Genomic DNA, 57,671 nt, shown 5'->3' on the forward strand with positions numbered 1-57,671 from the left:
CTTGCCTCTTGCTTCTTGCCTCTTGCCTCTTGCCTCTTGCCTCTTGCCTCTTGCCTCTTGCATCTTGCCTCTTGCCTCTTACTTCTTGCATCTTGCCTCTTGCCTCTTGCCTCTTGCATCTTACTTCTTGCTTCTTGCTTCTTGCCGCAGGCACTTAACCTTGCTCTGGCACATATCATGTGTCGAGATAGGAGCGAAGGTGGTGTGTTCATGAGCAAGTACAGGCGAGTGCGGGCTTACACCGTTTTGCGTAGTCCCGCTGTCACGCGGTTTTTTGTTCGTCTACTGAGCAAGGAGCCAGTGAAGGGTATTGTGGATACAAATTTGTTCATCGGTAGGGCTTATGGCCAGGCTATTACTTTAGCTGGAGGTATTCCAGCTGGTGCTAGCGGCAGCCCAGTTTTCAGAGGTAAAAAGATACTGGGAGCAGTTTCCTATCTACTGGGTGGTGACCCTTTTCTAGTTGGAATTACGCCCCAGGCAGAGATGCTGGCGTTGGCGAGCGAACCCCATGGTCCCACCGGAGCGGCAGGGGCAGAGCAGTTGCCGCAGATAAAATCAAACATAGGCCTGCCTGTTGGCAATGGCTTCACCTCTGATGCGGCTAAGAAGAAGCTTGCTCAGCGCTTTGGGGGCCTGCTTTGTGCGGGGGCAAGTCCCAAATATAGTCGATGTAGTAAGCAGTTCTTTCCAGGAAGTCCAGTAGGTGCAGCTATGATGATCGGCGACCTGCGGCTTGGCTTTATCGGTACTGTCACCTGGGTAAACCAAAGCGAGGTGTTTGCATTTGGGCATCCCTTGCTCTATGCCGGACCCTGCCAGTACCCACTGACCACAGCTACGATAATCACGACTGCCAGGGGGTACTATCCAAACAAACTTGCTGTGCTAGGCGAAGTGGCAGGTACAGTACTGCAAGATAGGGCGGCAGGCATTTACGGACGTTTAGGACAAATGCCGGCCGGGCTGGTAGCTGTGACACTAGAAGTAAGCGATGAGGACAGAAAGGTAACTAAGAAAAATAACGTGCAGGTTATTCATAACGCCGCAGAGCTGCCCTTTCTCGTCTATGTAGCCGCTTTAGAAACCATGGCCCAAGCGATGAATCGCACAGGGCCAGGAACAGCGAATTGGCAGTGGATTATCTACATGGTGGGTTTGGCAGAGCCTGTCGTCTGGAGCACTGTACAGTACAGCTTCTACAATATCGGTTCTGACGTCGCCAGCTCGATTTTTCCTCTGCTAGAAGAGCCACTGCGCATGGGCATGCAGGTAGTTAGCGTTTCTTTGACAGCCAAAGTGGTCATGGCCGAGCAAGTAGAAGAAACGTAGGCAGCAAGGCGCGACACCGCCTTCATCTAGGGGTATAATGAGCCCAAGAGGGGAGGCGGCTCAATGAACAAGAAACCAGATTGGATCAGTGGTATCAGTCATGGAGCAGGAGCAGTTATGTCTGTGGTTGGCCTGTTCTTTCTCACCCGCTCAGCACTGACAGAGGGCACTGTGCGGCATCTCATTTCGTTCTCTATTTTTGGTGGCAGCCTCGTTCTGCTGTATGCGGCCTCCGCTTTCTACCACTTGGTCCCCGCTCGCGAGCGGGTGCATCTGTGGTTGCGGCGCCTTGACCATATGATGGTGTTCGTCCTTATTGCCGGAACATACACTCCGTTTTGTCTGTTAGCCTTGCGGGGAGTATGGGGAACAACCCTGCTCATTGCTGTCTGGTCATTAAGCATAGTGGGTATCGTCCTCAAAGTAGTATGGCTCTTCGCCCCACGCTGGGTGTACACTGGCTTCTACTTACTACTGGGCTGGCTCATTGTCATTGCTGCTGGCCCTCTTTGGCGTGCGTTGCCCCTGCCAGCCCTAGGCTGGCTAGGGCTGGGAGGACTTTTTTACACTGTGGGAGCCTTTATTTACGGCCTGAAGTGGCCAAAACTCATTCCGAATGTTTTCGGATTCCACGAACTATGGCACTTGTTTGTGATGGCAGGTAGTTTCGCCCATTACTGGGCTATTTTCCGATTTCTGCCCGATGTAGGGTAGCGAACTATAGCTAAGTTAACTGTTTGCGGGCATAGTCTTGCAGCCCTTTGCTACCTGCGTTATAGTTAAACACTGTGAGGAAACCACATAAGCCAACCCGTGAGGCCAACCACGTAAACTCCCAATATGAAAGGATGTCGCTCGTGAAACAATCGGAAAACTATTTTCACTTCCTTCTCACTTCTTTTGTCGCCGTCATCATCGTCAGCAACGTTATCTCAGGCAAATTAATCCAACTAGGACCATTAACACTGGCGGGAGCCACAATTTTTTATCCGGTGACCTTCCTTATCACCGATGTTGTCGGTGAGATTTGGGGGAAGGAAAGAGGCTTTAAAGTCATTCTGTGGGGTTTTTATGGCAACTTGCTTTTGCTCCTCGGCAACATCTTTATAATCGCTGCACCTGGTGCCGACGCTTTTCGTCATCAAGCCGCCTTTGAAATCGTGCTCGGAGCTTCGTCGCGCATTATTATCGCCAGCATGTTGGCCTACATGGTAAGTCAGTACCATGATGTATGGGCTTTTGCTTTTTGGAAGTCCAAGACCAAAGGACAACACAAATGGATACGCAATAATTTATCGACCATATCCTCCCAAATTCTTGATACAGCTATCTTTACTATAGTCGCCTTCTACGGTCTCATGCCAAATGAGGTACTTTGGTCTATCGGCCTCACACAGTATGGCGTAAAATTTGTTTTTGCCATTCTCGATACACCTTTCTTCTATTGGGCGACGGCACATCTCGAAGGTGTCGTGCGTCAGGAAGCTCGGCAGGCAGCATAACACCGTGCCAAGTTAGTCATTTTTTCTCGTATCTCTGCGAAAACTAAGCGCGGAGGTGATCGAGATGCATATAACTTACACACTGAAAAACAGTGGCGAGGTTTTGCATGGCTTTTATGACGAGACAACGCGGTTAATGCGCCTAGCCAGCGGTAGGGAACTTGACCTTAGTGCGGACAGTGACCGCAAGGTGGCCAAGAAGCTCTTGTACAACAAAGTTGTAACTATGCCGGATCTTAAAGTGGTTACCCTCGCAGAGCTTGTCAAGGGGTAATCAACAGCGGTGCCGGGCAGGGGTGGGATAGCGAGATGACGGTTCTTCTGATCGAGGGAGTGGTGGCTACAGGTAAGACCACGCTCTTAGCTGAGTTACAGCAAACCACCCCCTGGCGCGAGCGCCCGACGAAACTAGTGCTCTCAGAGCACTATACCGAGAGAGTCCTCGAGTTAACAGGGCCGACGGTGGAATCTCGGCTGGCCTTACTTGGTCGCCATGTCGATATCTGTGAAACCTTGCATCAGATTTGGCGCGCCTCGCGCTTTGGCGACTCCCGTACCCTCGCACCGTTGGTACTGTGTGAGCGCTTTCATCTAACGCACGCGGCACAAGCGAATGACTTTGCGCCTTTTTCCGGTCTCGAACAGAGGCTTGAAAATTGTGGCGCTCTTTTAGTGTTCTTGTACCACCCTAAAGAGCTTCTGCTGGAGCGGATCAAAGCCACTGAAAATAGGCGTAATGACATGTGGCGGCGTTGGCTGCGTTCTCTAGGTACTGACCAGGAGCTCGCCAGTTACTTCATGGCTCTGCAAGAGAAATCTGCAAAATTCTTTGCGGCTAGCACGCTGCCAAAAATAGCTATCGAGGCGCACGGTAAAGAACCGGCCGTCATGGCCGCCGAACTAGCCCTGTTACTCAACGAGTAACTTTAAGTTGTGGCCGCATATAATTGAAACTCGTGGGCAAACTTGGTGTGGAGTATTTAACTAGGAGGTTTGCCCGTGCAGTTGACCCAGAAGGAACGCATGTACTTACAGGACGCCAAGTCGCAAGAGGAACTGTGCATCGCCAAGTACAATCATTACAGCAGTATCGTCCAGAGTCCACAGTTAAAACAGATTTTGCAGTGGGCAGGGCAGCAAGAGACGCATCATCACCAAACTATAAGCGACCTTCTACAGGGCCGCACACCGCAGATGGGCGGGTCAGGCCAGACCACAACGGTGAATCAGATTATTAGTCAATTTGCTACGGGTGCCAGCATGAGTGCAGGGACGCGAGGTCGCACCTCAGGTGGGCAACAAACGCAGGGACAATCCATGATGGCCAGCAATACGCAGTTCACCGGGCAGGGCGGTCTTTCTGACCAGCAAATATGCCAAGATCTCTTGTCCACAGAGAAGGCGGTCTCCGATATGTACGACCACGCTGTCTTTGAAGCCAGTAGTCTGCCGCTGCGTCAAGCCTTTAACCACATTCAAAAAGAGGAACAAGAGCATGCTTTCGCTCTCTTTAAGTACATGGAACAGATGGGTTGGTATCAACCACAATAAGCGTAAATTGAAGAGCAGGGCTACTCCGCATGCGGAGTAGCCCTGCTCTTCATGCCACGGTTCTACTTCTGTCTGGCCTGTCCATGCCTTTGTAATATCAAGACGGTAGCGGGCACGGCAACAAGCTGCAAGGCTAAACCCGGTAAAGCCATGACAAGACTTGCGCCAAAAACTTGTGCGAGCGGTACGGCCCTTAGCCCAAGTAAGGGGAAGACCGCCAAGGTGACTAAGCTAAAGACGAAACGTCCACCTACGAGGGTGAGCAGCAAGCTTGGCACAATATGTAGCTTGAGCTTTGTATAGAGTACGCCTGCCAGCAGGCCGAAGGCTGCAAGCTCAACGCTCATTTGCAGAGCAATGGGCATAGGCGCCATGGGCGGCATGCCGGTGAGCAAAGAACTAAGTAGAGGGGTTGTGGCGCCGACGGTGACACCTAACCAGGGGCCAAGTATAAACCCCGCCAAGAGAACGGGAATGTGCATGGGCAAAAAGACCCTCCCAGTCCAACCTAGAGCGTGAAAGGCAATCGGTAGTACTACACCAATTGCGATCATCAATGCCGCTTTGAGTAGTTCATTTAATGTAACCTTCATGCTTTATTGTTGCTCCTTCCTTAACTAACCTCAGTAACTAGAGCCATTATAGCACGGCTTGACAGTAAACTAGGTTACATTTTTCGCTCTCTAGCGTACTGTGTTCAGCCATGGTATCATTAATCACTAATTTCAAAACGATAATTAACCGATAGGGGCAAGTTCCGCGTGGTTGTACCCCTATCGCTTAGGCTATGTAAGGGGAGGTTGCCAACATGTTTAAAAAGGTACAGAGTAAGGTCGATTATCCCAAACTTGAGGAGAACATTTTAGAGTTCTGGCGCGAGGAAGCTGTCTTTCAAAAGACTCAGGCTCTACGCGAGAATGGTCCTCGCTATGTTTTCTATGAAGGGCCGCCTACCGCGAACGGCAAGCCGCATATCGGACACGCCATGCCTCGTTCGATGAAAGATCTCGTGCCCCGTTACAAGACCATGGAAGGTTTTCATGTGCGCCGCAAAGCCGGCTGGGATACGCATGGCTTGCCAGTGGAGCTTGAAGTAGAGAAGAGACTAGGGCTTAGCGGCAAACAAGACATCGAGAAATTCGGTGTCAAAGAGTTTATTGAGGAATGTCGCGCCAGCGTCTTTATTTATGAAAAAGAGTGGGCCAGAATGACCGAGCGCATGGGCTTTTGGCTAGAATTAGATGACCCCTATGTTACCTACCACAACACCTACATCGAGTCGGTGTGGTGGTCGCTACGGCAAGCCTGGGACAAAGAGCTTCTCTACAAGGGGTTCAAGGTGCTGCCCTACTGCCCTCGTTGTGGTACTTCGCTCTCTAGCCATGAAGTAGCGCAAGGTTACGAGGAAACAGAAGACCCCTCCGTCTTTGTGCGCTTTCCGGTCGTAGGCGAAGAGAATACTGCCTTTCTGGTCTGGACGACGACCCCTTGGACTTTACCTGCTAACGTCGCCCTCGCAGTAGGAGAAGACATCACTTATGCGGTCATCAGGCATGATGGCGCTAGGCTTATATTGGCGGAAAAATGCCTCGGCGTAATCCATGGAGAATACGAAGTGTTAGAAACACGCCGTGGGAGTGAACTCAAAAACACCCGCTATGTTGCTCCCTATGCACTGGCGAGCTTAGCGGGTGAGAATGTGCACTTTGTGGTCAGTGGCGACTTTGTCACCACCACTGACGGTACCGGTATTGTGCACATTGCGCCGGCCTTCGGTGAGGACGACAATCGTCTCGCGCGCCTGCACAATTTGCCCACACCAATCCCCGTTGACGCGGAAGGGCGTTTTAAACCTGAGGTGCAGGAATGGGCTGGGCAATTTGTTAAAGATGCTGATCCACATATCATCGGGCACCTAGAGGAAAAGGGTCGTCTCTACAGGTCTGAAAAGCATGTGCACAACTATCCATTTTGCTGGCGGTGTGACACTCCGCTACTCTACTATGCTCGTAGCTCCTGGTTCATTCGCATGACGGCCATCAAGGAGAGAGTCTTAGAGAACAATCAGACCATCAATTGGTTCCCCGAGCATATTAAAGGGGGGCGTTTCGGTAACTTCTTAGACAACATGGTCGATTGGGCAGTTAGCCGTGAGCGGTACTGGGGAACACCCCTGCCTATTTGGCAGTGCCAGTGCGGGCACCAGCACTGTGTAGGTAGCATCGTCGACCTGTCGGCGAGGGCAGTAAACCTACCCGAGAATCTAGACTTGCACCGGCCCTATATTGACGAGGTGCTACTGTCTTGCGAAAAGTGCGGCGGCGAAATGCAGCGCGTAAGTGAAGTGCTCGACTGTTGGTATGACTCGGGCAGCATGCCCTTTGCGCAGTGGCACTACCCCTTTGAAAACAAGGAGCTTTTTGCGGAGTCCTTCCCCGCGGACTACATTTGCGAGGCAATTGATCAGACTAGAGGCTGGTTCTACACCCTACTAGCCGTCTCGTCCTTTACTTTTGACCAAGCCCCTTACAAGAATGTGGTTGTCACAGAACTGGGGTTAGATGACCAAGGGCAAAAAATGAGCAAATCGAAAGGGAATGTATTTGACCCCTGGAAAGCCTTCGACACCATAGGTGCTGATGGCCTCCGCTGGTTTATTTACACCGTTAATCCGCCGTGGTACACAAAACGTTTTTCACTTGAAAGCATGCAAGAGTGGCAGCGCCGCGTCATGGGCACCTTGTGGAATGTCTACTCCTTCTTTGTGCTCTACGCCAACATTGACGATTTTGACCCCACAAAATACACCGTACCAATTGCCGAGCGCCCGCTTATTGATAGATGGCTCCTTTCGCGTCTTAACACCACAGTTCGCGATGTACGCTCGGCACTCGATGTGTTTAATAGCATGACGGCCACGCGAGCCATCGATGAGTTCATTGACGAGCTCAGCAACTGGTATGTGCGACGCAATCGGCGTCGCTTTTGGAAGGGCGAGATGGATCAAGATAAGATTTCTGCCTACCTCTCCCTCTATGAGACTCTCACCACCTTGACGGCCTTGATGGCTCCGTTTACTCCCTTCCTTACCGAAGAGCTTTATCAAAATTTAGTGCGTTCTGTACAACCAGCGGCGAGGCTAAGTGTACACATGCAGGATTACCCAAAGGTCGACGAATCGCTCATCGATGAAAACTTACAGAGCGAGATGAATCTAGCGCGCGACATCGTCTACCTCGGTCGTGCGGTGCGTAGCAAAAGTAGCGTCAAAGTGCGTCAGCCAGTCTCTACCCTCTACTTTGTTATGCCGCGGGCTACCCTCATGCGGGCGGAGCTGATTGAACTCATTAAAGACGAGCTCAATGTGAAGACAGTTTCACCCGCTAGCGACACCACGCGCTTTGTAAACTACAGTGCCAAGCCTAACTTTAAGCTTCTCGGGCGCCGCTTTGGTAAGGACGTACAGACTCTATCTGCCGTACTGGCCGGCCTCGATGAACAAGCCTTGGCTAGTGCGGTACTAAGCGAAGCACCCCTCTGGGTGGAGCTCAATGGCCAACTCATCAAACTTGAATTAAGCGAATTAGATTTACGCGTGCAGGAGAAAGATGGTTTCTCTGCCGAATCTAGTAGCGGCTTAACCGTTATTATGGACCTGCACTTGACGCCTGAACTGGTGGCCGAAGGGCAGGTGCGAGAAGTCATCAGCAAAGTACAGTCCATGCGCAAAGAGGCGGGGTTTGAAGTCGAAGATAAGATCATCGTCTCTTATACTGGCGACCCTGTCCTCGAAGGGGCCATCAATGAATATCGGCAGTTAATTCTAGACGAAGTCCTGGCGGTAGAGCTGACTAAGCTCCCACTTGCCGCTAGTTTCGTGCAGGCATGGGATATCAATGGTCACCCCATCACCCTTAGCGTTAAAACGGTGTAACCTATAACAGGAAGTCAGGCGAGGTGATTTAGACATGCGAATCTTGCATACGTCAGACTGGCATTTAGGCCGCTCGCTCGAAGGACGTAGCCGCTACCAAGAACAGGTGCAATTCGTCAATGAAGTAGCAGGCATAGCCGAAGACGAAGGGGTGCACATGGTCGTCATTGCTGGCGACGTGTTCGACACCTACAACCCCTCGGCCGAAGCAGAAGAGCTGTATTGTCGGGCCTTAGAGCAGTTAGCTGGACAGGGAAAGCGGTGCGTAGTCGTTGTGGCGGGTAATCATGACAGCCCGGAGCGCTTGGGTGCTATCCGCCCCCTAGCTCTCCGCCATGGAATTCTAATTGCGGGGCGACCCCAGGAAACTCTCGCGACGAGTATTTATGGGCATGGCACCAAGGTAGTGCAGTCCGGACCGGGTTTTGTCGAGGTTGCCTGGCCCGACCTGCCATACTCTGCAGTCGTTTCTCACTTGCCCTATCCGTCTGAGTCTCGCCTAGGGCAACTAATCAGCCCCGTCCTAGAAGAAGGCCAACTGCGCAAGGCCTATGCCGAAATGGTCATCGAGCTACTAGACCGACAGGCCAGTGCTTTTCGTGCGGACACTGTCAATATTGTCGTATCCCACCTCTTGGCCCTAGGCGGGCTACCGAGTGATTCTGAACGCGCCATCGACATCGGGGGCGCGTGTGCTGTGGATTACAAGCGTTTTCCACGCCAAGCCCAGTACATTGCGCTTGGGCACCTGCACCGTCCCCAGCAAATGCGCAGCTCCGGGCCACAAACGTACTATTCTGGTTCACCTTTGGCCTATAGTTTTTCTGAAACCCTCCAGACAAAAGTCGTGTACGTGGTCGACGTCGTTCCCGGCCAGGAAGCAGAGGTTAAAGCTGTCTCTTTAAAATCCGGCATACCTCTCGAACGTTGGCGTTGTCTAAATGGGGTAGAGGAAGCATTGCGGCGCTTAGAGGGTCTAGGTGGTCGACCACTGTGGTTAGAGCTTGAGGTGCATGCCGATAAGTACCTCACTCAGTCCGAAGTTGCCGCGCTGCGACAGGCGCACAGCGGGCTCTTAAACGTGCGTTGTATTGTGCCTTTAGGGGAGGCCGACACGCCCGTAGTGGCCCTGTCAGAGATGTCTGTGGCCGAAGTATTTGCCCGTTTTTACAAACATCGCCTGGCCGGCGCCGTGCCGCGAGATGAGCTTGTCGAGCTTTTTACTGCCCTTGTCCATCAGTCTGCCATGCAGGCGGAAGAGGGAGGGAGCAGCTCATGAGACCGCTAAAGCTATCCTTTTATGGACTCAATAGCTTCAAAGAAGAGCAAGAAATAGATTTCTCCTCGCTCGGCGCTGGCCATGTTTTTGGCATCTTTGGCCCTACGGGTAGCGGAAAGTCGACCATTATTGACGCCATTACCTTGGCTCTCTACGGTAAAGTTGAACGGGCTCCCGACAAAGTACGGGGCATTATAAACAAGAGCCTCACCGAGGCTGGAGCGCGTTTTGACTTTAGTATTGGCAGCGGACCACTCTATAAAGTGTATCGGGTAGAGCGCAAGTATGTCAGTAAAGAGGACTCAATTTCTTGCCGCATGGCGAGGCTCTGCGAGCTATCGTCCTTGGGGAACAAAGTTCTTGCCGACAAGTCTACCCTTGTAGACGGACAAGTAGAAGCCATACTCGGCCTAACGGTAGATGATTTCACACGCGCTGTAGTACTGCCACAAGGAAGGTTTGCCGAGTTCTTGGGTCTCAAAGGCAAGGAGCGTCGCGAGATGCTCGGGCGTATCTTTAATCTTTCTGGCTATGGCGAAAAGTTATATTCTCTGGCCAGTAATCGCGCCAAAGAAGTAGAAGCGCGGGTTATGAACATGCAAAGTGAGCAGCAGGGCCTAGGCAATGCTTCGCGCGAAGCTCTAGGTGTGGCCGAGGCCGAAGTGTCAGTGGCAAAGACCTCTCTCGCTACAGCATTAGAGGCAGTGGTGGCAAGTAGTAAGGCCTGGGCTGAAGCCCAAGTGATTAGAGAGCTGCAAGATAAGATTAGACACGCTCTAGAGCGGCAGGCTGCGCTAGATGCCGAATCGTCGCGCCTAGCAGCTTTGCAGGCGAAGCTAGACCGACTCGCTGCGGCAGAAGTGCTGTGGCCGAGCGCGCTCGCTCTTGACGAGTCCACAGTGACACAAGAAGCCGCCTTAGAGCGTCAGAGCGCGGTAGTAGCCACGCTTGAGGAGGCAGTGGCACAAGAGGCCTCTTCTCTCATAGCCTTGTCGGCTGCCAAAACCGCCCGACAAAGGGATGAACCTCGTATCTTAATGCGACAACATGAACTAAAGCGCGCGGTGGTGCTCACTGAAGAACGACGTGGGCTCACTGCCGCCTTGGCCACGGAACGTCTAGCTCTAAGCGCTGCTGAAACTCGTTTAGAGGTGGCGAAGCAAGAGCTAGCGTCCATCCTGCAAAGAGAGAAGAGAGCGCAAGAATCCCAAGTGGTTCTGCGCCAAGAGATAGCCGGTACAGAGGTGTTGCCCGAGGAAAGAGTTGCACTCGAGTTAGCGCTGCGCACTGAGGCGGCTTGGTTAACGCTCGCCAGTCAGTTAGGCGAGAGGCGAAAAGAAGAACACAGTCGGAGCGGTAGCTTAGAAACAGCCAAGGCTACCCTGAGTCAGGCGCGTCAGAATGTCAGCAGTCTAGAACAAGAGCATGCCTTGGCCAAGGCCTCACTCGACGAGGTGTTGTCTCGCCACTTACCCGAGGTAGGCATGAGTGAGCACGAGGCACACAACAATTATCGACTATCTCTGCAAGACCTCAAGTACAAGGCGGCGGAGGTAGGGCGCATCATCGACAAGCAAGAGACGCTGAATTTAAGTAAGAGTGCCACGGAAACACAACTTCTCGCCATGCAAGAAACAGCCAGCCGTGCCGAGGAGAGGGTGGATTTCTTGCGCAACCTGGTGGCGGAAAACGAAGCCAAGTACAAGGCAGCCAAGGACGCCTGCCTCATTGGTGAGCTAGCAGCACAGGTTTCTCCGGGGGAAAAATGCCCGGTCTGTGGCTCACGTTCCCATCCAGAACTGGGTACTCGCCTGCCCCCGGCAAACTTAGAGCATTTCGCCGCCGCGACTATGGAGTCCACTACCTTGCTGCAAAAGGCTATTGCCGAACAGGGAGCAATCGCGGCTAGGGCCGAGGCTCTGCATGTTGGGCTGGCTGATATCTTGCGGCAAATTGAAGTATTAACTGCTGAACGCCTTGCTCTTTTGAAAGATATGGCAGGGATAAAAAGTTCTTTCCCCGCGGTGTGGAACGCGCTCAGTCTGCCAGAAATTGAGCAAAATATCGCCTTGCTGGCCAAGGACATAGAAAACCGTAGCGAAGAACGCCGCCTCTGGCAGGGTGCGCTAGACAAAGGGCGCCAAGCGGAGAGAGTTTTAGCCGACAAATTGGCGAGGGGCAGGGAGGCTCAAGCGGTGGCCGAGCAGCACGTCGCCGGTTTAGAGACGGAATTCACCTGCCTAGTGGCTAAAGTAATGACTATCGCGAATGAAGAGGCTCTAGCCAAGGACGCACTGCAAAATATCCTTAAGCAGCACCAAATTAGCGACCTTAAGGAGCAGAGAGAGCTTTTGCAGGGCAAGGACCGCAAGCAGAAAGAGTTAAGTGATACTATGAAGCAGCTTGAGGCCAAGCTTTTTGAGCTCGTCGCTCTGCGTCAAAATGGGGAGCAAGTCATGGCTTCTACGCAAGAAGGAGCGGCTGCACTACTCATTTCACTACGGGGACTTACAGAGCGAGAGAGTATGCTAGCTAAAGAATTAGTTTCCCTAGTTGGCGATGCCGACCCCTTGGTGGAAGCAGCGGTAGCGGAAGCTAGCCTAGTGGCGCTGAGAGAAGAGGAGACACAGAGCGAAGATAACCACGCCCTGGTCGTTAGCGTTGTCGCGCAAGCGAAAAATGACCTCGCCAGCGCGACAGAGGCGTTGCGCTTGGCCGATCAGGCTCTCGATAAAGCTAGACTGAGGTTCGCCGAAGCCATGCAGGGTTCTCCCTTCGTTACCCGGTCTGATTTGCACCAGGCCCGCGAAGCCTTGGGTTCACGCGAGGCATGGATGGCTGAGATTAACCTGCACCGAGAGCAGAGGATGCTCCTTGCTAATGACCTCGACGCCTGGCGCGAGGCACTGGCTGGCCGTGCCGTGAGCGAGGCCGCATGGGAGATTGCTCGGCACACTTACCTGCAGGCCGAAGCAACTCGCGATGAGGCAATGCGCCAACTAGGCCAAGCCGAGGCCAAGCTCGCCGACATCAAGACCCGCCACGCCAGGTACATGAACCTAGCAGAGCTTATCGAGGCACAAGCTAAAGAGCGAGATCTAACTATGGAACTAGTGTCTTTACTGCGTGGCAACGCGCTAGTTGAATTTATGGCAGGGGAGCATTTGCAGGCTGTAACGGCTACAGCCACAGAATGGCTACGCACTTTGTCCTCGCATCGCTATGCGCTCGAAGTCGCCCCTGACGGCGGTTTTCTCATTCGAGACGATGGTCAAGGCGGCTTAAGGCGGCCCGTTCATACCCTCTCTGGTGGAGAGACTTTTATCACTTCGCTCGCTCTCGCCCTCGCCTTGTCCATGCAGATCCAGCTGCGGGGGAGATTCCCCCTGGAGTTTTTCTTCTTGGACGAGGGTTTTGGCACTCTAGATGCCGAGCTGTTAGAAACAGTGATGTGCTGTTTAGAGCGCATGCAAGGGCAAAATCTCTCTATTGGCATTATTAGCCATGTACGAGAGTTGGTAGAACGCATTCCCCGCAAAATAATAGTAACCCCCGCCCAACTAGGGGGCAGGGGTTCGCAAGTGCAAGTTATTTAGAGGTAGGGGTGGCAGAGTTTACGCTCTGACTTCGTCGCAAAACAAATCCGGAGTACTCAAGTACCTTTCGCCACCATCAGGAAGCAGAGTAATTATGGTGCTCCCCGCGGGGAGCATTTTTGCTACTTCTATCGCGGCACAGACATTAGTGCCAGACGAAATGCCCACAAAGAGCCCCTCTTCTTGCGCTAAGCGTCGCGTCATGTTGTAGGCGTCTTCGCAAGTCACCGTAACGACTGAATCATAGAGAGTGGTATCAAGGATGACGGGGACAAAACCATCGCCGATGCCTTGCTGTTTGTGGCTCAGAACAGCCCCACCAGAGAGAATGGCGGCATCGCGCGGCTCCACGGCGACAATCTTGATACTTGGGTATTCCTCTTTGAGGCGGAGGCCTGCGCCAGTTATGGTTCCTCCGGTGCCGATGGCCGCTACAAAGGCATCAGGGACGAGAGCACCCAGTTGGCCGATGACTTCTTGAGCGGTAGCAGCATAGTGGATGGCTGGGTTGGCAGGGTTTACAAACTGCCCGGCTAAAACGTAGCGTGGGTCATCTTGCAGTAACTCAGTGACCTTAGCTTCCGCCATGGCAAAAGTCGCCGTGATGTCCTTGCCGACGGGGGTGAGAATAATTTTTGCTCCATAGCTCGCTATGATGCGCCGGCGTTCCTCGCTCATGCAACTAGGCATGACAATAGTGCACTGATAGCCCTTAACGGCGGACACTAAAGCTAGTCCGATGCCCTGGTTCCCCGAAGTGAATTCAATGATGTTGGAGTCCGGCTTAAGCACCCCGCGCCGCTCAAGGTCTTCAATCATACTAAGAGCGGTACGCGCCTTGACACTGCCACCTGGGTTCTGACCTTCAACCTTGACTAAAATGGTTCGTCCTAGGTCTGCCGTTACCTTGTTCAGCCGTACCAAGGGGGTGTTGCCGATTGCTTCTAAGATAGTCTGTGAAATTGCCATCATTAACCTCCATGCTGCTAACGCTTATCCTCGTTTGTAGCTTTTTCGACATCATTTCGCAATATCCTGCTTGTTGACTCTCGCTCGTTAAGGTGATAGTATTCTTGACAAAGCTACGAAGGGGAGCGTAGGTCTTTCGCGCTTAGAGAGCTGGCGGTCGGTGCAAGCCAGTGTGCGGTAGACTTAGAACCCGCCCCAGAGCTGCCGGCGTTGAGCCGTGCCGTGTTTCCGCGTTAAGGGAGCTTGAGTGGGTCGTATTTTGACCAATCAGGGTGGTACCACGGGTGTTTGCCCGTCCCTATTTTAGGGGCGGGCTTTGTAGTTTTCACCCGTCGCCAAATTTAAGTATATCAGGGAGGTATGAACTATGTCAGAAAACAAACTCACCTCGCAAGCAGCCGACTTTTCCGCTTGGTACATCGAGGCCATTCAAAAAGCCGAGCTCATGGATTACGCGCCTGTGCGCGGATGCATCATCTTTAAGCCAGATGGATATGAGCTTTGGGAGCGTATTCAGGCCGGGCTCGACCAACGTTTCAAGGCGACAGGGCACCGCAATGCCTACTTCCCCATGCTTATCCCCGAGAGTTTCTTGCAAAAAGAAAAAGAGCATGTGGAAGGTTTTAATCCTGAACTGCCCTGGGTTACTGAAGCGGGCGGCGAAAAACTCGAAGAAAAACTTGCCCTGCGCCCCACGTCCGAAACGATGATTGGCCACATGTACAGCCGTTGGATTCAAAGCTACAGGGACTTGCCTGTTTTGCTAAATCAATGGGCGAACGTGTTCCGCTGGGAAAAGCGCACCTTGCCCTTTCTCCGCACCTCGGAATTTCTCTGGCAAGAAGGACACACCGCCCACGCTGACGAAGTTGAAGCGCGAGAAGAAACCATGCGCATGCTAGAGACCTACGCCGAGTTTGCCGCGAGCGAAATGGCTATTCCCATGTGGACCGGACAAAAGACACCTTCCGAGCGTTTTGCCGGTGCAGTTGACACCTACTCTATTGAGGGCATGATGAAGGACGGTAAGGCCCTACAGGCGGGCACCTCCCACTTCCTCGGCCAGAACTTTGCCAAAGCTTTCGGCATAGAATTCTTAGATAGAGATAATCTGCGTAAGCATGTTTATACCACGTCGTGGGGTGTCTCTACTCGTTTGATTGGGGCACTCGTCATGGTGCATGGTGACGACAAAGGCCTGGCCCTGCCTCCTAAATTAGCGCCTACGCAAGTCATCATGATTCCCATCGGTCCACCTAAATTACGGGCCAAGGTTATGGAGAAATTTTCGACAGTCTTTAGTGTCCTGCAGGCCGCGAAAATCAGAGTGCGCACCGATGAAAGAGAAGAAACGCCAGGCTGGAAGTTTAACGAATGGGAAATGCGCGGAGTACCCCTGCGCCTAGAGCTAGGACCCCGTGACGTGGACAGTAATCAGTGCGTCTTGGTGCGCCGCGACACCGGTGAGAAACTGAGCGTTAGTCTCGATGATTTACCCGCTACCGTAGAGGCTTTGCTTGCTGCCATTCAGACCCATATGTATGAAAAGGCTTGCGATTTTCGTAGTCAGCACAGTCATCTCCACATTGACAATCTAGAGCAGCTAAAGGCCCATATTGCCGAGGCCGAGGCCAAGGGCAGTCTAGCCGGCTGGGTTCTCGGCGGCTGGTGTGGTAATGATCTTTGTGAGGCGCGTGTGCGTGAAGAGACTAAGTTCACCTCGCGCAACATCCCCTTTATGCCACCCGTACACAAAGAGAAATGCCTTGTCTGCGACGAAAAAGCCACCCACAGTGTATGGATGGCGCGGGCTTACTAAACTGCAATAAAGGGATTGCTGGGTAGAACCAAGCTGTGAGGAGGTCGTCAGCATGATTGGATGCTTGCTGTGGCTCATTCTGTTCGCCATATCGTGGCCCATTGCCCTATTGTTTGTCGTTATCTATCCTCTAGTTTGGCTACTTCTCCTGCCCCTTAGTTTGCTAGGCATGAGCATTGCCGGTATTTTGGCGATTTTACGGGCGATAATTCTTTGGCCACTCAGGTTCTTTTAAGCATCGTCAGCCATACCCCGAGGATGATGAGTGCGCCTCCGAGTAGCATGGTCAAGGTTAGGCGCTCTCCGAGGAGCAAAACAGCCCAGGCGATGGCGAAAACTGGTATCAAGAAGAGTGTAATCGAGGCCTGTGAAGCTTGCACACGTTCTAAGAGATAGAAGTACGCGACCACGGCGACTGAGGTCGGGATGATACTCAAGTAGGCAAGAACGGCCAGATGAGTTCCTGTTAAGGGAGCTAGTGCGGGCCAGCCCTCGAGTAGCGCCGCGGCCAAAATTAGCTGCACAGCCCCTATCGTGGTGGCCCAGGCCACCACGATAGGGGGTTTTTCGTTGCGCAAGATAGCCTTGCTCTGTAGGGTATAGATGCTATACCCTAGGGCAGCACCGACCACTAGTAAGTTGCCGACACTTTCTCCCCAATCCTGCACCCATTGACCATTGGTAATGACCAAGACCACCCCGCCAAAAGCACAGACTAAGCCGGCGACTTTCGACCTCGTAAATTTTTCTCCCAGGAGTAATATAGAGAGCACGGCTGTGAATATGGGGTCTAGGGTGCCAAGCAGGGCCGCACTGCTCGCGCTGGTCAAAGTAAGCCCTAGATTCTGCAAAAAATTATTCACAAAAACACCGACAAAACCAAGGAGCAAGTACGTTTTGTAGCGGCGCTTAAAGGAGAGAACCATCTCTTGCCAAGAATAAACATATGTTGCGTATGTTAGAAGCACCAAGGCTCCGACGCTAAAGCGTAAGGCGGCCAACGTGGTAGGCGGCAAGACATCTAGGAGCAGTTTGGAAAGTGGAAAAACAGTCGACCACAGTAGGGCCGGTGTCAACAAAAGCCATCGCAGTCGAATCTCCCGCTGTTTTTTCAGACGATGCCCTCCTCGCTACCTAGAATCGCCAGACAACTACCATACTATATTAACATAGCGTCATAGATTTGACCCGCAAAAGAAACTCTTTGCGGGTCGTCTGCCTAATCCCTTGGTTTAGCCGAGCATGGAAGCCATGTCGTCAGCGGCATTAGTGATAAGTTTGAGGTTCCAGTGCTGCTGTAAGGCGCTTAAGACCCCTGGCGTAATAAATTCGGGTGGGGTGGGGCCGATGTAGATGTTTTTCACCCCGAGGCTGAAGAGTCCAAGGAGTATGGCTACAGCTTTTTGTTCGTACCAGGATAGCACGATGCTTAGTGGTAGGTCATTGACCCCGCAGCCAAAGGCGTCCGCCAAAGCGGTGGCGATTTTTACTGCGGAACCGCTATTGTTACACTGGCCAAGATCAATATAGCGGGGGATATTCGTGCCTGGCACTACGCCAAAGTCCACATCATTGAAGCGGAATTTGCCGCAGGAGGTGGTAAGGATGACGCAGTCTACAGGCAAGTTGGTGGCTAGGGTGCGGTAGTAGTTACCGCCTGAACCTGGCGCGTCACAACCGGCGATGACAAAGAAGCGACGTATTTTCCCCTCTTTAACAGCGGAGATTATTTCAGGCGCAATAGCCAGCACTGTCTGGTGATGATATCCTGTGGTCAGAGTCTTGTTCGACTCCTGCTTGGCTGCCGGCAGCTCGAGTGCCTTGCTTATCAAGGGGGCAAAATCATCATTCTCGATTTTTTGCACGCCCTCGAGCCCCGTCACGTCGTAAGAGAAAAAGCGAGGGGCATAACTGCCCTTAATGGGCATCAGGCAGTTCGTCGTGCCTAAAATCGCACCGGGGAACTCCTCAAAGACTTTGCGTTGGTCATACCAAGCTTTGCCCACATTTCCTTTGAGGTGAGGGTATTTCTTTAGTTCGGGGTAGCCATGCGCCGGGAGCATTTCAGAGTGCGTGTAGACATTAATACCGGTTCCCTGGCTTTGTTCGAGCAGTTTTTCTAAGGCTAGGTAGTTGTGGCCGGTCACTAGGATGCATTTTCCCTCAATGCGGTCTTGCGACACCACCGCCGGGTTAGGGACACCTAAGCGGTCTAGATGGGCGCGGTCGAGCAGGTCCATGACCTTTACGGTGGCAGTGCCTACTTTGAGAGCCATCTTGACATGGTCGTCCAAATTAAAATTGACATTGGTAAGAGTGGTATAGAGAGCTTCTTGGGTGATAGCGTCTACCTCTGGGTCTGTGTAGCCAAGCTGCTTGGCATGGGTCGCGTAGGCGGCGACACCTTTGAGGCCAAAGATGGTGATGTCTTGTAGGCTGGCGATGTCTTCGTTTTTGCCGCACACGCCAATCTTGGTGCAGCCACCCTTGGGAGTCTGTTGGCATTGATAGCAGAACATGTAGTTTGCCCCTCTCGCAATAATGTTTAACCTCGTTACACAAACATTGTAGCAAAGAGCTGTCATCTTTTACGTGACCAAAATCACAATAAAATATTTTGTCAGCACAAAGTTAAGAGCGCGCTGGCCTTGTGTTAAACGAAGTTAACTACTTACCTAGCGCTACTTGCAGGTATGGCCAGTCAGACATAGAATATATCTTGCAGAGAGACAAGGGGAGGGAACAATATGCCAATTAAGTGGAATGAAACTTTGGCGGTCGGGGTAGCAGAGATAGACAAACAGCATCAAGAAATTTTTAACCGTATGGGGCAGTTGCTCGAAGCCTGCAGTAAAGGTCAAGGCAAGGATGCCGTTAAGCCCATGATCGATTTCTTAGAAGCGTATGTGGGAGAACACTTCCGCGATGAAGAAAAACTGCAAAAGAACTCAGGTTATCCTGGCTACGTTCAGCATAAGGCTCTGCATACGGAGTATCTGCAAAACATAGCTAACCTGCGCCAACAGTTAGCACAGCACGGGCCAACCCTGCCTTTCGTCATTACCGTCAACAAGACGGTAGTGGACTGGCTGACCAGCCATATTAGTAAGGTTGACAAAGAACTGGGCACATATTTGCAGAGTAAGCGATAGGAGGGCATAACTATGGCACTAAAATGGTCGAGTGATCTTTCCGTTGGTGTCGCCGAAGTAGATAATCAACATCAAGAAATCATAGAGCGACTCAATATTTTGATAGACGCCTGTAACAAAGGCAAGGGAAAAGCCGAAGTCGGCAGCCTTATAAATTTTCTTGACGGGTATACAGTGGAACATTTTAAAATGGAGGAAGAGCTGCAGAGAAAGTACGCCTACCCAGACTACACAGCACACAAGAGCGAGCACGATAACTTTCTGCGCACCCTCAATGCTCTCAAAGTACAATTCTCAGAAAGCGGGGCCACCCTGCCGCTGACAATTCAGATCAACCGTACTGTTGTCGCCTGGTTGATCGACCATGTTACCAAGACCGACAAAGCCATGGGGGCCTACCTACGTACTAAACTCTAAACCACCACTTCCCAGCTCTCATGAATTCTCGCCTGCCAGTGAATACTAGCAAGAGAATTGATTGCATGGGAGGTGTTTTTTTGTCTAAGTCTTATGGGCAACTGGTGCGACATCGCGAAAATCAGTCGCTCTTTACCGCGGTAGAGCTATCTATTCTCGCTGCAGAGAGCAGTACGCCGCTCCACTTGCATGCGGAGGGTTTGCGGGGCACAGGCAAGACGACCATACTACGAGCAGCCAGGCAAATCTGCGGAGAGATAGTCAGAGTGAGCGGATGTCTCTACAACTGTGCACCTGAGGCTCCACATTGCCCAGAGCATCGACACATGGGCCAGCAGAGTCTAAAAAGTCTTGGTGTCGAGGTCATTCCCATGCCCTTCTTGGAGATATCACATGGGGCCAAAGTAGCCACCGTCGTTGGTAGCATCGACTTGGCACGCCTCACACGCCAAGAAGGACCACAAGCAGCGTTGCTGCCTGGCACATTGGCCCAAGCACATCGCGGGGTGGTGCTGGTGGACGAGATTAACCGCCTCGTTGACACCAACCCAGAAATTGCCGACGTGTTACTCGATGTGATGGGCACCAAGCCAGGCCGTCTACAAATAGAAGAGGTAGGACTACCCAAAGTTGAGCTGCCGCTAACTGTAACTGTGTGGGCAGCCTCAAATCCAGATGAAGATCCTGGCCCGCTAGACTCCATTCGTCGTCAACTGGCGGATCGCTTCGATTTGTCGGTGGGGGTCAAAGCGCCCTCTGACGCGCAGGCCCTCAGCCAGATTCTGATGCTCTCGCAAAGACTGCCTGGCAGCATGCTAGGAGAGGGCTTACCAACTGCCGAAGAGCGGAAACTTTGGCGAAGAGAGCCCTTCACCAAGACCGATGGTATTGTCATACCGAGTGCGGCCATCGAGTTAGTAGCCAAGCTATACATAGAACGCAACATTGAGAGTGTGCGAGCCGCAGAAGCGATCTTAATCGCGGCGCGCATGCACTGCGCCTATCGGGGAGGGCATGGCGTCGAAAAAGTGGACATCGTGGCCGGCTTGACACTGGCTCTGCGACACCGTGTGCGACCTGAAGTGTTGGCAGATATTGTCGCCGAAATGAACAGCATTCCGCTCACTCTCGCCAAAGAGCAGCAAAAGGCCTTGTCAAACGTAGCTGAACAAGCTGCCAGTCCGCCAAACTTTATGGCGCGCCTGCGCGATGTTTTTAAGTCCGCTAACCCGCATTCTCCAGGTGGGCCTCATGTCTCGCAGTCTAGCGCACCGTACCACGGCGCCTACCGCCATGTAGATATTCCTGGCAGGGTTGGCCCTGTGCACGCGGGTAGCGGGCTTGGCAGCGTGGCTCCTCCCCTTGCTGCCCGCCAACTAGTTGAGATTCCCGGAGTTGAACAAGTGAAGAGCCAGGGAGATTTGCTCCCGTGAAAGACTACTTTGCCTCGTCTCGACAGCTCAGCATGCTGCTAGCGCGCGAGGAGGGTTGTAGAGTGGGTGAGACAGCAGTCGTGAGCACTAAAGTGCACACTCTCGACCCCACAAATCCTGCCACCGTGTTTATTATCACAGGCAGAGACGCCGGCCAGACATTTTACAAACGTGGTCACGCGGGGGAAATCGTGCACATAGACATTTTTCATGCCTTGGCACGTCTTGACCCCCACTCCTTGGCGAAGGCCGCTAGGCAGGGCGTGGCGATGTATCGCCACGCCAAGCTACTGCCTGTGGGCATCAACCTCGCCGACTTCATTGACCTGCAGAGTGGCTTGGGGGGGGGTCGTATCACGGGCAAACTCATCTATGGCCAGCATGGCTCGGACAAGAGGGCGCATGAGAACCACGTTCACCTCACTTTACGTCTCTCTCCCCCAGACTTTGCCCTCGTGTTTTTCGTGGTCGAACAGGTTGAACGAGCTATTCTAAGCCTGGGCAGTGAGCTACGCCAGGTTGAGAGTATTGTGCACGAGACGAGCAAAAATCACGTAAGTTACGACTCCATGGCCTACAGCTCTTACAGTGACTCTTTCTTGCGCGAGCAGAGAAACATGGCGGCGGATGCTACTCTAGACAATTACCAGCATCGTTGCCTAGACATTGCCGATCTGCTAGAGGATGTAGATGACCCGCTCGCTCTCCGAGAGCTATTAATGTTAGCCGCACCTGTCGGCCGCAAGGCGGTGCTAGGACGCCGCAACCTGCCCTACGAGGCTACGAAAAAACTCCTTGGCTACAACTACTGGCGTGAAGAGCAGGGCATGTATGCGCTCACAGAGTCAGGTTATGAGCTGGCCGATTTTCTTAAGCGGTGTGGGCGTCAAATTGAGAGCGACCTCAGGCCACAACTTAGGGTCGGGCGCGGACGAGGGGCTATAGTCGCAGAGAGATGGGGCAGAGAGAAAAAAACCTTCGTGGCAAAGGCAGAGTCAGCTGGTAAAACTCTAGCGCTAGTGCCCACGTTGGTGGAGAGCTTGCGTCAAACAGTTCTCGAAGGGCAGAAGTGGCGGGTTAGGGCGCGACATCTCCGCTACGTGAAGCCGCTAGCGCGCGGTCACTGCGATATCTTGCTCTTGCTCGACGCCTCAGCAAGCATGTTGGGACAACGCATGAAAGCCTCTAAAGTTCTGGCCTCGCACCTCTTGCAAGTTACCAGAGACAGGCTAGGGGTGATCTACTTTCAGGAGAACAAAGCAACGCTCGCCGTACCCTTTACCCGTAACCGCTCCCTGCTCAGGGAGGGGCTAGGTCGCATTACTCCTCTAGGTCTAACACCCCTAGCAGAGGGGCTTATGCAGGCGGCCTCATACTTGCAGCAGCACTCGCGCAAACAAGAGTCCCTGCTGGTAGTCATTACCGATGGCATCCCCACTATATCGCAAAAGAGCGGAGACCCTGTGGAGGATGCCATGGAGGTAGCCCGATCTATACGACAAGAGGGAATTAATCTGTGCTGTATTGGACTTTTGCCTAACCAAGAAGTCTTGCGTAAGCTGTGCCAAGTTGCGCAGGGTAGCATGTATATTATTGACGAAATCACGCCAGAGCAGCTGGTGGGCATTGTCCTTACCGAGCGTAGGGCAGTGGTGCGCGAAAAGCAGGAATAACGCTGACCCCCGCTGAAATAAGTACAACAACTTAGATAGCGGGGGGTTTTATCGTGCCCATAAAACTTGTTTTCTTCTCCGTACTTGCCCTTGTCGTGGCCCTATTCGCCCTAGAAAACTCTACCCTTGTGGCGGTGCGATTTCTCGGTTTTACTTTTGCCGAAGTACCATTGGCAGCCGTGATTATCGGTTTATTTACCCTAGGCATCACCGTGGGGGTACTCTTCTCCCTGCCTAAAATACTATTTTGTCGAGGACGCATTCGCGACCTGGAACGCGAACTCGCCCAGCATGCCCCACAGGTGCTTGTGCCCCCTGCAGAACAGCAAAAGGACGCCAAATGATAAATGTATAGATGGGAGAACATTGCTGCACAGGCTAGTGAGACCACTTTAAAGAGTGGGCTTCACCCCTTGGTTGAGAATATTCTTTGGGCGCGTGGTGTGCGCGACCACGCTTCCCTGCAGGCCTTTCTCTATCCTGATTATGGCAACGAGCATGATCCCTTTTTGTTCAGTGACATGGCCATGGCTGTTAAGCGCCTCGAACTGGCGCGCGAGAGAAAAGAAAAAGTCCTCATTCATGGGGATTATGATGCGGATGGGATAACTTCCGCAGCGCTATTGTTCTTGGCACTCACCCAGTTCGGGCTGCGGCCACAAGTCTACATTCCCACTCGCGCCGAGGGCTATGGCCTGCAAAAGGACAGTCTGGCGATGGCCGCAGAGAATGGTATTTCCCTAGTAATAACAGTGGACTGCGGTGTGCAGGCGGTAGAAGAAGCTAAGCTCGCACACAGTCTAGGCCTAGACTTAATTATCACCGACCATCATACTCCGGCCGCAGAACTGCCTGTCGTGCTGGCGCTCATAAACCCGAGGCTCCCCCATTGCACCTACCCCTTCAAGGGTCTGGCGGGTGTAGGTGTCGCCTACAAATTGGCGTGCGCCTTGCTGGGCGAAGAGGCGAGAGCCTACCTTGACTACGTGGCGGTGGGCACTGTCGCCGACGTAGCTCCCTTAGTTGGGGAGAACCGCCTCTATGTCAAGAAAGGCCTAGAAGCGCTGGCGTCTCCACGGCTGTGCTTTCAAGCCCTGATGGAAGTTGCCGCGGTCAAGCCGGCCAGTGTGACTGCGGGAAGTATAGGCTTTATGCTCGCGCCGCGTTTAAATGCCGCTGGTCGTTTGGAAGATGCCGTTCTGCCTCTACAACTATTGCTTACGCAAGACATGGCTAAAGCACAAGCGCTAGCGCGTGAACTTGACGACTTTAATCGCGCCAGACAGCGCCTCGAGGCACAAATCTTAGCGGAGGCTTTAGCCATGGTCGAGGCCAATTCTCCGGCCCTCGTCTTGTATGCCCCCCATTGGTCACCAGGTGTGGTCGGTGTTGTTGCTTCTCGCCTCGTCGAGCGCTTTCATCGACCCGCTATCCTCCTTTGCCAAGACGAAGAGGGTGCCCTGCGTGGCTCTGGCCGCAGTATACCTGGGTTTGACCTTATTGCCGCTCTGCGGCGCTGTGAGCACCTGCTCCTGCGGTGCGGGGGCCATCCTATGGCCGCCGGTCTCTCTTTATCACTTGCGGAGTGGGAGGCTTTTCGTGCCGCCTTCTTGGCCTTAGCGGGTGAAATTCCACCCCACTACTTCATCCCCAAGCTTACGGTTCAAGCGGAGATCTCGCCCGAGGATGTTTCCGAACGCCTGATTGCCGATATCGCCCTCCTAGCACCCTTTGGGGTGGGCAATTCCCAGCCAATTTTTGCCTCGCAACCGATCGTCGTGGCCGACAAGCGGCGAGTCGGCAAAGAAAGCCAGCACCTGCGGTTGCTCCTGGCTAACTCGCGCGGTGGGAACACCGCGGCCGTGATGTTTAATCAGGCTGCCCGCTATGATGAACTGGTCGTTGGCGAGAGGGTGCGCGTAGCCTTTCGCCCTAGTCTCGATGAGTACCAGGGCAAAGCCCAAGTTTCTCTTCACCTGCAAGACTTTGCTGTCGGCAAAGAATGGTGGCTTGTGGACCTGCCCTACATGGCCGATTATCGTTTCGCGCGACTAAGCGCGGCAACCCAGGGCGCGTTCTTTGTTCCCGCACATCTCTTTGTGCCACTGATACTCAAAGTACAAGGGGGAGAAGTCTCTTTGCAACCTGCCCTCAACTTAGACGACCTTGACACGGCCTATGTGGTTACGCCGCGGTGGCGGCGCGAGCCAGAACTCCCACCAGGAAGCAAGACCTATGCGGCTGATAGCGATTTAGTGTATAATGGGAACATGTCGCAGCAGGTCCTAGTGCCTAAAAGGCCTAGCCTGATGCTTTACTATCGTTACCTGGCCACGCGGTCGTCGTTTTCTGTGGGCGACTTTGCGCGAGCCCATTCCCTGCCCTTAGCGGCCGCCCACAGCGTCTGTGCCGCGGCACTACAGATCTTTGCGGAACTTAGCTTGCTAACATATGAACATTACTTGGGGCAAGTCACACTGACCCACTGCCCGGTAGTGGGCACCAAGCAAGAACTCGGGCAATCACCAACTTTTAATGCCTTGCAAGCATGGGAAAAGGAGGCTTTACTGTGATCGACCTCTCCGCCAAAATACGCGCGATACCTGACTTTCCTAAATCTGGCATTCTATTTCGGGACATCACTACCTTGCTGCAGGACGGACCAGCCTTTAGGCAGGCTGTCGACCAATTAGCAGAATTGTGTGCCGGAACAACCTTCGATCTCATTGTTGCCCCCGAGGCACGCGGTTTTATTATGGGCACACCCTTGGCCTATTCACTCGGTAAGGGCTTCATTCCGGTGAGAAAAGCTGGCAAACTGCCGGGCAAGACTAGGCGCGCTTCGTACACCCTAGAGTATGGCGAAGACAACCTCGAGATTCACGAGGATGCCATTTCTCCTGGCATGCGTGTGCTCGTGGTAGATGACCTTCTGGCTACGGGGGGCACGATTCGCTCTACCGTCGACTTAGTCGAGGGTCTCGGTGGCGTTGTGGTCGGCGTGGCCTTTCTGATCGAACTCACAGAACTAAAGGGGCGCGACCTTCTTTCGGGGTACCCCATTCATTCTTTAATCAAGTACTAGCGGCATTCGACAGAGGGGACTTTGCGACAGAGGGGACGCTTTACGACAGATCAGCGACAGAGGGGACGGTTCCTTTTGTCGATAATTCCCGACAAAAGGAACCGTCCCCTCTGTCGCAACGTCCCCTCTGTCGCCTTCCTTCGTCGTAGTTGGGTCTATTTGGGAAAGGAACGGCGAGTAGCTTGGCTCTAGACTACGGTGCATTGACAGACAGAATCAATATGTACAGCCCCGGGGCAGATTTTAGCTTGCTCGCGCGGGCTGTTCAGTTTGCTGACAGTGCTCATGTTGGGCAGAAGCGTGAGTCTGGTGAGGACTATATCTCTCACCCCTTGGCGGTAGCCTTAATCTTGGCTGATATACAGCTCGATATGGAGAGCATCTGCGCTGCCATTTTACATGATGTAGTTGAGGATACCAATGTTAGTCTTTCTGATGTGGCGGAGAAATTTGGCCCGCGCGTCGCCAAGCTTGTCGACGGCGTGACCAAGTTAGGTCGCCTCGAGTTTAAGAACCGACAGGAGCAGCAGGCCGAAAATTTGCGCAAAATGCTCCTAGCCATGTCCGAAGATGTGCGGGTAATCTTGATTAAGTTGGCCGACAGACTGCACAATATGCGCACGCTTAAATTTCGTCCCCCCCAGCGGCAAAAGCCGACCGCCAAAGAGACGCTCGACATTTATGCGCCACTCGCTCATCGCCTCGGCATCAGTCGCATGCAGTGGGAGCTAGAAGACCTTGCCTTTCGCTACCTAGAGCCCGCGGCTTACGAGGATGTAGCGGAGCGCGTAGCCACCAAGCGGCAGGATAGAGAGCAAGTGATTAACCGCGCTCGCGCCACCCTACAGCAGCATTTGCGCGAGGTGGATATTGTCGCCGAGATACAGGGGCGGCCAAAACACTTTTACAGCATCTACCGCAAAATGCAGTCCGGCAAGAGCTTTGAAGAAATTTACGACTTAGTAGCCATGCGGGTCATTGTGGACTCCGTAAAAGACTGCTACGGTGTGCTTGGCATCATCCACAGCATTTGGCGACCTATTCCTGGTCGTTTCAAGGATTTTATCGCGACGCCTAAGCCTAACATGTACCAAAGTCTCCACACCACCATAGTGGGAGAGCAGGGCACGCCGCTGGAGCTCCAGATTAGGACACAGGAGATGCATCGCATCGCCGAACACGGTGTGGCTGCCCACTGGGCCTACAAAGAGGGTAGTAAGCCGGAGAGGGAGCTATCGACCAAGTTGGCATGGCTGCGCTCACTTATTGAATGGCAAAAAGATTTAGTGGACCCCGAAGAGTTCGTTGAAGGACTCAAGATTGACCTTTTTACAGATGAAGTCTTCGTTTTTACGCCTAAGGGCGATGTTGTGGATTTACCTGTAGGTTCGATCCCCATAGATTTTGCCTACCGTGTACATACCAATATCGGGCATCGCTGTGTAGGGGCTAAGGTAAACGGTCGTATCGTGCCCCTAACCTACGAGCTCAAAACGGGCGATATCGTGGAGATCGTGACTACCAAGCAAGCCAACGGACCGAGTCGCGACTGGATTAAGCTGGTGCGCACCCCGGGGGCACGCAGCCGCATACGCCAATGGTTCAAAAAAGAGCAGAAAGCGGAGAATGTCGAGCGTGGCGGCGAGCTACTCACCAAGGAGGTGCGGCGACAGAATTACCCTCCAGAGGAAGTTCTGTTGGACAAGTATTTGAGCGATATCGCCGCCCAGCAAAACTACATTTCTGTAGATGACATGCTGGCTAATCTCGGTCATGGCGGTGTCAGTGCCATGCACATCGCCAATAAACTCATCGCCAAGTACCTTAAAGATAGAGGCCCGGTAGCCTTAGAGCCTGTCTCGATGGTTGAGCTGACCAAGCAGCCCTTCGCCGCGGTGGAAGTGCAGGTCGTTGGTCTAGATAACGCCCTAGTTAAATTTGCACGTTGCTGCAGCCCTTTGCCGGGCGACGAAATCATTGGTTTTGTGACGCGCGGGCGAGGGGTATCGGTGCATACTAGTAACTGTCCAAATGTGCCTAGTCTGCAGCGCGAGAGCGAACGACTGATTAACGTCGCCTGGGGTTCTCGCACCCAGGCGTCCTACCAGGTTCGCATAGAGTTTGTGGGCATGGATCGTCCGGGGCTCTTGCAGGATGTTATTCAGGCGCTGGCTGAGATAAAGACGAACATTACGTCGCTAAAGGCGCGCACTACCAAAGATCAAGAAGCACATTTTAACTTTTCCATTGTCGTTCGTGATTTAGCGCATTGCGAGAGAGTCTTAGCCAAGCTACACAAAATTCGGGATGCTCTTAGCGTTAAGCGTGCTACCAGTATCTTGACTAAAGGAGACGATGTCGGTGCGGGCGGTGGTACAGCGAGTAACAAGGGCTAGAGTACTGGTCAATGGGGAACTAAGCGGTGAAATTGCCGCTGGCTTGGTCGTACTGCTTGGTGTAGGCGTGAACGATACCGGGAGTGATGTCGCCTACTTGATAGAAAAAATTGCGGGACTTAGGGTGTTTGCCGATCAGGCTGGCAAAATGAATCTCAGCTTGGCAGAGATTCAAGGTGAGGTCTTGGCAGTTTCTCAATTCACTTTGCACGGCGATTGTCGCCGCGGCAAGCGACCGAGTTTTGACGGTGCGGCTCGCCCCGAAGTTGCCATACCCTTGTACAATGAATTTGTCGCGGGGCTTCGGGCCCGGGGCATCGTGGTAGCCACGGGTTCTTTTGGTGCCATGATGCAGGTCGAGCTTGTCAATGACGGCCCTGTAACCATCTTACTAGACAGCGAAAAAGTTTTTTAGGGGAGGGAATCATAGTGAAGATTGAGAGTTTGGCTTTGGGCAAGCTGCAGACTAATGCCTATTTTCTCCTGCATGAGGGTAAGGCAGCGGTAATAGACCCTGCCGGGGACAGTGACCTGTGCCTTGCTTACCTGAGCGAAGAGGGAGCAGTTCTTGACAGCATCTACTTTACTCATGGTCATGCCGATCATGTCGCCGCCGCTATGGAGTTAAAGCGTGCTACAGGTGCACGCATTTATGGACACAGCGCCGATTCATACTTACTGGGTCGAGTTAATGACGAAGTAGCTATGTACTTAGGCTTAAAAGAGATTATTACGCTTGATGTAGAGCTAATCCCCGAAAGCAGTATCGACATTGCCGGATCAAACTTCACTGTGCTGGCAACACCTGGGCACACGCCGGGTTCGGTTTGCTACTATAGCGCCTCACTCAAGGTCTTGTTCTCCGGAGACACTCTTTTCGCGAAGAGTATCGGTAGGTCGGACTTATTGGGTGGCAATGCGCAAGTACTCAGGCAGTCTCTGCTACGCCTTAAGGAATTGCCAGATGATACGCTAGTCTTGCCAGGGCATGGTCCTAGCACCACTATCGCGGAGGAGAAGGTGCATAATCGCCTTTGGTGAAGAAACTATACGGTTCACTAGTCGGCGTTCGGCCAGGTAAATTGGCCGACCACATGCTAGCATTAGGCTTCGCACCGCGCGAGGTAGTTCATCGCCTGTGCCTAGAGCGCGAGGTAGACCCTTTGCGGGCCAAACTCTTAGTTGAAGTGGCCTTGTTGCAGCGCGAACTGCTTGCGCCCTTTGCCGCTACGCAGGACCTTGTCTCTCTCTACATAGGCATTCCCTTTTGTCCTTCACGTTGTGCCTACTGCAGTTTTGCCTCCCACAGCCTCGACAAGTATCGTCGTGCTGAGCTCGAGAGGTACTGTGAGGGCCTAGTACATGAAATTTCGTCTCTTGGCACACAGCTCCGCCAGCTAGGTCTCAAAGTCGCTACCTGCTACATTGGCGGTGGCACACCAACCACACTTGCACCTAGAGAGCTGTCAAGCTTGCTTGCGGCTGTGCGGGCACTACCGCTGTGGGAGTCTGCTTTTGAGCTGACTGTAGAAGCGGGGCGCGCCGACACCATGGAGGCAGAGAAGCTCGATATACTACCGCGAGACATTCGTCTCGCCATAAACCCCCAGAGCATGCATGACGCAACTCTCACGGCCATTGGGCGCTCTCATACGGTAGAGCAAGTGCGCGAAAAGTACGCCTTGGCCCGAACTATGGGCTTTGACAATATCAACATGGACCTTATCGTCGGCCTGCCCGGGGAAGATGCCCAAGCCGTCAGGTACAGCATGGCCGAGGTGCTCGACCTCGCTCCCGATAGTGTCACTTTGCACATGTTCTCGAGGAAGCGCGCTTCACGTTTTGGTGGAGGCGAAGTTTGGCAGACGATGGATGACACCGAGGCCTACATGGCGAGTGACCTAACGACAGAGATGCTGCGCCAGAGGGGGCTCCGGCCCTACTATCTCTATCGCCAGCGTGCGATTTTAGCAGGACTTGAAAACATCGGCTGGGCTAGGCCAGGCAAGGAATGTCTTTACAACATGCTAATTATCGGCGAGAGCCAGACGATTATCGGCGTGGGCGCTGGGGCCACCAGCATCTTTCCCTTAAAGACCACCGAGTGGGAACGTCACGCCAACCCTAAAGATGCTAAAATGTACTTAGATCGCCTGCCCCAACTAGTGGCAGAAAAGGGCAGACTACTAAGTGAGTGGAGGAGTAAATTATGAAATTGCCTCGTTCCCGCACGGGAGAGCTCTCCTTGGCGCAAGTTGGCAAAGAAGTTCATCTCTCTGGTTGGGTTGCTAAGCGGCGCGACCTCGGCGGTCTTATATTCGCAGACCTGAGGGACATTGGCGGTATTGTGCAGTTAGTTTTTGACCCCCAAGGCGAACAAGTTTTTCGTCAGGCCGAGACTTTGCGCAGTGAATTCGTCATCGAAGTGGTGGGAACCGTGCAAAAACGGCCTCCTGAGGGCATCAATCGGCACTTAGCCTCTGGCGAAATCGAAGTGTTCGTCACAGAGCTCATCATTCACAACGCGGCCAAAACTACTCCCTTTTATATTCAGCCGGATATCAAGGTGGACGAGGGCCTGCGCCTTAAGTATCGCTATCTAGATTTACGACGACCTGAAATGCAGGCCAGTCTCATTTTACGCCACAAAGTAGCGCAAACAGTGCGTAATTTCTTAGATAGCCAGGGCTTCTTAGAGGTAGAGACGCCCATGTTAACGCGTTCCACCCCTGAGGGAGCGCGCGACTACATCGTGCCTAGCCGCGTCAGTCCGGGTGAATTTTACGCCTTGCCACAATCACCCCAAATATTTAAGCAGCTGCTCATGGTGGCAGGGCTAGACCGTTATTTTCAGCTAGCGCGCTGCTTCCGCGACGAAGACTTGCGCGCTGACCGTCAGCCCGAGTTTACCCAAGTAGACTTAGAAATGTCTTTCGTCGACGAAGAAGACATACATTCTCTCACCGAAGACATGATGCGCGACATCTGCACCAGGACTCTCGGCATTAATGGTGCCAGCCTCGAGTTCCCCCGACTCACCTACGACGAGGCGCTAGAGCGCTATGGCTCAGACAAACCAGATTTACGCTACGAGCTACCAATTGTCGATGTCACGGCGCTCTTCGCCCATACAGAGTTTAAAGTTTTCGCCGAAGCCGCGAAGAGCGGCACAATCCGTGCTATTAATGCCAAGGGCTGCGCGAATTACAGCCGCAAAGACATAGACGAGCTCACGCAATTCGTAGCAAAATTCGGCGCCAGGGGACTAGCTTACATGGCGCTAGATGAGAACGGGCCACGGTCATCCTTCGCCAAATTTCTAACCTCCGAGCAAGTAGCTGCGCTTGTCGCCGCCCTAGCAGGGGAAAAAGGAGACCTCCTGCTCTTTGTGGCCGATAAGAAGAAGACGGCCCTCAGTGCCCTAGGTGCCTTGCGGCAGCACTTAGCCGACCGACTGGGCCTTAAGACCCCTGGCCTGCTTAAGTTTCTCTGGGTAGTCAACTTCCCTCTCCTTGAATTTGACGAGGCCAGCAATCGCTACATCGCCTGCCATCACCCCTTTACTTCTCCACTGCCTGAGGACGAAGAAAAAATGAGCTCGCACCCCGGTGAAGTGCGAGCGAGAGCCTATGATCTGGTGTTAAACGGTGTAGAACTAGGTGGGGGCAGCATTCGTATCCATCGCCGCGAACTGCAGGAGAAAATGTTTCAGTGCCTAGGTCTTTCTAGCGAAGAGTCCCAGGACAAATTTGGCTTCTTGCTGGAGGCCTTTGAGTATGGTACACCGCCCCACGGCGGCATTGCCCTAGGCTTAGATCGCTTAGTAATGCTGTTATCTGGCAGAGACAGCATTCGCGACTGCATTGCCTTCCCTAAGACCACGGCCGCGCAGGACCTGATGACCAATGCACCTAATGTTGTGCCGGAAAGTCTACTGCAGGAGCTTAAACTAAGGTCTCGGTAAGAGCAACTTTAGATTTTTTTAATCGGCAAGGTGCCGAGCTTGTGAATGACATCGTGCAAGAAATTTGAACCGCGAGAGATGAGCAGCCCAGATACCAAGTAGTCAACGAAGGGATAAACCGTAGGCACAGAAAGCTGTTGCAGTAAACCTACCCGCGTGCTGAAACAAAGAACAATGCCGACCAGCATCGAGGTAGCTTGCGCTAGGTTGCCTTTAATTGCGGGCACAGCACCCTTGAGAACCGTCGTTACTTGTTCAACGACAATCGCCAAGAGGACAATCGTTGCCGACCATTCCATATACCCACCTCTTTCTCTGTACTTGTGTAGCCTTGTTGCTACAAGATATGCGGCAGATGGAAGATTGTGAGGCACGAAATATCCTTGCAAAGACAAGCTAGCGCATGCTAAGATAAGGGCAAGAAAATAAATTTTAGTTTGCCCTGCGATGTGCGTGAGCTCTATGAGTTTTGTTCCTAACACCAACAAAACGGGAAGTTAAGTCTTGTACCAAGTGGCAGCCGCTTGTTCGGATTCGCGCGGTACAAAGACAAACCTCCCACCTGCGGAGAGCAGGTTCAAAACGAGAGGGCCACGGCATGGCGGGGGAAGAAATAAACCACAATCCAATGCGGACTGTGGTCTTTCTATTTTTCGTGCTGGTTTAATTGGTGACCACCTTTAGGCGTCTTGGAGAGGCAAAAAACAGCCACCAGAAAAAGGTCGAGAGTACATAGCAAAACAACATGATTTGTATGGCCGCGGGGTAGCCGGAAAAGGCCCCTGCCGAAGTAATAACTAGGCCCGCGCTGTAGGTGGCGACGGCTCGGGTTCCACTCATCACCATGTTGTTAATGCCATTGGCGGTCGCTCTAAACTGCGGCGATATATGAGAGACAAAGAAATTAGTCTCGAGAGGAAGAGACATTTGCATAAAAGCACTGCGTAGCATAAATAAACCGCCTGCCACAGGGAAGCTAGTTACGGACGAAATACCAAAGAGCAGGGGCAGGGAGATGATGCGCGTGAAGATAATGGCGGGGACAGGCTGCCACTTGGCGGCGAGAGAAGGGGCGATGGCCGTGGCTACGAGTACCGTCATTTGTGTCAGGCTCATCAGCGTACCTAGTTGTGCCGGCGAGGCGGCAAAAGTACGGCGGAAAAATGGCGTGGCAAAGGGCATGAAGTGGGCAGCCCCAAGAGCAATAAAGCCAGCGCAGACCATGTAGCGCCAGAGAAACCCGAGGTCGCGCGCGGCAGGCAGTACCCACTTGCTTCTGGCGTGGGTCTTCGCTTCACTCTCCGTCTCCACAATCCGCCAGAGAAACACACAGGCGTAGGCCATGAGCAGCACGGCCAGTACAAAAGTAGTACGAAACAGGCTGATTTCACCCAGAGCAGGCCAAAGTTTGCTTGCCACCCGAGGCAAGGCACCCCCGAGCATGTTACCCAGGATGCCAGCGCCGAGCATGCCCATGGCGCCCAAGCTAAAGGCATGCACTCTGTTCTCTGCGGTGGTGTTCTCGGCCACAAAGGGGGCGTAAGAGGCCATAAATAGCATGACAAAGGCACCTTCTGCGAAATGCAAAAGGCGCAAAAAAGGTACGTTAAAAGTTGAGGCCCGCAGCACCGTGATAACCACCATGGCACAAGCTCCAATGATAAAGCTGCGCTTACGGCCGATGCGGTCCGCTACAAGGCCAGCGGGTATGGCGGTGATGGCGCTGCCAAAAGTGCCTAGCGCGAATAAACCGCCCATGACTTGCTCATCGAGGCCACCTGCCAGTAGGTATAAAGGAAAGAGCAGTCCAAACATGGCCGCTCCAAGTTGCCAAAGGCCATAATGCCAGAGAAGTGTGCGTATATTCGTGTTGTAGGAGCGGTAATGTTTGCGGTATTCCAGCCAGATGCCCACTCGCTTCCCCCCAGACCCGCTAACTATACCACAATGCTAAAATTTCGACAACCGGGGGATTATGTCTGGCAGTAACGCTCCAGTAACTTTTCGGCAACATTGCGCTTAATGAGGGTGCCGGGACCAGCAATGCAACCCCCCTCACAGGCCATGCCCTCGAGAAAAGTGGCCCCCAGTCGGCCAGCCTTGGCGTCTTTCAAAGCCGCCTGGGCTTCTTCTAGCCCATTGGCCACGCGAGCCGTCACACCAGAGTTCTCATCAAGTTTTGCCAGTACAGCCTTGCTGAGTCCGCCCACTTTGGCGAAACCGCGCCCTAAGGCATTGGCTTGATCGAGCTCGCCGCCCGTGGTAATGGCGGCTATATTAATCTCCTTGGCGACAAAAATACAACCTAATTCTTCAAAAGTCAGCACGGCGTCTACCGCCCTTAGGTTTGCGGCCTCGTTCTTCTTAGCGATGCATGGCCCAATAAACACGGTCACCGCCTGTGGGTCGAGGGCCTTAATCTGTGCCGCCTGCTGTGCCATGGGAGACGGGGTATGAGAGATGCGATCGGCTAAGTCAGGGTACTGCGACTTAACCATAGCGACAAAACTTGGGCAACAGGACGAGGTGACAAAGTCAGCGCCTTGTTCTAAGCGGTCTTTTACTTCCATCGCTTCGTGGCGGGCTACTTCGTCTGCGCACTTGGCGACCTCATGCACCGCCGTGAAGCCAAGCTCTAAAAGAGCCGCACGTAGTGCACCCGGTGTCGCTTTCGGCCCAAATTGCCCCACAAAGGAAGGCGCAATTAAGGCATGTTTGTTTTGCGGGCTTTGTGTGAGCAGGGTAATCACCTGTGCTACTTGCGTATAATCAGCGATAGAGCCAAAAGGGCATGAAGGAATGCAGGCCGCGCAGTTAACACAGGTTTCGCAGTCTATGACCGCGGCATTGTTTTGATCGCGCGTAATGGCTTTGGCAGCACAGGCTTGCTCACAGGGGCGGGTAACTTGGATGATGGCGCGAAAGGGGCAATTTCGTTCGCAGAGCCCGCATTCCACGCAACGGTTGCGGTCGATGTAGGCGCGATTATGGACGATCGTAATCGCATCCTTCGGGCAGACTACGCAGCAATGGTGCGCGACGCAGTTGCGGCAGGCGTCCGTGATGACGTATTTCTCAAAGGGGCAGCGATCACAAGCTGCTGCTATCATCTCAAGGGTGCACTTGCTGGGGCGGGTCGCTTTTTCTAGAGTGAGTTTGGCCATCTCTCCTAAAGTGGTATGCTTGGTCACCTCGTAGGGAGTAAGCCCTAATATGACCCGCAATCTCTCTTTGAGAATGGCTCTTTCCTTGTGTTCGCAGCACCGATAGCGCATGGTTTGTTCCGCAATTAGGTTGTCTGGGTAGTCGTCAATTTCTTCAACTAGCCGACCTCGCCAAGTCATATCCGCAACCGCCGTGTAGAGTTGGCGGCGTATCCGTATCATCTCTGAGTTGTGGCTAGCCATTAAGAGCACCTCTATCTCTGTCCAAAATGTTTGTTAAGAAGTACCAGCAAACTCTCGGGAGTGACGCGGGAATGTAACACGCCATTGACTTTGACATTAGGCCCCGCGCCGCAGTTGTTTAAGCAATGGGTGTAGCGTAACTCCACCATTTGTCGGTGGGCTACGGGTAGAGTCTCGATAGTCGCCACTAAGTCTGGCGAACCTTTCATATGGCAGGCGGTTCCGACGCAAAATTCTAGTGTTAGTACTTTCATAATTGCCTCCTAGAAGTAAGAGATTTCCGTGCGAATAGAGCGCTTTCTCAGAAAATCTACCAGTCGAGTGATGATGTACTGGCGCGGTGCTAGTTGCATTAGTTCCTCGATATTGGCATGGGCTTGATTAAAGCTTTTCCCCACCAGAAAGTGTACTTCTTCAGCGTTCCATAATTCCTTAGCTAGTAGCGTGGCACCGTCCTGACTTCTGGGAAAGAAGCCACCGTCTTGCACTCCCCGCAAGAGCTCGTAGCAGCGATTAAGTGTCAGGACACCTTCCGTTACTAGATCAATACCCGACATGTTAGCAATGGGAGGAACACGGGGGTCGACATATTCGAGGCTGGTTTCTAGCTCGGCGCCGGTTATTCGAGAGACAATGCTCGCGCTCGTGCCGCCACAGACAATCTTTTTGTAGGTAGTAAGCGACATTAAGGCGCGCACCATCTCGTCATCCCTCTTAGGGTCAAGAGGCGGCCCCGTGAAAACAGCTACCCCACGTGGTGGCCTGATACGCAAGACAACTGCTGTGCAGTCATCACCAAATTTTTGGTGGTAGCAGCTTGAGGATAGACCAATAATAAAATCAGCCATGTCTTCTGCCTGCGGCCAGGTAGTGCAGGGCGAGGTGAGAAAGTGCAGCAGGCCATCCTCACCTAAGCCTAGGTCAAAGGCCTCACCTACGCCGGCATGTATAACGCCATCGCTGACCATCAGCAACATGTCTCCCTCTTGGAGTTGAAACGTGGACTCAAGTATTCTTTTTCCGTGAATAATCCGAGCTTTGCGCTCTAAGGGGATAACAAGATCTTTTCTAAAGAGATGAACGGGTGGCGAGTCGTATTCATAAAGCATGGCTTTGCCATCATGCTGCACTTGCAGGATACTGAGCGTTGCATAGGCTAGCCCCCGCACGCGGCAGACTGGTAAAGTATCGGCAATCGTCGCTATCACATGCTCGAGAGGGACAGCTCGCTGTAGCAAGCCGCTGGCAATTTTTGTGGTGAGGGTGGACATAATGTTGGCTTTTACGCCGCTCCCTAAGCCATCAGAAAGGATGACCGTGGTTTGTCCTGGTGTGCGCACCACTTGCACGGCGTCACCGCAGAGCTCTTCTTTGTACTTGCTGTTTCTGGCTACCCCTATATCCGCGGTGAGTCTCATTTGGCCGCACCACTCTCATCCGCCAGGCTAGTAATCAGGTCAAGTAGGGTGGCCTTAGTCTCCGCAGTAGCCTCACCAAGGAGCCCCGCAATTTCTTGCGCCAACTTCATTTGGTTGCGAATCACCGCTGTGGCACGCTGAATGGTCTCTTGGTGCTTGCCCTCTAACTCTTTTTTGCGTTGCTCTTCATCGGTGACATCGGTGACTATGCCGACAATTAAGTTGTACTCGGGCAGCGCGTAGATTACTTGGCGGGTAGTGAGCTGCAGCTTGTCGTACTCGACGCGCCGATACAGTACTTGGCCGTTCATGGCCACGTGGACAAAGTCGCTAGGGTCGAGAAAGTCGGCGAGGTGGGCGCCCTTGGTCGGTTTGCCGCAGGGGTTAAACATGCGTTCCGCCTCAGCATTGAACTGGTGTATGGTGATGTCGCTGTTGACGATGACTACGCCATTAGGCGAGGAGTCTACCACCAAGTGCGACAAGGACTCAAACTTGGCGCGCATAAAAGGAACACACATTTCTAGTTCAGCGAAACCCTGCAGCGTGGCCACGGCCTTCTCGCGGCAGGTGTGGTAGCCGCAGCCTCCGCAGTTGCGCTCATCTTCTATGCTGTCCTTGCCAATTTGTAGCAACACAGCCCGAATTTCTTCTTCGGTGACTATGCGCGCACTTGGCAGGCGCGGGGTGAAGATATAAGGCCTTACTTCCCAGTGTAGCGGACCATGTCCCTGTGTCTCGGCCACTTCGCTAGCGCAGTAAAGTTCGTGGTAGCGTTCCACGGCATCTCGTCGTGCCATCGCGCCAGTAGTACAGGGCATCTCGGTTCCGCCAACGCAGCCTTCGCGGCAGGCTAAGGCCTCGACAAAAGACGGTTTCAAAATCCCCGAGGCTAAGTCTCTAAAGGTCTCTAAACAGCTTTCGAGGCCCGAAATACTGATGGTTCGGCGTGCTGGGGGTGTAGAGAGGCCACTCGCTTCGAGAATGCCACGGCTGAGCGGGTATAGACGCGGTGCTCTTGGCCACAAATCGCTTGGCACCGGTTCTAGCCGCGCAGGGTCAATACTGGCCAGCTGCCAACATTCCTCAAGTTGCTTAAAAGTGATAGCGAGGTCTATAGTTGCACCCTCGAACTTCCGCGCTGCTTCGGCCAGTTTGCCTGAGCAGGGGCCAATGAAGACCACTTTAGCCTCTCCGTATCTCTGTTTTAACTTCTCACCGTGCAAGATCATGGGGGAGACAGTGGCCGCCAAATTTGGGATAAGCTCTGGGTAGTACATTTCAACTAAATTAACCACCACCGGGCAGCAGGAAGAGATAAGAAAGTCATGCTTTAGGGAGGCCACAGCGCCTTGGTAATGACGCGCCACCGCGGCGGCAGCGTAGGAAGTCTCTTCGACATGGGAAAAACCCAAGGCCTTTATTCCGGCTATGATTTGCCGTGGGTCGAGATGGGGGAAAGCGGCAGGGAAGGAGGGGGCCAGACTGGCCACCATGGCCACCCTGTCTTGTTGCCAAGTGGCCAGCGCATGGGCTTGACTTGTAACGGCCTTGGCCTTTTGCGGACAAACCGTGACGCACAAACCGCAGGTAATGCACCGCTCAGCCACAACTTGCGCCTGTCCGTTGCGCAGGCTAATGGCCTTGACGGGGCAAACGCGAATACAGCGGTGACAATCCTTGCACTTTGCCCTTAAAGAGGTTATAACGGTCATCGCTTTCTCACCGCCGCTAAGAAAACCTCATCCACATTGTCCATGTTGACGCGCCTAACAATCTCACCGTTAATGCGTAGCACGACACCTTCCGTGCAATGTTCTTGACAGAAGGAGGCTTTTAATCTAATTTGTATTTCACTGCCATGCTCATTGATCAATTGCTTGAGTCTGTTGATGACAAAGTGGGCACCCTTAAGGTGGCATCCACTGCCGATACAAACCTGAATCTCCATGACAGCCATCACCCTTCGTTTGTGATATTAATAACAAAGCTTTAAATATATTGTGCCACGTTTCACAAACTGCGTCAATCGCCCGGCAAAGAGTCGCATAAGTAAGTCTATTGGTCATAATGAGGTAAAATTTGACCCCACAAGGGTGCGGTTGTACAATGTTAAAGAAGGGGGGGGAGTGTATGCGTCAGGTAGCCGTGGTGACGGCCTTGCAAGAGAGTATGGCCGAAGTGTTGGTCATTCAGCACGGAGCCTGTGGTAGCTGTCGGCAAAAGTGCGGCTTAGCTAATGAGCACAAAGAAGTGCGCCTTAGGGTCTTAAATCCGTCACCGGCCCAAGTGGGGGATCGCGTATGGATAGATCTACCTGATCAGCAGGTCTTGCAGGCTGCTGCTTGGGTCTATGTTTGGCCACTAGTCTTTCTCTTTCTCGGCGTAGCCCTGGGTACGCAGATTTTTGCCAGTGAGGCGCTCGCGCTGTTCCTTGGGATAGCTGGTTTGTCTTTGTCATTACTGGCAGTCAAGTTTTTTGTCGAACCGCGCATAAAGAAGTCCCGCAAGTATGTCCCTATTATAGTTGGTTTTGCAGATCATAACGATTGTAAGGAGAGAGAGTAAAATGGCAAGTAATGTAACTAACGTAACTGCTGCGAACTACAAACAAGAGGTGCTAGAAGCTACCTTGCCCGTGTTGCTAGATGTATGGGCAGCCTGGTGTGGCCCCTGTCGCATGATTGCACCCGTGCTCGAACAATTGGCAGGGGAGCAAGTAGGCAAACTAAAAGTGGCCAAGCTAAATTCCGATGAGAATATGGCCTTAGCCGCGGAACTAAATATTATGAGTCTGCCTACCTTAGTTGTTTTTAAGAATGGCAAAGAAGTCACCCGCCTCGTGGGCATGATGCCCAAGCAAGCCATTCTAAGTCGCATCCAGCCCTACCTCTAAGGCGTTTATGAAGACCATCGACTTTCGTAGCGATACAGTTACGCAGCCCACCCCCGCCATGCGTGAGGCCATGTACAAGGCAGAAGTGGGCGACGATGTCTATGGCGAAGACATAACCGTAAATCGCCTTGAGGAACTAGGTGCAGAGCTAGCTGGCAAAGAGGCGGCGCTTTATGTGGTTAGCGGCACGCAAGGCAACTTGTTGGCCCTTATGGTGCATTGTAAGCGCGGCGACGAAGTTATTTTAGAGGCCGACTCACACATTTTTCTCTACGAGGTGGGTGGCATCTCGGCCTTGGCTGGCCTGGTGCCGAAATGCGTGCGTGGGCACCGCGGTGTCTTGCAGGTAGCCGATGTAGCAGGTAGTGTTCGTGCCGACAACATTCATTTTCCGCGTACCGCACTCGTCTGCCTTGAGAATACCCATAATCGCGCCGGGGGTACCGTCACCTCGCTAGCACAGATGGAGAGCTTAGGCGCTGTGGCTAGTGCGCATGGCTTGCCCCTACATCTCGATGGGGCCAGACTATTTAATGCCGCCGTCGCTTTAGGAGTACCTGTCGCCGAACTAGCGGCTCCATGTGCTTCGGCGAGCTTGTGTCTTTCTAAGGGTCTCGGCGCGCCGGTGGGCTCCTTGCTGGTGGGCAGCCGTGCCTTTGTAACGGAAGCACGCAAGCTGCGCAAGATGCTAGGTGGTGGCATGCGCCAAGCAGGTGTAATTGCGGCCGCAGGCATAGTGGCGCTAGAGCAGATGACTGGTCGTTTAGTAGTCGACCACGATAATGCACGTCTTCTCGCCGAGGGCTTGCTCGACATTGGCTTTTGGTTAGAACTCCCTCATGTAGAGACCAATATTGTGATGGCGCATACCAATTCGCTTGGGCTTACTGCGGCAGAAGTAGTAGCGAAATTAGCTACCGTCGGCGTTAAGGCCGGGGTTATCGATAAACATACCATGCGCTTTGTTACCCACCACAATGTAGAGCGCGAAGATATTGGCGCGGCCTTGTCGCGCATCCTTAAAGTACTATGAATATATTTGACTTTACTGCCGAGGTGCGCCAGAAACAGGGCGCACCTTTGGCCGAGCGCATGCGACCCCGCACCCTACAGGAGTTTTTTGGGCAAGGTAGCATCGTGGGGGAGGGCAAGCTCCTCAGTCGTCTCATAGCTGCCGACAAATTGGTCTCTGTTATTTTTCATGGGCCGCCGGGAACTGGTAAGACGACTCTCGCCCACATCATCGCCGAGCACACCCGTTCTCACTTTGTGCCGCTAAACGCAGTCTCTGCTGGTGTGGCTGATGTGCGACGCGTGATCGAAGGCGCTAGGGAGAATTTAGCGAGCTATGGACGCCGCACCATCATCTTCATCGATGAAATCCATCGTTTTAACAAAGGTCAGCAGGATAGTCTCTTGCCGGCCGTGGAAAAGGGTCTTCTGGTGCTTATTGGTGCGACCACAGAGAACCCCTACTTCAGCGTCAATGCACCTCTCCTCAGCCGTTCGCGACTTTTTCGGCTCGAAACTCTCGGTGTGCCTGACTTAAAGGCCATTGCTTTATCCGCCATGGGGGATAAGGAGCGTGGCCTAGGACAGATGGATATTTCCATCGACGAAGGTGCACTTATGCACCTTGTGCATAGTGCCGCCGGCGATGCTCGTAATCTCTTAAATGCTCTCGAGATTGCCGCGCTGAGCACAACAGCCGATAGCGCAGGCCAGGTAAGAATTACTATGGCCGATGCCGAAAACTCGACGCAGGAGAAAGTCATTCTCTACGACAAAACTGGGGACCAGCATTACGACATTATCTCTGCCTTTATAAAGTCCATGCGCGGCGGCGACCCAGACGCGACCTTATTTTGGCTGGCTTGTATGGTTAAGGCGGGCGAGGACCCGCGCTTTATCGCGCGTAGAATTGTCATCTGCGCGGCCGAAGACGTAGGTAACGCCGACCCAAGAGCCTTGCAACTAGCCGTTTCGGCGAGCCATGCCGTGGAGTTTCTAGGCATGCCGGAGGGGCGCATACCTCTAGCTCAAGCCGCGCTCTACGTAGCCACTGCCCCTAAATCTAACGCCGCCTATGTGGGCATAGATGAGGCCCTCGCCGCCCTCGAGCAGCCTACTACCTTTGCCGTACCCAAGCACTTGCGCGACAGCAGCTACCAAGGAGCTAAGCATTTTGGGCATGGTCAAGGATACCTTTATCCGCATTCATATCCGGGCAGCATAGTAAAGCAGAGTTTTCTGCCCGAGGGGCTACACGAGCCCCAATTTTACGCGCCGCAGGGTAATGGTTATGAGAAGAACATTTTGGAACGTCTCGCACAATGGCGCAGAGAAAAGGGGGAGAAGTAATGGGGCAACGAGTGCTACTAGGCATGAGCGGGGGAGTAGACAGCTCTGTGGCTGCCTACCTCCTCAAGGAACAGGGCTACGAAGTTATCGGCGCGACCATGCGCCTGTGGGTAGACGAAGACAGCCTCGACCTAGGCGGCTGCTGCTCGCTTAGCGCAGTGGAAGACGCACGTTTCGTAGCGCATAAGCTCGGTATACCGCACTATGTGTTAAATTATAAAGAGATATTTCGCGAGCAAGTGGTTGACTACTTTGTAGCAGAATACAGGGCGGGGCGCACCCCAAACCCCTGCATTGCCTGCAACAGCCGCGTGCGCTTCACCACCTTTCTCGAGCAAGCGCAAGCCCTCGGCTGCCACTACATCGCCACCGGCCACTATGCCCGCATCACCGACAGAGGGGACGGTTCCTTTTGTCGCAGTCCCCGCCTGCAGCGAGCGGTGGATAGACAAAAAGACCAGACCTACATGCTCTTTCGCATGACGGAGGAGCAAATGTCACAAACACTCTTTCCCTTAGGGGCTTTAGAAAAGACTGAAGTAAGGGCCATCGCGGCAAAGCTCGGCCTTGCCGTGGCCAACAAGCCCGACAGCCAAGAAGTCTGTTTTATACCCGACGATAATTACAAGCGTTTTCTCCAAACCGCAGGCGTCAGTTTTCGCCCGGGTAAAATTGTCGACGAAGTAGGGCAGGTACTAGGCAGCCACGCGGGCATACATGGCTACACCGTAGGGCAGCGTAAAGGGCTCGGCCTAACTTCACCCGAGCCCCTCTACGTCTTACGCCTCGACCCAGGCCTCGACCCAGGGCACAACTTAGTCGTAGTCGGCCCGGCCACCTCGCTTATGAAAAGAGAAGTCATCATTTCCGAGCTGCACTTTCTAGAAGACCCCACGCCCTCGTGCGAGTTTACTGCCAAAGTACGCTATTCAAACGCTGGGGACGGCACGCCCTGTACGGTTTCTTGGCTGGGAGAAGACCGCGCGCTCATCACCTTTCACGATGCGGTGCGCGCACCAACGCCGGGGCAATCTCTGGTCATCTACCGCGGCGACTTAGTTATTGGCGGAGGTACTATACAAATGTCCTAGCGCCTAGTGCTCTAGGCCTCTGTCGGTCGCGAAGTCGTTTCCCAATCATCGACACGAAGTAGGAACGTTTATTAACCACAGAGTACACAGAGTATGAAAGAGAGGAACAAGGGTTGAAATCGTTCCTCTGCGGCACAGGAGATGGCAACTGTGTGAAGAGTCTCCTCTGTCAGGAGGCTAGCGTTGTACGTTCCAATTGCTGAAACTGTAGGTCACCCCGCCGGCACCGAAAGCTACGAAGGGAGCAAAGGGCGTATCAATGGTCCGGTTCAGAGTGAGGGTGGCTTTGTTTCCAACACTGAGAGTGTTTGCCACGACAACCCCAAAGACATTTGCCTCGAGGTCTATATCAACATCGCCCCTAGGAGCATATAATAGCACTCCTTGCGTGGCTGTACCGACATTTGCATTGTTACGGATGCGAATTGCATCGTTCTCGCTGCTGTTTGTTAGCAGAAGTCCGCTAACCGTAGTATTCGTTCCAATTCGAATGTTGGCAGAATTTGCAATCAACGCCCCATGGAAGGCAGCGTGCGGTGCCCTATTATCATCTTTTCCAATTTCAACACGAATATTAGAATGCGGGATGACTTGCAGACGATTCGCAGTAGTCGTAGATCCGACAGTGCCTTCAATATCGATAGTGTTGTTGACATGAATGGACACCGTTCCTGTTCCACCGCCAATAACAATTGATGCTCCTTGGCGCACTATTAAACTCTGCACACGAATTACTCGGTTGACGTTCCCGGGGTTGATTGTTAGAGTCCCCTGTACGGTGACGATCCCATAGTGACCGAAATTATCAGGGTGTTCGATAGTGTGCGCACCTGTGACATTGAGAACGCTTAGCGAGTTTAAGAATTCTGGCACGGATGGTATATTCACAGCAGGGTAGTTAAAGCCATGTTGGCCTTCGACCACAGTTCCGTTTATTGTTGGGTTGCCATTGCGCGTGAACCTGTGATTAATGTGGTGACTGGTAGGCAAACTACCACTACCCGCCCCGTCGATTTCAGTAATCAACATGTTCACCGTGCGCTGGGCTTGATGCTGCCGCCCCCGCGACTCTATTCGCAAAGTATTCGCGGTTAAGCGACGCACCCGCACCTCTACTGGACCAACGGCATCGAGAGTTGTTACCGGCTGTCCAACAACGGGGCTGCCATAGGCGGCATTTCTGTACAGAACCACTTCTTGTCCTACTAAAATAACGGGCAGGGCGAGAGTGCCGCTTTGTAGCCCCCGCCGCGCCCAGTTAAGGCCCGCCTCGGCCACAAAAAAAGCCTGCGTGCTATGCCCGTGATTTACAGAGCTACGATATTCCACCGTGCTAGCCGCCACCAGCGATACGCCTACAATAAGAAGTGCGGCCACGGTCAACATCACCAGTACCAGTGCGCTGCCTTTTTGGTTCTGCATATCACACTCTCCTATCACCAAAGAATATCTGGCTTTCTAATATCATTATAGCAGGCGTGTCACGGCAGGGCGAGTACTTTGGTCTGGCTGGCTGTGGCTGGGCCTGTTTTTGTTGTGTTTTTGCAGCGCATAATTTCTTGTTTAAAGTGAAAAAATAGTGTGCGGACGAAAATTTCTGTTTCACTGGGGGCAGGTTGTGCGCACTAGCCAAGAACTGACGGGGCTACCGGTCATTGAACTCTGCCGCGGGCGCAAAGTGGGTGAAGTTTCCGGCGTGCTCTGCGATGCCACTGACAAAAAAGTCTACGCCTTGCTCGTCCATACCGGACACCTGTTTCGCCAGAAAGGCTATATTCGTTGGTCTGATATTTACAGCCTGGGAGCAGATGCGGTTACGGTGCAGCATCTATCCGCGGTTAAAGAGCTCACGGCTGCCACGCCTGCGCCATCCGATTCCTACTTGCAGAAGCAAGTAATGACTACTAGCGGGCAACTCCTTGGGCGTGTCGAGGACATAACTCTCGACCCTAAAACGGGCAGAATTATCGGTTGTGTGTTGACCGATGGACTTATGGGCGACCTACTGCATGGCCGGTCCATAATTCCCTTGGTAGATAATGCCATAATAAACGATGAGCACATGATTGTCCCAGATGAGCCGCGGGGGAGTGAACATGACAAAAAGTTTACGGTGCCCAAACTGCTCTAGTCGTGCATTAGGAAGAGTAGGCGTGGAACAATACTACTGCTGGGAGTGTTGCATCGAGTTCTCCCTAGCCAAGCAGACCGTTACCCTGTACGAAGTGCAAGTAGATGGCAGTCTAGCTTCAATGTCGCCCATGGCAGAGTCTTAACCAATAAAAGAGGGGAGGCGATTTGTGTGAATAGGGGATTTATGGCGGGGATAGTACTCGGTGGTCTTGTCGGCGCGTACTACGGCATACAGATGGTCCGCGGCAATCGATCGCAGCTTAGAAATATGGCCATGCGCCTAGCCAAAAGAGGCAGGCGTGCCCTAGGAAGGGTCGGCACTCGGGCCGAAAGAGCGATGGAAGACGCCGCAGATATGTTGATGGACTGAGTAATACTCAGTCTTTTTTTTCGTAACCTATAGCGTGAAGGCAATCAGTGCCTATAGCGTGAAGGCAATCAGTGCCTTTAGCGTGAAGGCAATCAGTGCCTTTATCGTGAAGGCAAGAAGCGTCAGCAAAGGGGGACTTACATGGATAGAGGGAGGCTCCTGCGAGTCATCACGGCCACGAGCACCATACTGCTCATCGGTCTCACACTGTTCGTGTACCATGATGCTCTTCTAGCTGTCATCACGCCATTTGCCATATCCATTGTTTTGGCCTACCTGTTAATACCGGTAGTAGACTTTCTGAATGCGCATAAAGTACCGCGCGCTGTGGCCATTTTAGTCGTCTACTCGGGTCTGGGTCTCCTTTTCTTTGTGGCGGTGACCACTACCTTGCCCATAATTTTGGCCGAGATGGATAACTTCACGGCCAGAGTGCCGCAGCTGGCCGTGACTTTGACCAGTCTGTTTATGCAACTAGAGGAACTCTTTCACCGCTTAAACCTGCCTCCCGTCCTGCATTACGCCATCTTAGAAAACATAGCCCGCAGCAAGAGTATTTTCTTGGGTTGGCTAGACCAAGCCGTACTGGGACTACTCACCCTGCCGAGCAAACTGTTCTTAATCCTCGTAACCCCTATCGTCACCTTCTATATTCTAAAGGACATTCAGGCCATACGAACTAGCATGCGTGAATTGTTGCCGAGCAGGTATCGGCAGCGCATCTTGCGCTGGCTGGCCCGTATAGACATGACCCTGGGTAGGTGGGTGCGGGGACAAGTCATTGTTGCCTTCTTAGTGGGCCTCCTCACCACCTTAGGCTTAAGGCTCATTGGTCTTGAATATGCCGTACTGCTTGGAACGATCGCGGGCCTGCTTGATGTGGTGCCGTACTTTGGGCCCATCATGGGGGGGGTGCTACCTGTGCTGGTAGGGCTCCTTACTTCACCCGCCATGGGACTCAGGGTTCTCTTGGTCATTATTGTGGTGCAGCAAATCGAGAGCAATTTCATCACCCCCCAAGTTCTTGGTCACTCCTTAAATCTTCATCCCTTAACCATCATCTTCGCCCTGCTCCTCGGGGGGGAGTTAGCTGGTTTTCTAGGCCTTGTTCTAGCCGTCCCTGCCGCCGCCATCATCAAGGTGACTTTACTGCATATCGCCGCACGCACACCTCAGCCTTGACACGGTAGTTCAAGCGACCTATAATGGGCCTATAGACAGGCGATGACGGGTCAGACAAGGTTGTGCGTGCTAAAGAGAGGGTTCTCACGGTGGAAGTGAACCTGCATAGCCTGCCTTGCGGCCAACCCCGAGCCATCGGTTGATGAAGCCGACGCTTGCCCCGTTACCGGCAAAGCTGAGTGACCGTTCACACGGTAAGCAGGGTGGTACCACGAGATTCTCGTCCCTGCAGGGTGAGGGTCTTTTTGTTTTCCAAAAATGAAGGAGGTTTTTGCATGAAATACCAGTCAACCAACGAGTTGCGGCGATCCTTCTTGGAGTTTTTCCGCGACAGGGGCCATACCATTGTGGCCTGTGCCTCTCTTGTGCCCATTGACGACCCCACCTTGCTCTGGATTAACAGCGGGGTGGCTACCCTAAAACCGTATTTTTCTGGGCAAGAAGTGCCCCCCAACCCACGTTTAGCGAGCAGTCAAAAATCTATCCGCACCAATGACATTGACAATGTCGGCCGCACGGCGCGCCACCACACTCTTTTTGAGATGTTAGGCAACTTTTCTATCGGCGAATATTTTAAAGTCGAGGCCATTCGCTGGGCATGGGAGTACCTGACTACTGTTGTTGGCTTTGCCCCCTCCTCGCTGTGGATTACTGTGCACCCCGACGACGAGGAGGCCTTCGACATCTGGACTAAGCAGGTGGGCATCCCGCAGGAGAGAGTAGTTAAGCTGGCAGATAACTTCTGGGATATCGGTCCTGGTCCCTGCGGCCCTAACTCCGAAATTTACTACGACCGCGGCAGTGCCTACGCCTGCCCGAGTCTACAGTGCCTGCCAGGCTGCGATTGCGAGCGCTACTTAGAAATATGGAACCTGGTGTTCTCGCAGTTTAATCATAACGAAGATAACACCTACACCCCACTACCAAAAAAGAACATAGATACCGGCATGGGTCTAGAGCGCCTGGCCTCTGTGGTGCAAGATGTGCCCACTAACTACGGCACCGACCTCTTTATGCCCTATATTCGACATGTAGAGAACTTGTCGGGCCAGTCTTATGCCCAGGCTGAACACAAAATGGCAATGAATATCATAGCCGACCATGTGCGGGCCGTCGTTATGGCTATTTCTGACGGCGCTGCGCCGTCTAACGAAGGACGCGGATACGTCATTCGTCGCTTGCTCCGGCGCGCTGTCCGTTTCGGTCAAACGCTGGGTCTAAGAGAGCCCTTTCTATGCGACATCGTTCCCCTAGTGGCCTCTGTCATGGGCGAACCCTTCCCTGAGCTAGATTCTAAAGTGCCCTACATCTCCCGCGTGGTGCGACTGGAAGAAGAGCGTTTTCTCGAGACTCTAGAGGACGGAACGGCTCTCTTTATGAGTATCGCCAAGGCGGTGCAAAACTCGGCCTCGGGCAAACTAATTACGGGGGAGCAGGCCTTTAAGCTCTACGATACCTTTGGTTTTCCACTGGAGCTTACCGAAGAACTCGCCCTTGAACAGGGCTTAAGCGTAGATCGGGCTGGCTTTACCGAGGCTATGAAGCTGCAGCGGGAGCGCGCCCGTGCGGCACGCGGCGAGCAGGGCGGCGATTTTGGCAAGACCAATCTCTTTCCTGAACTCGCGCCTGTAAAATTTGTCGGTCATAGTAGCGAGGTTGCCTCGGGCACGGTACTCGGGCTCTTGCAGGGCGACAGCGCAGTGTCAGTCTTGCGCCCGGGAGAGCAAGGCGCGGTACTTCTTGACTCTACGCCCTTTTACGCCGAGTCAGGCGGACAAGTTGGCGACCACGGCTTTATTACCTTCCCAGGCGGTAGATTTAAAGTAGGTAGTACGGTTAAGTACTACGGCGAGCAATCCTTGCATGTGGGCGAGCTCGTAGAGGGTACTCTAGCGGTTGGTCAAATTGTCGCTAGCACTGTGACCACAGACCGACGCACCGCCCTGAGGCGTGCCCATACGGCTACCCACCTGCTACAGGCCGCCTTGCGCAGTGTACTAGGCTCACATGTGCAGCAAGCTGGGTCCCTTGTCGAGCCAGACCGTTTGCGTTTTGACTTCTCGCATCTCTCGGCCCTCACTCAGCAAGAAATGCAAGCTGTCGAAGAGCATATTAATGCCAACATCTTGGCGGACCTCTCTGTACTTGGTGCAGAAATGCCACTCTCTGCGGCGAAAGAAAAAGGGGCCACTGCACTCTTTGGTGAAAAGTACGGCGAGACGGTGCGCGTAGTTGAAATTGGTGCTGTCAGTTTAGAGCTGTGCGGCGGCACGCACTTAGAACGCTCAGCGGGTATCGGACTCTGCATTGTCCTAGGTGAGAGTGGTATCGGGGCGGGCCTGCGCCGCGTAGAAGCCGTCACCGGGCTCCTAGCCTACAAGTTAGTGCAAGAGCGCTCGTCACTACTAGTGGAGCTAGCTGAGGCACTCAAAACCACGCCTGATGAGGCGCTAAAAAGGGTGGATGCCTTGCTTGAGCAATGTAAGGAGGCGGAGAGAGAAGCGGCACGCCTGCACGCCAAATTATCTGCTCTCGAAGCTAATGAGTTTATCGAAAACGCAACACTTGTATCTGGTATCAGGGTTATTGCCCGCAAAGTGCATGCCAATGACATGGAAATGCTGCGCTTGACTGCTGACGCCGTCAAGAATAAGCTCCCCTCGGGTGTCATTGTCCTTGGCGCTGTTCACGAGGGTAAAGTCTCTCTCGTCAGCGTGGTCAGTGACGATTTGCCGGTGCGCGGCCTACATGCTGGTAATCTCATTCGTGAGGTCGCTAAGCTTACCGGAGGTAGCGGCGGCGGCAAACCAACCATGGCGCAGGCGGGCGGAAAGATGCCCTCGGCGCTCGAGTCTGCCCTGCAAGCTGTGCCTGACTTGGTCAAGGCCCAGCTCAAAATGTGACAAGCTCATGACAGTATAGCGAGAAAATGGCTAGTATAAGCGGCCAAGAGTTATGATATGTTAAACTAGAAGTGGACATAGGTTGGGAGGTATTTAAGGTGAATGAACGCATGGACGAAACTAAGCTGATTCAGAAAGTAGAGGTAGACCGCAAACAGTTAGTTCGAGAGGTTCTCGAACAAGTGACTGTTGCCCTGCGCGAAAAAGGCTACAACCCGTCATTCCACATTGCAGGCTACCTCTTGTCTGGCGACCCTGCCTACATTACCTACCATAAGCAGGCGCGTAACACCATCCGTCGCGTCGAGCGCGACGAAATCTTGGAGGAACTACTCGATTCCTATCTCAAGTAAAACCAGTCTAGGTACAGTTACTTTGTGCCGGGGTGTCAGTGTATCGCCACTGTGTTTTGGTACACTGACCCTCGGCCCTTTGCAAAAAAACCTCAGCCCCGAGGCGGGTGGCAGGTTGATTAGCCATGCCTATGCACAGGGCATTACCTTTTTTGATACGGCGGAGCTTTACGGCACCTACGCCCATTTACGTGCGGGGCTTGGCAGTAAGATCGGCGAGGTCGTCATCGCCAGCAAAAGCTATGCGGCCGATGCCCCCAGTATGGCCAAGAGCGTGGAGCGGGCCAGAGCCGAGCTTAATCGCGACTACATCGACATTTTTTTGCTGCATGAGCAAGAGTCAGTGCACACGATGAAAGGCCACCGCGAGGCCCTAGACTACCTACTAGACCTAAGAGAAAAGGGTGTAGTTCGTGCAGTGGGTCTATCTACTCACCATGTGGCTGGCGTGCGGGCTGCCTATGGTTGCCCCGATATCGACGTCATACACCCCCTCATAAATCTTTCGGGCATTGGTATTGCCGATGGCACCCGCGAAGAGATGGCCGAGAGTATTCTAGAAGCAGGTCTGGCAGGCAAGGCGGTTTATGCCATGAAAGCCCTGGCCGGGGGGGCGCTCTTTCGTCAGGCCGCCGCCGCCCTTACCTATGTGCGGCAGCTTCCTGGAGTTAAAGCCCTGGCAATTGGCATGGGCAGCATAGCCGATATTGAGGCCAATGTTGCTTTTTTTGCGACTGATGCCTTCCCCCCGTCCTACGCCATGGATGGCGAGAGGGGAGAGCGTAGACTGCTCATTGAGCCATGGTGCGCAGGCTGTGGAGACTGTGTGCCCCACTGCCGTGCGAACTGTCTGGCCGTTAAGGGAGACAAAGTCGAAGTCGACCATAGTCGCTGCACTCTCTGCGGGTACTGCGTCGCGCACTGCAAAGGTTTTTACATGAAGGTGATATAGATGACAGAACAAAGATACATGGGGCTCGATGTCGGAGAAAAAACCATTGGTGTGGCCATTAGCGACCCGCTTGGGTTCACTGCCCAGGGTATTACCGTTATTGCCCGGCAGTCTCTACCTAAAGACCTCGCCCTGCTCAAAAAAATCATCGCTGACTACCAAGTGACCGCTCTAGTCGTGGGCTTGCCGCTATCCTTAAACAACACCTTAGGCCCCCAAGCGGAAAAGGTGAAGTATTTTGTCGCCAAGCTGCAAAAGGAGATACCGCTGCCGCTCGAGTATGCTGACGAGCGGTTCTCGACCACTCTCGCGGAGCGCACCCTTATTGCCGCCGATGTTTCGCGACAAAAACGTAGAGTTGTTATCGATAAAATGGCCGCACAAATAATTTTACAGAGCTTTCTTGACCGCATGGCTTATCGCGCCAAAGGTCAAACTAAAGAGGACGTTTCCGCGACGTTGACTAATCCACGCCCGTGAGATACAATTATAGCTACCATGGCGAAAGAGGTGATTTTTACCAATGAATGAAGAAAGACGCGAAGAAGTTATTGTCCTCACCGATGAGGAAGGTAACGAATACGAGTTTGAGGTAGTACAAGTTCTCGAAGTGGACGGCAACAAGTACGCTGTTCTCTTCCCACTAAATGATGAGGACATCGAAGACGACGAAGCCATCATCATGAGAATCGAAAAGGGCGAAGACGGCGAAGACATCATTGTGGACATCGAAGACGATGCCGAATGGGAAAAGGTAGTTGCCGAGTGGGAGCTCTTCCTCGACGAAGAGGGAGACGACGACTGCGAAGATGACGACGAAGAGGGTCACTCCCATGAAGGTTGCGCCTGCGGCGGCGAGCCCACTAAGAAGTAAAAAAACTCGTAGCGAGAAATCGGGTAGGATATTCCTCACCCGATTTTTTTTGCGTTCTGGTATAATAAATCTTAAGCTTGAGAGGAGGCGTCAGTAGGGGATGAATAGCGAGCGCTTAATGAATTTTGTCCAAACACTAAGGGGTCGCCTAAACAGAGACCTCCCCTTGCGGCAGGCCGTCTATGCCGGCCTGCTCTGTATCGCCCTTGCGACTACCGCCGTCTATGTCGCGCATCTTTACCTGCCCGTGGGTAGCGGCGAAAGTGTGATCATCACCATTCCGCCAGGCAGTACCGTGGCCGCCATCGGTGAGCAACTAGAGGCGCGGGGCATTGTACGCAGTGGGGGCGCTTTTACGCTCTTAGCGCGGGTAAAGGGCCTCGCCTCACAGCTCAAGGCAGGCACTTACGACCTTTCTCCGCACGCGACTTTGGGGGCAGTGTTGGATAAAATAGTCTTGGGGGATGTCATAGATTTAAGTGTCCGCGTTACCATACCCGAGGGGCTGACTTTGCCTAGCATGGGCCTTCTCTTTGAGCAGAGGGGACTTTTTTCGCAGGCAGATTTTTTGGCGGCGGCACAAGCCATAAACCTGCCCTACGAGTATCTTGAGTCTGTGCCACTAGCGGTGCACAATCGCCTGGAGGGCTACCTGTTCCCCGACACTTACTATTTTCCGGTGGCCGTGCGACCAGAGCAGGTCATTAGCACTATGGCGGCCCGCTTTAATGAATTAGTACCCCCACTCTACGCTGCCTCACCCCTCCGCGCGCGCTTTACGCTGCACCAAGTTATAACCATGGCCTCTATCGTCGAAAAAGAAGCTGTTGTGCCCGACGAAAGGCCAGTTATCGCCGGCGTCTTCTACAACCGCCTGCAGAGGAACATGCGGCTTGAATCATGCGCCACCATTCAGTTTCTTCTCGGCACCCCGCGCACCCTGCTCTATGCCGATTTAGAGATTGTCTCGCCGTACAATACCTATCGTAACCTCGGTCTGCCACCCGGCCCTATCGCGAACCCGGGCCTTGCCGCTATCAGGGCTGCGCTAGAGCCAGCCCCTACTGCCTACCTGTTCTTTGTGGCCCGACGCGATGGTACACACATTTTTAGCCCTACCTACGAACAACACCAAGCCGCCATAAGGCAAGCACGTCGCTAGAGGGAGGAACAAACTATACTACCTGAACTTTTAGCCCCTGCCGGAACACTCGAGAAAATGATCTTCGCCCTCAAGTATGGGGCCGATGCGGTCTACGCCGCCGGCCCCCAGTTTGGCTTGCGGGCTTTTGCCGGTAACTTCACCCTACCTGAATTAAAAGAGGGCATCCACTTAGCTCACAAACTAGGGCGCAAAGTCTACATTACGGTCAATATCATGCCCCACAACGACGACCTAGTGGGTTTGCCAGAGTACTTAGAGACTATTCAGGCTCTAGGTGCCGACGCCATTATCTTGAGCGACCCCGGGGTGCTCCTCCTGGCCAAGCAGTATGCCCCCCGCCTTAGTCTCCATCTTAGTACCCAGGCCAACACCGTAAACTATGCTGCCGTACGTTTTTGGCAGGCCCAGGGCATTAAGCGGGTTATCTTGGCGCGCGAACTAAGTGCGCGCGAAATTGCCGAAATTCGCCGCGCCGCCCCAGAGATGGAACTCGAGATCTTTGTGCACGGCGCCATGTGTATTTCTTACTCTGGGCGCTGCCTGCTCAGCAACTACATGACCGGCCGTAATGCCAATAAAGGCGAATGTGCCCACCCCTGCCGCTACCAGTACTCTCTCGTCGAGCAGAAGCGTCCTGGCCAGTTCTTTGACATAGAGGAGGACGACAGGGGTAGCTACATCATGAACTCCAAAGATCTCAGCCTTTTTAAGCACTTGGGTGAGATTTTGCCGCTTGGTCTCGAGGGCCTTAAAATTGAGGGTCGTATGAAGAGCGTTCATTATGTTGCTACGGTCACCCGCGCCTACCGCCTCGCCCTAGACGCCTTAGCCAGAGGGGTAGCGCCACCCGTAGACCTAGAGCGCGAGCTATTTCAAGTCAGCCACCGTGACTACACCTCTGGTTTTTTTGTCGCCAAGCCAGAGGCTCGCGACCATAACTACGAGGGGGCCAAAGAGAAAGGCGAGGCGCAGTTTCTCGGCATCGTGCGTGGTTACTCGCCCCTCCATGGCCTACTCATTGAGCAACGCGGCCATTTCAAAGTGGGCATGAAGGCCGAAATCATTGGTCCGCAGAGCGGCCCCTACCCACTCACCATCGAAAGCATAGTAGACAGCGAGACCTTGCTTCCCACCGATGCTGCTCGCCACGCACAGCAACTCGTCTATGTTCCGCATCAGGGTGCTGTAGAAGAATACTCTATAGTCCGCACTGCTTAAAAAGAACCTTGTCACTTCCCACACCGGTACTGGCACAGAGATCCTCACTCCCGCATATACTGGGGAATCAACTAGAGAGGAGATCAGATGTGCCGATACTAGCTTTGCTGGCTAAGTTGCTAGGTTGGGCCGGGGAATGGCAGTTACTTGTTTCATATGTCTCTAACAATTCCTTTCCGCAACCCCTGACCGAAGAAGAAGAGCGCACCCACCTTAAGGCGTTTAAGAATGGCGGAGACAAAAGGGCTCGCAAAATACTCGTCGAGCACAATTTGCGCCTGGTGGCCCACATCGTGAAAAAATACGAGGCCAACCGTGACGATGTGGAGGATCTCATCTCCATCGGTTCCATCGGCTTAATCAAGGGTGTTGACACCTTCGACATGGCGAAAGGTACTAAGTTGGCCACTTACGCCGCGCGCTGTATTGAGAACGAAATACTGATGTACTTGCGTGGATTAAGAAGACTTAGACACAATATCTACATCCGGGAGCCTATCGGCATCGATAAAGAAGGTAATGAAATCACCATGCTCGAGACGCTGGCCAGTGATGACGTGCCCATTCCAGACACAGTTGAAACAGCCCTACAACAAGAAAAATTGCAGGAACTTCTCGCGAGGCTACCGCGACGGGAGCGTATGGTCTTAATGCTCCGCTTTGGCCTGGTCGACAATGTACGGCTCACCCAGCGCGAAGTGGCTAAGCTGCTTAATATTTCGCGTTCCTATGTGTCGCGAATTGAGAAAAAGGCCATGCAAGACCTGCTCGCCGAGGTGAGCAAGGAGGGCGGATTTTAGCCCTAAGGTAAGAAGTCAATTTTCGGAGGTGTCGTTTTGCAGTCCCTGCTCTTGCCCAAGCTCTATGTTGACAGCATTTACCACATTGACCTCGACGATCTCAAGGCGCGCGGCATTGACACCATCGTCACTGACCTCGACAACACTCTCGTGCCCTGGGCAGAGTCTGAGGTTAACCAAAGCCTACTCGACTGGCTCGCCGAGGTGCAGAAGAGAGGCTTCAAGATTTGTCTTTTGTCTAATGCCTTGGAACAGCGCCTCGCTCATTTTCGTACCGCCATGGGCGTGCCGGGGCTTAGCAAGGCTAACAAACCAAGCCGTCGCGCCTTTTTGCAGGCACTAGAGATGCTCGGCAGCCAGCCTAGAGAAACGGCCATGATTGGCGACCAAGTGTTCACCGACGTGCTCGGTGGCAATCGTCTGGGGCTGTACACCATCCTCGTTGTGCCTCTCTGTCGGCAGGAATTTATTGGTACACGCATCTTACGTCTCTTGGAGCGCCTTGTTATCCGTAAACTTTTGCGTGGTAGTGAGGGCAGCCAGCGAAAGTAGCTCTAGGTCATGGCTGAGGTGGAATGAACTACTAGGCAAAGGACGTGTTCTGTGGTTCGTAAAAAGTTAGGGGAAATACTGCTTGACGAGGGCCTCATCACCCGCGCTCAGCTTGAGCTCGGGCTTGCTCACGGAGGGGGAGGGCGCTTAGGCGAAGCTTTGGTGGCGCTTGGCTTTGTCGCGCCAGAACAAATTGCCCGCACTCTTGCCAAGCAGTTTGGCTTGCGTTTCGCCAGTTTAAGAGAGGTCACTTTTGATCCGGAGGCAGTGCGGCTCTTAAACGCGCGCACGGCTCGCCGCTACAAAGTTGTGCCCGTTTCTCGCGAGCCCAAAAAGTTCACCATTGCCATGAGCGACCCGCTCAATGTGCTCGCCATCGACGATATTCGGCTGATTACGGGCCTGTCGGTCGAAGTAGTGGTCATGAGTTCCACCGACATCGACCGTGCCCTCGCTCGCCTGTACCCCGAAAACCAGACGCCTGCCGACGAAGTGGGTGAAACGGCGCCGGCCGCCGATGCCGCACCCGTGGTGCGCCTAGTCAGCAACCTGATCGCCCAGGCGGTCAGGGAACGAGCCAGTGACATACATCTCGAGCCCCAAGAAGAAGGCACCCGCGTGCGTTTTCGCATTGACGGCTTGCTCCACGATATCACCCGTATAGATAAAGAACTATCTTTGCCGGCGGTTTCGCGCCTGAAGATTATGGCGGGGCTAGATATTTCAGAGCGCCGTTTGCCGCAGGACGGCAGCCTGCGCTTTACCGACCTTAAAGAGCCGCTAGATGTGCGCATGTCATCTCTGCCCACCATCAGCGGAGAGAAACTGGTACTGCGCCTGTTGCGCTCCGGCAGCGCTAAGTTGACACTGGCCCAGGTGGGCCTGGCCGAAGGCCCCCGGCAGCAACTAGAAACGATGCTTAAGAGCGCTTACGGCATGGTGTTAGTGACAGGGCCTACAGGCAGTGGCAAGACCACCACTCTTTACTCGGCACTAGGCCTGCTGCATACCTCCGACCGCAATATCATGACGGTGGAAGACCCGGTGGAGTTTCGCGTGGTGGGCATCAACCAGGTAGCTGTCAATGCCCGCATCGGTCTTACTTTTGCCAATGTGCTGCGCTCCCTGGTTCGTCAAGACCCGGATATTATTATGGTCGGCGAAATACGTGACAGCGAGACGGCAGATATTGCCATTCGCTCGGCCCTCACGGGGCACTTGGTCTTGTCTTCGCTCCATACCAATGACGCGCCAAGCACCATCACCCGCTTAGTGGACATGGGTGTAGAGCCTTTCTTGGTCGCCTCGGCCTTGCTCGGTATCGTGGCGCAGCGCCTAGTGCGCCGTCTTTGCGACCACTGCAAAATTGCTAAACCTCTTAAAGCAGGGTCGCCACAACTTATCGCCCTTGGTCTTGACACCAAGACAGAGCAGATGTTTTATTTACCAAAAGGTTGTGAGCACTGTAATGGCGAAGGTTACAAAGGACGTCTTGGTATTTTTGAGGTGCTGCCCATTACGGAGGAACTACGTGAAATGATCTCCAGACGCGCCACCTTAGGGGAGCTAAGGCGTCAAGCAGAGCTTATGGGCATACAAACATTTCGGCAAGACGGCCTGCGCAAAGCCGAGATGGGGGCTACCACCATCAGCGAAGTCTTGCGCATGACCTACCAGGAGGGATAGCATGTCGGAGAATACATGGCAAGTTGACGAGCTCCTGCGCCAAGCTAGTCTGGCGCGCGCGTCCGATGTTCACTTTACGGTGGAGTTGCCGCCTATGCTTCGCATCGACGGGGAACTTAAGCCCGTGCCGGGCTTGCCGGTGCTAAAGCCACCCGATACGGAACGGGTGTTGCTAGAAGTTTTGACGGAGCTACAGCTCGCCGAGTAC

The 57,671-nt window shown here is 53.3% G+C and carries 55 protein-coding genes, 1 other RNA gene and 1 other annotated feature (1 of these 57 running past the window's edge); of the genes, 44 read left to right on the forward strand and 12 right to left on the reverse strand.

Annotation, left to right across the window (positions count from 1 at the left end):
- The first annotated feature begins 210 nt into the window (after window positions 1-210).
- From KGZ92_08020 to KGZ92_08045, 6 genes are all read left to right on the forward strand, one after another.
- Window positions 211-1,332, forward strand: a complete 1,122-nt coding sequence (locus KGZ92_08020; protein MBS3889213.1) for a hypothetical protein — start codon at window positions 211-213, stop codon at window positions 1,330-1,332.
- Between the two features lie 63 nt (window positions 1,333-1,395).
- Window positions 1,396-2,046 carry a hemolysin III family protein gene (locus tag KGZ92_08025; protein ID MBS3889214.1) on the forward strand — a complete coding sequence of 217 codons (651 nt, stop codon included), beginning with the start codon at window positions 1,396-1,398 and terminating at the stop codon, window positions 2,044-2,046.
- 143 nt (window positions 2,047-2,189) lie between these two features.
- Window positions 2,190-2,834, forward strand: coding sequence for a queuosine precursor transporter (locus KGZ92_08030; GenBank protein MBS3889215.1), 645 nt, complete (start codon window positions 2,190-2,192; stop codon window positions 2,832-2,834).
- A gap of 64 nt (window positions 2,835-2,898) precedes the next feature.
- Window positions 2,899-3,108, forward strand: a complete 210-nt coding sequence (locus KGZ92_08035; protein MBS3889216.1) for a hypothetical protein — start codon at window positions 2,899-2,901, stop codon at window positions 3,106-3,108.
- A 35-nt stretch (window positions 3,109-3,143) separates the two neighbouring features.
- Complete coding sequence (locus KGZ92_08040; GenBank protein ID MBS3889217.1) at window positions 3,144-3,758, forward strand: hypothetical protein; 615 nt, start codon at window positions 3,144-3,146, stop codon at window positions 3,756-3,758.
- A gap of 69 nt (window positions 3,759-3,827) precedes the next feature.
- Window positions 3,828-4,385 carry a spore coat protein gene (locus KGZ92_08045; GenBank protein MBS3889218.1) on the forward strand — a complete coding sequence of 186 codons (558 nt, stop codon included), beginning with the start codon at window positions 3,828-3,830 and terminating at the stop codon, window positions 4,383-4,385.
- A 62-nt stretch (window positions 4,386-4,447) separates the two neighbouring features.
- Here KGZ92_08045 and KGZ92_08050 read toward each other — a convergent pair whose 3' ends face one another.
- The gene (locus tag KGZ92_08050) at window positions 4,448-4,978 is read right to left on the reverse strand and encodes an ECF transporter S component (protein MBS3889219.1); all 531 of its coding nucleotides are present in this window, start codon (window positions 4,976-4,978) and stop codon (window positions 4,448-4,450) included.
- 215 nt (window positions 4,979-5,193) lie between these two features.
- Between KGZ92_08050 and KGZ92_08055 the strand changes: the two genes are divergently transcribed.
- From KGZ92_08055 to KGZ92_08065, 3 genes are read left to right on the forward strand one after another with little or no spacing between them, the layout of a single operon-like run.
- Window positions 5,194-8,319: an isoleucine--tRNA ligase gene (locus KGZ92_08055; GenBank protein MBS3889220.1), complete on the forward strand. Its 3,126-nt coding sequence runs from the start codon at window positions 5,194-5,196 to the stop codon at window positions 8,317-8,319.
- Between the two features lie 34 nt (window positions 8,320-8,353).
- A complete protein-coding gene (locus KGZ92_08060) occupies window positions 8,354-9,598 on the forward strand; it encodes an exonuclease SbcCD subunit D (protein ID MBS3889221.1) in 1,245 nt (414 codons plus the stop codon).
- Entirely contained in the window at window positions 9,595-13,194 is a 3,600-nt protein-coding gene (locus KGZ92_08065; GenBank protein MBS3889222.1) for an SMC family ATPase, read from the forward strand. Before KGZ92_08060 ends, KGZ92_08065 begins: the two co-directional genes overlap by 4 nt.
- 18 nt (window positions 13,195-13,212) lie before the next feature.
- Here KGZ92_08065 and cysK read toward each other — a convergent pair whose 3' ends face one another.
- Complete coding sequence (gene cysK / locus KGZ92_08070) at window positions 13,213-14,163, reverse strand: cysteine synthase A (protein MBS3889223.1); 951 nt, start codon at window positions 14,161-14,163, stop codon at window positions 13,213-13,215.
- 106 nt (window positions 14,164-14,269) lie between these two features.
- Window positions 14,270-14,466: a binding site (T-box leader), on the forward strand.
- A 64-nt stretch (window positions 14,467-14,530) separates the two neighbouring features.
- Between cysK and proS the strand changes: the two genes are divergently transcribed.
- Window positions 14,531-15,982 (forward strand): proline--tRNA ligase, encoded by a 1,452-nt coding sequence (gene proS / locus KGZ92_08075; protein ID MBS3889224.1) that lies wholly within the window; start codon window positions 14,531-14,533, stop codon window positions 15,980-15,982.
- Window positions 15,983-16,034: 52 nt separating this feature from the next.
- Complete coding sequence (locus tag KGZ92_08080) at window positions 16,035-16,217, forward strand: hypothetical protein (GenBank protein MBS3889225.1); 183 nt, start codon at window positions 16,035-16,037, stop codon at window positions 16,215-16,217.
- Here KGZ92_08080 and KGZ92_08085 read toward each other — a convergent pair.
- A complete protein-coding gene (locus tag KGZ92_08085) occupies window positions 16,204-17,058 on the reverse strand; it encodes a DMT family transporter (protein ID MBS3889226.1) in 855 nt (284 codons plus the stop codon). The two genes, KGZ92_08080 and KGZ92_08085, sit on opposite strands and share 14 nt — an antisense overlap.
- 156 nt (window positions 17,059-17,214) lie before the next feature.
- Window positions 17,215-18,501, reverse strand: a complete 1,287-nt coding sequence (hcp, locus tag KGZ92_08090) for a hydroxylamine reductase (GenBank protein ID MBS3889227.1) — start codon at window positions 18,499-18,501, stop codon at window positions 17,215-17,217.
- Between the two features lie 228 nt (window positions 18,502-18,729).
- On the opposite strand from hcp, the gene KGZ92_08095 reads away from it, so the two are divergent.
- The 12 genes from KGZ92_08095 to aspS all read left to right on the forward strand — a co-directional run bounded on the left by KGZ92_08095 (window position 18,730) and on the right by aspS (window position 32,102).
- Window positions 18,730-19,134, forward strand: coding sequence for a hemerythrin family protein (locus tag KGZ92_08095; protein ID MBS3889228.1), 405 nt, complete (start codon window positions 18,730-18,732; stop codon window positions 19,132-19,134).
- Between the two features lie 12 nt (window positions 19,135-19,146).
- Window positions 19,147-19,551, forward strand: a complete 405-nt coding sequence (locus KGZ92_08100; GenBank protein MBS3889229.1) for a hemerythrin family protein — start codon at window positions 19,147-19,149, stop codon at window positions 19,549-19,551.
- An 80-nt stretch (window positions 19,552-19,631) separates the two neighbouring features.
- Window positions 19,632-20,984 carry a magnesium chelatase gene (locus KGZ92_08105; protein ID MBS3889230.1) on the forward strand — a complete coding sequence of 451 codons (1,353 nt, stop codon included), beginning with the start codon at window positions 19,632-19,634 and terminating at the stop codon, window positions 20,982-20,984.
- Entirely contained in the window at window positions 20,981-22,657 is a 1,677-nt protein-coding gene (locus tag KGZ92_08110) for a VWA domain-containing protein (protein ID MBS3889231.1), read from the forward strand. The genes KGZ92_08105 and KGZ92_08110 overlap by 4 nt, the downstream gene beginning before the upstream one ends.
- 53 nt (window positions 22,658-22,710) lie before the next feature.
- A complete protein-coding gene (locus KGZ92_08115) occupies window positions 22,711-23,001 on the forward strand; it encodes a LapA family protein (protein ID MBS3889232.1) in 291 nt (96 codons plus the stop codon).
- Between the two features lie 3 nt (window positions 23,002-23,004).
- On the forward strand, window positions 23,005-25,230 hold the full coding sequence (gene recJ / locus KGZ92_08120; GenBank protein ID MBS3889233.1) for a single-stranded-DNA-specific exonuclease RecJ: 2,226 nt from the start codon (window positions 23,005-23,007) through the stop codon (window positions 25,228-25,230).
- Window positions 25,230-25,742, forward strand: a complete 513-nt coding sequence (locus KGZ92_08125; GenBank protein ID MBS3889234.1) for an adenine phosphoribosyltransferase — start codon at window positions 25,230-25,232, stop codon at window positions 25,740-25,742. The genes recJ and KGZ92_08125 overlap by 1 nt, the downstream gene beginning before the upstream one ends.
- Before the next feature lie 221 nt (window positions 25,743-25,963).
- On the forward strand, window positions 25,964-28,138 hold the full coding sequence (locus tag KGZ92_08130) for a bifunctional (p)ppGpp synthetase/guanosine-3',5'-bis(diphosphate) 3'-pyrophosphohydrolase (GenBank protein MBS3889235.1): 2,175 nt from the start codon (window positions 25,964-25,966) through the stop codon (window positions 28,136-28,138).
- The gene (dtd, locus tag KGZ92_08135) at window positions 28,104-28,553 is read left to right on the forward strand and encodes a D-tyrosyl-tRNA(Tyr) deacylase (GenBank protein ID MBS3889236.1); all 450 of its coding nucleotides are present in this window, start codon (window positions 28,104-28,106) and stop codon (window positions 28,551-28,553) included. The genes KGZ92_08130 and dtd overlap by 35 nt, the downstream gene beginning before the upstream one ends.
- Before the next feature lie 14 nt (window positions 28,554-28,567).
- Window positions 28,568-29,179: an MBL fold metallo-hydrolase gene (locus KGZ92_08140; protein ID MBS3889237.1), complete on the forward strand. Its 612-nt coding sequence runs from the start codon at window positions 28,568-28,570 to the stop codon at window positions 29,177-29,179.
- Window positions 29,173-30,351: a coproporphyrinogen dehydrogenase HemZ gene (hemZ, locus tag KGZ92_08145; protein ID MBS3889238.1), complete on the forward strand. Its 1,179-nt coding sequence runs from the start codon at window positions 29,173-29,175 to the stop codon at window positions 30,349-30,351. The genes KGZ92_08140 and hemZ overlap by 7 nt, the downstream gene beginning before the upstream one ends.
- The gene (aspS, locus tag KGZ92_08150; GenBank protein MBS3889239.1) at window positions 30,348-32,102 is read left to right on the forward strand and encodes an aspartate--tRNA ligase; all 1,755 of its coding nucleotides are present in this window, start codon (window positions 30,348-30,350) and stop codon (window positions 32,100-32,102) included. The genes hemZ and aspS overlap by 4 nt, the downstream gene beginning before the upstream one ends.
- 8 nt (window positions 32,103-32,110) lie before the next feature.
- Here the strand turns inward: aspS and KGZ92_08155 are convergent, their stop codons facing one another.
- Window positions 32,111-32,401: a hypothetical protein gene (locus tag KGZ92_08155; GenBank protein ID MBS3889240.1), complete on the reverse strand. Its 291-nt coding sequence runs from the start codon at window positions 32,399-32,401 to the stop codon at window positions 32,111-32,113.
- A gap of 137 nt (window positions 32,402-32,538) precedes the next feature.
- On the opposite strand from KGZ92_08155, the gene ssrS reads away from it, so the two are divergent.
- Window positions 32,539-32,714, forward strand: a non-coding RNA gene (gene ssrS / locus KGZ92_08160) — 6S RNA.
- Window positions 32,715-32,765: 51 nt separating this feature from the next.
- Here the strand turns inward: ssrS and KGZ92_08165 are convergent.
- Genes KGZ92_08165 through KGZ92_08190 form a run of 6 tightly spaced genes read right to left on the reverse strand, consistent with a single transcriptional unit; the run spans window position 32,766 to window position 38,878 of the window.
- Window positions 32,766-34,016 carry an MFS transporter gene (locus KGZ92_08165; protein MBS3889241.1) on the reverse strand — a complete coding sequence of 417 codons (1,251 nt, stop codon included), beginning with the start codon at window positions 34,014-34,016 and terminating at the stop codon, window positions 32,766-32,768.
- Window positions 34,017-34,075: 59 nt separating this feature from the next.
- The gene (locus KGZ92_08170) at window positions 34,076-35,509 is read right to left on the reverse strand and encodes a monomeric [FeFe] hydrogenase (GenBank protein MBS3889242.1); all 1,434 of its coding nucleotides are present in this window, start codon (window positions 35,507-35,509) and stop codon (window positions 34,076-34,078) included.
- Window positions 35,510-35,520: 11 nt separating this feature from the next.
- Complete coding sequence (locus KGZ92_08175; protein ID MBS3889243.1) at window positions 35,521-35,763, reverse strand: NAD(P)H-dependent oxidoreductase subunit E; 243 nt, start codon at window positions 35,761-35,763, stop codon at window positions 35,521-35,523.
- A gap of 9 nt (window positions 35,764-35,772) precedes the next feature.
- Window positions 35,773-36,927 (reverse strand): SpoIIE family protein phosphatase, encoded by a 1,155-nt coding sequence (locus KGZ92_08180; GenBank protein MBS3889244.1) that lies wholly within the window; start codon window positions 36,925-36,927, stop codon window positions 35,773-35,775.
- Window positions 36,924-38,642 (reverse strand): 4Fe-4S binding protein, encoded by a 1,719-nt coding sequence (locus KGZ92_08185; GenBank protein ID MBS3889245.1) that lies wholly within the window; start codon window positions 38,640-38,642, stop codon window positions 36,924-36,926. Before KGZ92_08185 ends, KGZ92_08180 begins: the two co-directional genes overlap by 4 nt.
- A complete protein-coding gene (locus KGZ92_08190) occupies window positions 38,639-38,878 on the reverse strand; it encodes an NAD(P)H-dependent oxidoreductase subunit E (protein ID MBS3889246.1) in 240 nt (79 codons plus the stop codon). Before KGZ92_08190 ends, KGZ92_08185 begins: the two co-directional genes overlap by 4 nt.
- Window positions 38,879-39,060: 182 nt before the next feature.
- Between KGZ92_08190 and KGZ92_08195 the strand changes: the two genes are divergently transcribed.
- From KGZ92_08195 to mnmA, 5 genes are read left to right on the forward strand one after another with little or no spacing between them, the layout of a single operon-like run.
- On the forward strand, window positions 39,061-39,495 hold the full coding sequence (locus KGZ92_08195) for a SoxR reducing system RseC family protein (GenBank protein MBS3889247.1): 435 nt from the start codon (window positions 39,061-39,063) through the stop codon (window positions 39,493-39,495).
- A 1-nt stretch (window position 39,496) separates the two neighbouring features.
- Window positions 39,497-39,823, forward strand: a complete 327-nt coding sequence (gene trxA, locus KGZ92_08200) for a thioredoxin (protein MBS3889248.1) — start codon at window positions 39,497-39,499, stop codon at window positions 39,821-39,823.
- Between the two features lie 7 nt (window positions 39,824-39,830).
- A complete protein-coding gene (ltaE, locus tag KGZ92_08205) occupies window positions 39,831-40,856 on the forward strand; it encodes a low-specificity L-threonine aldolase (GenBank protein MBS3889249.1) in 1,026 nt (341 codons plus the stop codon).
- Window positions 40,853-42,184 (forward strand): replication-associated recombination protein A, encoded by a 1,332-nt coding sequence (locus KGZ92_08210; protein ID MBS3889250.1) that lies wholly within the window; start codon window positions 40,853-40,855, stop codon window positions 42,182-42,184. Before ltaE ends, KGZ92_08210 begins: the two co-directional genes overlap by 4 nt.
- Window positions 42,184-43,275, forward strand: coding sequence for a tRNA 2-thiouridine(34) synthase MnmA (mnmA, locus tag KGZ92_08215; protein ID MBS3889251.1), 1,092 nt, complete (start codon window positions 42,184-42,186; stop codon window positions 43,273-43,275). Before KGZ92_08210 ends, mnmA begins: the two co-directional genes overlap by 1 nt.
- A gap of 177 nt (window positions 43,276-43,452) precedes the next feature.
- Here the strand turns inward: mnmA and KGZ92_08220 are convergent, their stop codons facing one another.
- Window positions 43,453-44,697 (reverse strand): pilus assembly PilX N-terminal domain-containing protein, encoded by a 1,245-nt coding sequence (locus tag KGZ92_08220; GenBank protein ID MBS3889252.1) that lies wholly within the window; start codon window positions 44,695-44,697, stop codon window positions 43,453-43,455.
- Window positions 44,698-44,893: 196 nt separating this feature from the next.
- Here KGZ92_08220 and KGZ92_08225 point away from each other — a divergent pair, with 196 nt between their 5' ends.
- From KGZ92_08225 to KGZ92_08295, 15 genes are all read left to right on the forward strand, one after another.
- Window positions 44,894-45,406: a PRC-barrel domain-containing protein gene (locus tag KGZ92_08225; GenBank protein ID MBS3889253.1), complete on the forward strand. Its 513-nt coding sequence runs from the start codon at window positions 44,894-44,896 to the stop codon at window positions 45,404-45,406.
- Entirely contained in the window at window positions 45,372-45,551 is a 180-nt protein-coding gene (locus tag KGZ92_08230) for a hypothetical protein (protein ID MBS3889254.1), read from the forward strand. The genes KGZ92_08225 and KGZ92_08230 overlap by 35 nt, the downstream gene beginning before the upstream one ends.
- 26 nt (window positions 45,552-45,577) lie before the next feature.
- On the forward strand, window positions 45,578-45,778 hold the full coding sequence (locus KGZ92_08235; GenBank protein ID MBS3889255.1) for a hypothetical protein: 201 nt from the start codon (window positions 45,578-45,580) through the stop codon (window positions 45,776-45,778).
- A 141-nt stretch (window positions 45,779-45,919) separates the two neighbouring features.
- Window positions 45,920-46,960, forward strand: a complete 1,041-nt coding sequence (locus KGZ92_08240) for an AI-2E family transporter (GenBank protein MBS3889256.1) — start codon at window positions 45,920-45,922, stop codon at window positions 46,958-46,960.
- 275 nt (window positions 46,961-47,235) lie between these two features.
- Window positions 47,236-49,863, forward strand: coding sequence for an alanine--tRNA ligase (gene alaS, locus KGZ92_08245; protein ID MBS3889257.1), 2,628 nt, complete (start codon window positions 47,236-47,238; stop codon window positions 49,861-49,863).
- 110 nt (window positions 49,864-49,973) lie between these two features.
- Window positions 49,974-50,216, forward strand: coding sequence for an IreB family regulatory phosphoprotein (locus KGZ92_08250; protein ID MBS3889258.1), 243 nt, complete (start codon window positions 49,974-49,976; stop codon window positions 50,214-50,216).
- Window positions 50,206-51,168: an aldo/keto reductase gene (locus KGZ92_08255; protein MBS3889259.1), complete on the forward strand. Its 963-nt coding sequence runs from the start codon at window positions 50,206-50,208 to the stop codon at window positions 51,166-51,168. The genes KGZ92_08250 and KGZ92_08255 overlap by 11 nt, the downstream gene beginning before the upstream one ends.
- Complete coding sequence (gene ruvX, locus KGZ92_08260; protein MBS3889260.1) at window positions 51,169-51,648, forward strand: Holliday junction resolvase RuvX; 480 nt, start codon at window positions 51,169-51,171, stop codon at window positions 51,646-51,648.
- 43 nt (window positions 51,649-51,691) lie between these two features.
- A complete protein-coding gene (locus KGZ92_08265) occupies window positions 51,692-52,042 on the forward strand; it encodes a DUF1292 domain-containing protein (GenBank protein ID MBS3889261.1) in 351 nt (116 codons plus the stop codon).
- A gap of 100 nt (window positions 52,043-52,142) precedes the next feature.
- Window positions 52,143-53,204 carry an endolytic transglycosylase MltG gene (gene mltG, locus KGZ92_08270; protein ID MBS3889262.1) on the forward strand — a complete coding sequence of 354 codons (1,062 nt, stop codon included), beginning with the start codon at window positions 52,143-52,145 and terminating at the stop codon, window positions 53,202-53,204.
- A 57-nt stretch (window positions 53,205-53,261) separates the two neighbouring features.
- Window positions 53,262-54,425 (forward strand): U32 family peptidase, encoded by a 1,164-nt coding sequence (locus tag KGZ92_08275; GenBank protein ID MBS3889263.1) that lies wholly within the window; start codon window positions 53,262-53,264, stop codon window positions 54,423-54,425.
- An 89-nt stretch (window positions 54,426-54,514) separates the two neighbouring features.
- A complete protein-coding gene (sigK, locus tag KGZ92_08280) occupies window positions 54,515-55,225 on the forward strand; it encodes an RNA polymerase sporulation sigma factor SigK (protein ID MBS3889264.1) in 711 nt (236 codons plus the stop codon).
- Between the two features lie 36 nt (window positions 55,226-55,261).
- Complete coding sequence (locus KGZ92_08285; GenBank protein ID MBS3889265.1) at window positions 55,262-55,777, forward strand: YqeG family HAD IIIA-type phosphatase; 516 nt, start codon at window positions 55,262-55,264, stop codon at window positions 55,775-55,777.
- A 51-nt stretch (window positions 55,778-55,828) separates the two neighbouring features.
- Entirely contained in the window at window positions 55,829-57,463 is a 1,635-nt protein-coding gene (gene tadA, locus KGZ92_08290; GenBank protein ID MBS3889266.1) for a Flp pilus assembly complex ATPase component TadA, read from the forward strand.
- Window position 57,464: 1 nt separating this feature from the next.
- Window positions 57,465-57,671, forward strand: the 5' portion of a protein-coding gene (locus KGZ92_08295) for a type IV pilus twitching motility protein PilT (GenBank protein ID MBS3889267.1). It continues 861 nt past the right edge of the window; 207 of the gene's 1,068 nt are visible here — the first part of the coding sequence; the start codon lies at window positions 57,465-57,467; the stop codon falls past the right edge of the window.

The organism is Bacillota bacterium, assembly GCA_018333655.1.
Taxonomy (GTDB): domain Bacteria; phylum Bacillota; class UBA994; order UBA994; family UBA994; genus BS524.

Excerpts from the sequence above, each read along its gene's own strand:
- KGZ92_08020 (MBS3889213.1), top strand. The coding sequence starts at position 211 with ATGAGCAAGTACAGGCGAGTGCGGGCTTACACCGTTTTGCGTAGTCCC.
- KGZ92_08025 (MBS3889214.1), top strand. The coding sequence starts at position 1,396 with ATGAACAAGAAACCAGATTGGATCAGTGGTATCAGTCATGGAGCAGGA.
- KGZ92_08035 (MBS3889216.1), top strand. The coding sequence starts at position 2,899 with ATGCATATAACTTACACACTGAAAAACAGTGGCGAGGTTTTGCATGGC.
- KGZ92_08040 (MBS3889217.1), top strand. The coding sequence starts at position 3,144 with ATGACGGTTCTTCTGATCGAGGGAGTGGTGGCTACAGGTAAGACCACG.
- KGZ92_08050 (MBS3889219.1), bottom strand. The coding sequence starts at position 4,978 with ATGAAGGTTACATTAAATGAACTACTCAAAGCGGCATTGATGATCGCA.
- KGZ92_08055 (MBS3889220.1), top strand. The coding sequence starts at position 5,194 with ATGTTTAAAAAGGTACAGAGTAAGGTCGATTATCCCAAACTTGAGGAG.
- KGZ92_08060 (MBS3889221.1), top strand. The coding sequence starts at position 8,354 with ATGCGAATCTTGCATACGTCAGACTGGCATTTAGGCCGCTCGCTCGAA.
- KGZ92_08065 (MBS3889222.1), top strand. The coding sequence starts at position 9,595 with ATGAGACCGCTAAAGCTATCCTTTTATGGACTCAATAGCTTCAAAGAA.
- cysK (MBS3889223.1), bottom strand. The coding sequence starts at position 14,163 with ATGGCAATTTCACAGACTATCTTAGAAGCAATCGGCAACACCCCCTTG.
- proS (MBS3889224.1), top strand. The coding sequence starts at position 14,531 with ATGTCAGAAAACAAACTCACCTCGCAAGCAGCCGACTTTTCCGCTTGG.
- KGZ92_08080 (MBS3889225.1), top strand. The coding sequence starts at position 16,035 with ATGATTGGATGCTTGCTGTGGCTCATTCTGTTCGCCATATCGTGGCCC.
- hcp (MBS3889227.1), bottom strand. The coding sequence starts at position 18,501 with ATGTTCTGCTATCAATGCCAACAGACTCCCAAGGGTGGCTGCACCAAG.
- KGZ92_08095 (MBS3889228.1), top strand. The coding sequence starts at position 18,730 with ATGCCAATTAAGTGGAATGAAACTTTGGCGGTCGGGGTAGCAGAGATA.
- KGZ92_08100 (MBS3889229.1), top strand. The coding sequence starts at position 19,147 with ATGGCACTAAAATGGTCGAGTGATCTTTCCGTTGGTGTCGCCGAAGTA.
- recJ (MBS3889233.1), top strand. The coding sequence starts at position 23,005 with ATGTATAGATGGGAGAACATTGCTGCACAGGCTAGTGAGACCACTTTA.
- KGZ92_08130 (MBS3889235.1), top strand. The coding sequence starts at position 25,964 with ATGTACAGCCCCGGGGCAGATTTTAGCTTGCTCGCGCGGGCTGTTCAG.
- aspS (MBS3889239.1), top strand. The coding sequence starts at position 30,348 with ATGAAATTGCCTCGTTCCCGCACGGGAGAGCTCTCCTTGGCGCAAGTT.
- KGZ92_08155 (MBS3889240.1), bottom strand. The coding sequence starts at position 32,401 with ATGGAATGGTCGGCAACGATTGTCCTCTTGGCGATTGTCGTTGAACAA.
- KGZ92_08170 (MBS3889242.1), bottom strand. The coding sequence starts at position 35,509 with ATGGCTAGCCACAACTCAGAGATGATACGGATACGCCGCCAACTCTAC.
- KGZ92_08175 (MBS3889243.1), bottom strand. The coding sequence starts at position 35,763 with ATGAAAGTACTAACACTAGAATTTTGCGTCGGAACCGCCTGCCATATG.
- KGZ92_08180 (MBS3889244.1), bottom strand. The coding sequence starts at position 36,927 with ATGAGACTCACCGCGGATATAGGGGTAGCCAGAAACAGCAAGTACAAA.
- KGZ92_08185 (MBS3889245.1), bottom strand. The coding sequence starts at position 38,642 with ATGACCGTTATAACCTCTTTAAGGGCAAAGTGCAAGGATTGTCACCGC.
- KGZ92_08190 (MBS3889246.1), bottom strand. The coding sequence starts at position 38,878 with ATGGAGATTCAGGTTTGTATCGGCAGTGGATGCCACCTTAAGGGTGCC.
- KGZ92_08195 (MBS3889247.1), top strand. The coding sequence starts at position 39,061 with ATGCGTCAGGTAGCCGTGGTGACGGCCTTGCAAGAGAGTATGGCCGAA.
- trxA (MBS3889248.1), top strand. The coding sequence starts at position 39,497 with ATGGCAAGTAATGTAACTAACGTAACTGCTGCGAACTACAAACAAGAG.
- ltaE (MBS3889249.1), top strand. The coding sequence starts at position 39,831 with ATGAAGACCATCGACTTTCGTAGCGATACAGTTACGCAGCCCACCCCC.
- KGZ92_08210 (MBS3889250.1), top strand. The coding sequence starts at position 40,853 with ATGAATATATTTGACTTTACTGCCGAGGTGCGCCAGAAACAGGGCGCA.
- mnmA (MBS3889251.1), top strand. The coding sequence starts at position 42,184 with ATGGGGCAACGAGTGCTACTAGGCATGAGCGGGGGAGTAGACAGCTCT.
- KGZ92_08220 (MBS3889252.1), bottom strand. The coding sequence starts at position 44,697 with ATGCAGAACCAAAAAGGCAGCGCACTGGTACTGGTGATGTTGACCGTG.
- KGZ92_08230 (MBS3889254.1), top strand. The coding sequence starts at position 45,372 with ATGACAAAAAGTTTACGGTGCCCAAACTGCTCTAGTCGTGCATTAGGA.
- KGZ92_08240 (MBS3889256.1), top strand. The coding sequence starts at position 45,920 with ATGGATAGAGGGAGGCTCCTGCGAGTCATCACGGCCACGAGCACCATA.
- alaS (MBS3889257.1), top strand. The coding sequence starts at position 47,236 with ATGAAATACCAGTCAACCAACGAGTTGCGGCGATCCTTCTTGGAGTTT.
- KGZ92_08250 (MBS3889258.1), top strand. The coding sequence starts at position 49,974 with ATGGACGAAACTAAGCTGATTCAGAAAGTAGAGGTAGACCGCAAACAG.
- ruvX (MBS3889260.1), top strand. The coding sequence starts at position 51,169 with ATGACAGAACAAAGATACATGGGGCTCGATGTCGGAGAAAAAACCATT.
- KGZ92_08265 (MBS3889261.1), top strand. The coding sequence starts at position 51,692 with ATGAATGAAGAAAGACGCGAAGAAGTTATTGTCCTCACCGATGAGGAA.
- mltG (MBS3889262.1), top strand. The coding sequence starts at position 52,143 with ATGAATAGCGAGCGCTTAATGAATTTTGTCCAAACACTAAGGGGTCGC.
- KGZ92_08275 (MBS3889263.1), top strand. The coding sequence starts at position 53,262 with ATGATCTTCGCCCTCAAGTATGGGGCCGATGCGGTCTACGCCGCCGGC.